The sequence below is a fragment of the Tenacibaculum amylolyticum genome (genome assembly GCF_964511145.1).
Taxonomy (GTDB): Bacteria; Bacteroidota; Bacteroidia; order Flavobacteriales; family Flavobacteriaceae; genus Polaribacter; species Polaribacter amylolyticum.
Map to the genome: position 1 here is coordinate 1 of NZ_CAZEFZ010000003.1, position 57,671 is coordinate 57,671.

Below are 57,671 nucleotides of genomic sequence, written 5' to 3' on the forward strand. Positions count from 1 at the left end.
CCGGCGACATTCAGCTTGGAAGGCTGACGCTCTACCAACTGAGCTACTCCCGCGTCGGTATTGCGGGTGCAAATATAGCACCCTTTTTAAGATTGGCAATGTTTTTTTATACTTTTTTAATAAAATTTTTCGTCTTCTCGCATAACTTTCAGAAAATGAAAACCATAGATGTTGAAGCCTTCATTGTAATAGAATTTATGAGATTTGGTGTTTCCAGAATACGTGTTTAATTCAATAGCTTCACAGCCTTTTTGCTGTGTGTATTCATAAATCCATTTAAAAAACTGTTTACCAAGACTTTTTCCTCTATAATCTTCAGATATAATTACATGATCTGGTTCAACACTTCTTCCAATATAATGTCGTGTAGCATACCACAAACCACAAATACCAATTATTTTTTCATCATCATAGGCAGCCACACACTCATAATTTTGGTAATTTACCATTTCTAATACACGTTCTTTTAATAATTCTGGAGGTGTTTTAGTATTAATCACTTTTAATAAAGGAAGTATATCTAGAATCCTGTCTTTTTCAACAGGCTTAAATGTAATATTCATAAAATTTAATTTGACAATAAAAATAATGGTTTCAGTAAAAAAAATAGCGGTAGAAGATACTTATTTCATACGACAAGAAATTTTAAGAAAAGGAATGAATCTGCCTTATACATTTGATGGAGATGATGCTGAAGATACATTCCACATTGGTGTTTATGAAAGAGAGAAAATTGTTAGTATTGGAACTTTTATGAAAAGAAGTAGTGGTGTTCTTGAAGGAGCTCAATATCAATTAAGAGGAATGGCAACTCTTAACGAAGCTAGGGGTAAAGGTTATGGAAAGTTATTGCTTGATTTTGCGACAAAGGAATTGTTAAAACTTAATATAACCTATCTATGGTGTAATGCTAGGGTAGTAGCTGTCAAGTTTTACGAAAAAAATCAATTTCAAATTATTGGGGAATCCTTTATGGTAGCCATAGTAGGACCGCATTACAAAATGTATAAAACAATTAAAAATGAGAACAACTAAAAATCTAATAACTACGCTTTTTATATGCGTTTGTGCTTTCAGTTTTGCTCAGAAGAAAGAAGTAGTTATTGAACCTATAAAAATAACGGAGAATATTTATATGTTAAAAGGCCAAGGAGGCAATATTGGATTATTTATTGGTGAAGATGGAGCATTTATGATAGATGATCAATTTGCGCCTTTAACGCCGAAAATCTTAGCTGCAATTAAAAGAATAACAGATAAACCAGTAAAATATTTAGTAAACACACATTGGCATGGAGATCATACAGGAGGTAATGAAAATATGAGTAAAGAAGGAGCAATTATCGTTGCACATACCAATGTAAGAAAGCGTATGGGAGAAGAAAGTACGGTACGAGGTAGAAAAAAGCCAGCCTCTCCAAAAGAAGCGCTTCCTGTAATTACTTTCGATAAAGATGTTATGTTTCATATAAATGGAGAAGATGTATTAGTATCACATGTACACAATGCACATACCGATGGAGATGCACATATTTATTTTACAAACAGTAATGTAATGCATATGGGAGATACCTATTTTCAAGGAAAGTTTCCATATATAGATTTAAATAGTGGGGGAAGTATAGATGGTTATATTGCTGCAGCTAACAAAGCATTATTAATGGCAGATGATGATACAGTAATTATTCCAGGACATCGTGGGCTTTCCAATAAAAAAGAGTTAACGTCTTATAAAAAAATGTTGGAAATACTTCGTGATAGAGTACAAACAAAAATAGATGAAGGAAAGACTTTAGAAGAAGTTAAAAATGATGCATCTATAACTAAAGAATACGCTAAGGATTATGGTGGTTGGTTTATTACTGCTGAAGGAATTCGAGAAACAATTTACAGGAGTTTAAAAAATAAATAAAGTTAAGAAAGTGCTGAAAGGCACTTTTTTTTATGCTGTAGTTGTTGTGAATTACTTCTTCTGTTTATTAAAAGAAAAAATGAAGGCGCTTAATAGAATTAGAATCACAATTGAAATTAGGATTGCTTCAGGGCTAGTATCCGAAACATAATTTTTATTAACAGGACCAGTATGAATAGGACCACTATAAGGTGTTCCTCTTTGTAATATTGTATAAAGCATTATTTTGAATATAGATAAAATAGAAAATATAGTAGAAATAAATAATAATGATTTACTAAGTCAGTACAGTGAGTGATAGTGTCAGTGGTACTAATTATATGAAAAGGCATGGTAATCGACATGTCTTTATTTTCAGATTAAAAATAAATAATGGTTAGTCAGAGAAAAAAAATAAAAAACCCTGGAGTATTAATAAAACAGCTAGAAGAATTCTAACCCAATTTTTGATTTTATCAGTCCCTTTTACCATAAATATTTTAGGAGAATAGGATGAAAAAAGAAGAACTAAAAGTATTAAGAAGGATATAAATTCATGCATAGGTCAAAACTAGTAAAAACAAAATAAATTAAAAGAGAAGAAAACATGAGAGGTAAATAGAAGAAAAAAGCGACTCGAAAGTCGCTACTAATTAGCATGCTTCTCCACAAGCTTCTACTCGATCTGGACCACAAGCGATAACAATTTCACCTGTTAGGCAATGACAATAATAGCATCTAGAACTGCTGCCTCCTGAAATAAGTTGTTGTTTAGTTTTAGATAATTCAATTCCTAATTTAGAAATGTTTTTTAGCATAATAAAAAATTTAGAAGGTTAATAAGGCAAAAAGATACAAAATAAAAAATCATTGAAACACTAGAATAATGGTAATAGTAATAGAAATAGAATATGACTTAAATGATGAAGTAGTTTCTATTTATGAAAGCGAATTAATTAAATGAAAAGTGTCAAGAAAATAACCTAAAATCAATCTTTAGCTTACTACAAACATCTTACTTAAGGTGTTTTTTTAATTGTCAAAATTTTAGAAAACAAAATATAAACTAATTGTAGTTTTAATATTCATTCAAGGGTATAAAAAAACCCACTCAAAGATTGAGTGGGAAAATTGCTATGAAAAAGAAAAAGTATCTAAGACGTCTCTTAGATGTTGTAAATTTAAGAAAAAAAACTGTTAAAAAGGAAATAATTTTTGAAAAAATTAATAAAAATTAAAGTTAAAAATGGAAGTGATTTATAATCAGTATGTATAAGGGTGAGTTTTTATTTTAAATTTTATTTAGCTACGTATTTTTTAGATCTATACTTATAATGCTATACGGATAAAAGTTAGCTTCTTTTAGTTGTGTTACAGAAATCATTTAGCGTTTTACAGAAATATTGTTAGAATTCATTGATTCTTTTTTAAAATAACATTGTTATACAGTTACTTAGTAACTGTATAGAATAGTATGTTAATGAGAATAGTAAAAAATAGGGGGAGTCTTCGTGGAAATCTTATTTCAATTATTTGTAGTTGCATGCTTTTTACAGTTATAATTAAATAAGAAAACATGCATAATATATCTAGAAGAAAGTTCGTGGTAGGTATGGGAGCTTCTTTAGCTTATCTTACTTTAGCGCAATCGTGTCGTTTTTTGGGTGCAGATAAAAAAGCGTTGCGATTAATGCCTCAATTACCTGAAATAGATGTTACCAAAGGTATTCAATCTGCTATTAATTTAAACCTACAGAGAAGTAAACACAATTTCGGAACTCAAGTTTTAAGTGATACTTATGGAATTAATTCCAATTACTTAGGGCCAATAGTTCGTGTAAAAAAAGGACAAGAAGTGCCTTTTAACCTAACTAACAATTTAAAAGAGAAAGTAGCAATTCATTGGCACGGATTACATATTCCTGGCCACGTAGATGGCGGGCCGCATCAAGCTATGAATATTGGAGAAACATGGTCGCCAACACTACATATCAACCAAAGAGCTTCTATGAATTGGTATCATGCACATACGCATGGACATACAGCTCCACAAACCTATAAAGGTTTGGCAGGAATGTTCATTATAGAAGATGATGATAGTCTTTCTGCGGATATTCCTAAAACAAATAATGTAGACGATTTTGTGGTGGTATTACAAGACAAACAATTTGATAAAAATGGACAAATATTTTTAACAAAATCAAATGTAAATAATTCATTTCTAGTAAATGGAGTAAAAGGAACAGTAGATTTAAAAGTACCAAAAGGATTGGTGCGATTGCGTATTATAAATGCTTCTAATGGAGCGTTTATGCAACTAAATCTTAGTAATAAAAAGCCATTATATGTTATTGCTTCAGATGGAGGATTTATTAATAAACCAGTAGAAGTAGAAACGATGGTAATATCTCCAGCGGAACGTTTTGAGGTGTTGATAGATTGCGACCAAGATGAACCATTTGCTTTGGAATCGTTACGTTTTGACGATGAAACATTAAAAGCAACACCAACAAATGTTATAGATAATAGTACGAAGAAAGGAGAACAAGCAATTGTATTTTATCCTACAGATGAGATAAAAGGATTTACTGGAAGTATGCCAAAAACATTGGCAAATATAGAAGCGCCTAAGCCAGAATTAGCCTTAAGAACACGTAAGTTTAGTTTGAGTCAGGAATTATCACCAGAAATGCAAGTTAAAGCAAAATTATGGGGAAATAACTGTAATGACGACGATCATGTGGCAATGGGAATTAATGGACGTCCAATGGATATGAGTTTAATTAACGAAGTGTCTCCAATGCATGAGTATGAAATATGGGAAGTAACTGCAGTAGATGGAGGGCATCCATTTCATGTTCATGGTTGTTCTTTCCGTATTATAGAGCAAATGGATCAAAAACCGCCAGAATATGCTAGTGGTTGGAAAGATATTATGTACGCAAATCAAAATCAAACCTCTAAGTTATTGGTAAAGTTTGATTATGAGGCAACAGAAAAGTACCCGTATATGTATCACTGTCATATATTAAGTCATGAAGATTGTGGTATGATGGGGCAATTTACTACAGGTAAAAATGTAACACCGTTTTCAGCAGATACAGTTTCATTAAAATAAAGAATAGAAAGATGAGGAATATTTTAATTGTTATATGTGGGTTTCTACTTGCCGTTAGTTGTAATACGAATGATAAAAGACAGACTAATGCTAATGTAGTGTATCAATGTCCAATGAAATGTGAAGATACGAAGACGTATACGAATGGTGATGTTAGTTGTCCGGTGTGTAAGATGGATGTAAAAGCTGTAACTAAAGAAGAAGCTAAAGTTGGAAATGCATCGCACATTGTAACTAAAGATGAATCTATTTTTGATTTAACATCTCAATGGAATACAGAAGAAGATGAATCTATTCAATTAAAAGATTTAAAAGGAAAAACATTGGTAATAGTAATGATTTATACTTCTTGTAGAACAGCTTGTCCTTTATTAGTACAAGATATGAAAGCAATTGAAGCGAAAGTGCCTAAAGATTATTTAAAAAATGTACAGTTTGTGTTGGTAAGTATAGATCCAAAAGTAGATACGCCAGCGCATTTAAAAGAGTTTGCGAAGTTTAATAAAATGGATGACGAACATTGGACTTTTCTACAAGGAACTGAAGAAGGAACCAGAGAGTTTGCAAATACTTTAGCCTTAAAATACAAGCGTATTTCTCCAATAGATTTTTCACATTCTAACATGATTAGTGTTTTTAATCCTAAAGGAGAACTAGTATATCAACAAGAAGGTTTACGAGTAGAAAACGAAGGGACAGTCGCTAAGATTTTAGAAGTTACGAAACCAAGTTTAAATTAATTATTTGTAAAAGTATTTTTCTAAATCCACTTTAGAGAATATAAAGTATGTTTTAAAAAGGCTTTAATGGTTGCATTAGAGTCTTTTTTATGATTTATATGTAATAAACTAAGGATTTATTAAAATGATTAATTAGGGAGTAAAGCCTTGAATTATTTAAGGAGAAAACTGTAGGATTTAGTTATAATTATAAAGCGACTTTAAGTCGCTTTATAGTTTATCTATGATAATGAGTGACAGTATAAGTATAACCATCAGTACATTCCCATCCTTGATTAACTATGGTGAGTCCAGAAGGGCTTGTGTAGCTAATTTCACTAACCTTTGAGCATGTTCTTGAACCACCATTAATTTTGCCTTGTTCAGATTTATTTAAAACTGAACCTAAATTTGAAACCTTGTCTAGCATAACTAAGAATTTTTTTAATTAATAATAAGATTAACTAAATATATATAAATATTGAATCCAAAGATGTTAGATGTGTAAACGCAAACAACTAACTAATAATAGCGACTATAAAACTCATTAAGGTGATGTTAGTAAAAATCAAAAATTGATTATAGCTCAGGCTATCTGAAAAAGGGGAATTATTATGAAATATCCAATATGAATACTAAAAACAGATCTGGCTAGATTAGAATGTCATATAGAAAAAACTATGATGAGCTTATTTGATAAACCTTAATATTTATTACTAAACACCTTTTTAAGGTGTTTTTTATGTCTAAGAATTAGTAAAACGGAATAAATAAAAAAAGCCGAGAAGTTAACTTCTCGGCTTTTGCTATTGGTTGTAGCGAAGGGGGGACTTGAACCCCCGACCTCAGGGTTATGAATCCTGCGCTCTAACCACCTGAGCTACCTCGCCAATTGCGGATGCAAATATATATCATTTTTAGATTATAGCAACAAAATATTGTAATTTTTTTTAAAAGAATATTTGTATATATTGTACACCAAACTTATAAAGTAAATGAGCAAAGTTAAATTCGAATTAGAGATACCTGTACACGCTTCCCCTGCTTTGTTATACCAATATTTCGCAACTCCTTCAGGATTAGAAGAATGGTTTGCGGATAAGGTAAACTCAAGAGGGAAAATTATCACATTTTTTTGGGATGATAGTGAAGAAGAAGCTACTATTGTAACTAAAAAAGCAGATGAACGTATTAAGTATAAGTGGACAGAAAGTGAGGGAGACGATAGTTACTTTGAATTTAGAGTTCAAGTAGATCCACTAACAAAAGACGTTTCGTTAATTGTTACAGATTTTGCTGATGACGAAGAAGCAGCTGAAGAAGCCAAAATGTTATGGGAAAATCAAATTGATGAGCTAAGACATTTGATTGGTGCTTAAACAAAGAAAATTAACATATAAATTCGGCTTATACAGCCGAATTTTTTTATTCTAATATCTGCATATTTAGTAATTTCGCATTTCTAAAATTTTCTTATGTTAAATTATAATGGGAGCTTAATTCAAGCTGATGAATTGAGACTTACAAACGAGAATAGAGCTTTTAAATATGGAGATGGAATTTTTGAAACTATTAAGATTCAGAATAAAAAAGTCGTTTTTTTTGAAGATCACTATTTCAGATTAATGGCTTCTATGCGTATGTTACGTATGAAAATCCCAATGCGTTTCACATTAGAATTTTTAGAAGAAGAAATACAAAAAACAATAGCACACTACAATTCACCTATATTAAGAGTTCGATTAAATGTTTATAGAAAAGATGGAGGTTTGTACAATCCTGCAACAAATGAAGTAGATTATTTAATTGATGTTAAGGAGGTTTCAACTACTGTTAAAGAAACATACCGAATTGATTTATATAAAGATTTTTATAATTATTCAGGTTTACTATCTACTGTAAAAACTACTAATAGAATGTTAAACACAATTGCAGCTGTTTTCGCAACTGAAAATGATTTAGACAATTGTGTGTTATTAAATGAAAAAAAAGGAGTAGTAGAAGTTACAAATGGTAATATTTTTATTGTAAAAGGAACAGTTATAAAAACTCCAGCATTAACTGAAGGTTGTATAAAAGGAATTGCAAGAAAGAAGGTTCTAGAAATTATAGAAAAACACCCAGATTTTACCATTGAAGAAACAAATATTTCTCCTTTTGAAATTCAAAAAGCAGATGAAGTATTTATTACAAATGCTATTATTGGAGTACAACCCGTTACAAACTACAGAAAAAAAACATTTAAAACAGAAATAGGAGGGAAGATTCAAAAAAGCTTACAAGTTTTAATGTTTACAAGCTAGATTTCTGTTTTACAATCAATAATATATAAGATTACATATTTATATAAAATAACAAACTAAACGAACAGAAATTCCTCAGGACTATTCGTCATTTTCTCATAGTAATATCTATTGACTGTTAAATTGAATTTAGGAAATTTAATCAGAAAGATATTACCATAACTTTTAATTAACTTAACTTTTGTTGGACTTTTTTTCATGATATAAACTTTACTATATACTAAATAAGTTAGCATTATAAGTTATATGTGCGTGAAAAAATAGTTTAATGAGTTAATTATGTAGGTAAAGAGAAGGAATTTAAAAGCAAGTGGGGATTAATGTGCTTTTAAAAAAGAAAGTAAGAATTCAATTCATTTGAATATCTGCTGGTGCATTTGCCCAAATTTTATACTCTCCCCCTTTTTGTAATAATTTATTTTTCCAAATACCCTCTTCGTCTTCGGTAAAAATATTATTGAAATCATTTTCAGAAATAAACCACGAATTAGTGTTTAATTCACTTTGTAATTGGGTAGAACCCCAACCAGAATACCCTAGAAAAAAACGAATGTCTGTTGGTTTTATTAAATCATCTTTCAGTAATACTTTTAGAGCTTTAAAATTACCCCCCCAATAAATACCATTGGCTACTTCAATACTATCTGTAAGTAAATGAGGAATTCGGTGTATAAAGTATAAGTTGTCTTGTTCTACAGGACCTCCTTGATAAATAGTGAATTTACATTCAATATCAGGGATTAAATCCTCAAGTACATATTGTAAAGGACGATTCAATATAAAACCAACAGAGCTACTTTCCGAATGCTCTGTTAATAATACAATGGTCCTTTTAAAAGAATCATCATTCAAAATTGAAGGCTCTGCTATTAACAATCTGCCTTTTTTTGGAGTCAACATTGTCATATTGCTACATTTTTATAGAAAAATAAACATATTTTTTTATTTTTTTAACTTTTCTTTAATAAAAAATGCTGTTAAAGAGTCTTTTTCCTGAATTAAATCCTCTGGTGTCCCTTGAAAAATTAAATTTCCACCTTTTTTACCGCCTTCAATACCCAAATCAATGATGTAATCAGCACATTTTATCAAGTCTGTATTATGTTCAATAACAATAATAGAATGTCCACGATCTATCAATGCATTAAAAGAAGCTAATAATTTATTTATATCATGAAAATGTAGTCCAGTAGTAGGTTCGTCAAAAATAAATAAGGCTTTATCTTTTGTATTTCCTTTAATTAGGAAAGAAGCTAATTTAATACGTTGTGCTTCTCCTCCAGATAAGGTAGAAGAAGATTGTCCTAAAGTAACATAACCTAATCCTACATCTTGTAGAGGTTTTAATTTAGAAGCAATTTTAGTAGCACTATGTTCAGAAAAGAAATCAATAGCATTATCAATAGTTAGGTTTAAGATATCGTCTACATTTTTACCATGAAAAGCAACTTCTAAAACATCTTTTTTAAATCGTTTTCCCTGGCAAGTATCACATTTTAAATGCACATCTGCCATAAACTGCATTTCTATAGTAACAACACCTTCCCCTTTACAAACTTCACAACGCCCACCTTCCACATTAAAAGAAAAGTGTTTTGGTTGGTAATTTCTAATCTTAGATAACTTTTGTGTAGCTAACAATTTTCTAATATCGTCATAAGCTTTTACATAAGTTACAGGATTCGAACGAGAAGATCTACCAATTGGATTTTGGTCTATAAACTCAACATGTTTTAAACTTTCAAAACTACCTTCAACACCAGTATATTCGCCAATTTTATCTCCGTAACCAATCAGTTTTTTTTGCATTACTGGATATAAAATCTTTTTAATCAAAGTACTTTTTCCACTACCAGAAACTCCAGTAATTACAGTTAAGTTATTCAAAGGAAAAGTAACATCTATGTTTTTAAGATTGTTTTCTCTAGCACCAATAATTTTAATAAAGTTATTAGTAACTCTACGTTTTGTTGGTACTTCAATATTTAATGCACCTGATAAATATTTTGAAGTTAGCGTATCCGATTGTAAAATCTCATCATAAGTTCCTTCAGCTACAACATGACCTCCATAGGTTCCAGCTTCTGGACCAATATCTATAATATAATCGGCCTCTTTCATGATGTCTTCATCATGCTCAACAACGATTACGGTATTTCCTAAATCTCTTAAGTTTTTCAGAACTTTAATGAGTCGTTCTGTATCTTTTGGGTGTAATCCGATACTAGGTTCATCTAAAATATACATAGAACCTACCAACGAACTTCCTAGAGAAGTAGCTAAGTTTATACGTTGGCTTTCTCCTCCAGATAATGTATTGGATGTTCTGTTTAGTGTAAGGTAACTTAAACCAACATCGGTTAGAAATTGCAAACGATTTTTAATTTCTGTTAATAGACGTTTTGCAATTCGTTCTTCATATTCATTAAGTTCAATAGAGTTGAAGAAAACAGACAATTCATCTAAAGGAAGGTTTACAAGATCTGAAATGGTTTTACCATATACTTGAACATAATTAGCTTCCTTTCTAAGACGTTTACCATTACATTCTGTACAAATGGTTTTTCCTCTGTAGCGAGAAAGCATTACTCTATTCTGAATTTTATAGCTTTTCTCTTCTAATTCTCTAAATAGCTGATGTATTCCTCTAAATTTATTTGTTCCATTCCAAACCAATGCTTTTTGATCTTCAGTTAATTCAAACCATGGTTTGTGAATAGGAATATCGAAAGCAGCAGCATTTAAAATTAAATCTTCTTTATATTTTTTGTAAGCATCTGTTTTAAAAGGAAAAATAGCATTTTCGTAAATAGAAAGTCCAGTATTTGGAATTACCAAGTCTTCATCAATTCCAATTACGTTACCATAACCTTCACAAGTAGGACAAGCACCATACGGATTATTAAAACTAAATAAATGGGTATTCGGTTCTAAAAAAGTAATTCCGTCTAATTCAAATTTATTACTAAATTCTGTAGTGGTATTGTTTTCTAAATTTTCGACATAACATACACCTTTACCTTCAAAAAAAGCAGTTTGTACAGCGTCTCCTAAACGATTAAAAAAATCTTCATCATGTTGAACTACAACTCTGTCTACTACAAGTTCTAGAGTATTGCCTTTAAAATTTTCAATAGGAAACTTATCAATACGATATACTTTTCCTTCAAATTTTAATCGGGCGTAACCTTGTTGTGTTAAAACTTTAAGTACCGTTTGAATATCTCTTCCTTCTGGAATAATAACTGGAGCTAATAATAATAGTTTCGTTCCTTCGGTTAATTCTTTTATATGATTTACAACATCTGTAACCGTATGTTTTTTAACTTCTTTGCCAGAAATAGGAGAGAAGGTACGACCAATACGTGCATATAAAAGTTTGATATAATCGTATATTTCTGTAGATGTTCCTACCGTAGAACGTGGATTGGTAGAGTTCACCTTTTGCTCTATGGCAATAGCAGGCGCAATTCCTTTGATATAATCTACCTTCGGTTTGTGTAATTTTCCTAAAAACTGTCTTGCATACGAAGATAAACTTTCTACATAACGCCTTTGTCCTTCTGCATACAACGTATCAAAAGCTAAGGAAGATTTACCAGAACCAGATAATCCAGTAATGACAACAAATTTGTTTCTGGGAATAACAACATCAATATCTTTTAGATTGTGAAGTGAAGCCCCCTTTATAATTATATTTTCTTTAGGATTAACAGTAGAAATATCAGTATTCATGTACTCAAAAAAATAAGGTGTAAAAATAAGGCTTTCTGTTGGGTAAAAGAAAAATAAATAAGAAGTAAAAAATAAAAGGTATCTAATAGATTTAGACACCTTTTAAATATGATTTTTGATGTTATTTTAAGAACATGTAATGGTGCTAATTTCACCAACATCTCCAAAATCACAATCGAAAGAAACACTTTTGTTTCCGTAAGTTCCAGTTGATTTCATACCGCCACCAGAATGAATATCGATATGTAAATTACTTCCATTAACACTAATAAGTAAGCTAGCTTTATCTGAAGCATATGGTACTTGATTCACTATTTTAGGGTCAATTTGTATATGTAGAACTCCATTTGATTCTAGGTTTATTTTATCGCTAGAAATGTTTAAATATTGAATTCCTTGATTTTCCATACCTTGTACAGGTTCGTTTTGATTCATGGTTACCCATCCATCTACGCCATAGGTCATTACATTACTTATATAAAACTCAGAATCTTTTTCTTTTGTGATAAATTTGAAAGTAGTAGTTAAAAAATTTGACATAATTTTAATTTTAAAAATAGGTTAATTCCGTACTCGTAAGGCTTTTCTGGATACGCCTCGTTTTTATAGTAGTTTCTGAACTCTACTTTTGAAAACCCATGTAGCGCTATTATTTATTCTCTGATATAAAATTACTTTTAAACTAGCTTGATAATGAGTATAATGTTGTGAAACGAGAATTTTATGTTGTGAAATAAGGAAAGAAAATAGATGTGCTTTTTTTAGTTTAAAAATTGATGCGAAAAAAACCTCTATGTTTTTGACATAGAGGTTTTATGAAATTATATAGCTGACTTTGTTAAGCCAAGGCTAAACTTAAATTTGCAGCAAACGGATCATCAGTTTTTACAAAATTTTCATTTTGACACCCAAATAATTCATGGTTTGTAAATTTTCCACCTTTATAAGAAACAACCTCAAGTTTTGAAACAGTACTCGAGAATTCCTCAAGTTTATTTAAATCCATATAAATATCTCCCATTGTTCGGGCATTAGAGAAGTAATACTTCAAGTTATTATGACTCGCAACTGTACTCCATAATGTTTGTGCAATGTTTGGAAATTGTGTATTATTAGAATCAAAGTTAACAGGGACAGAAGCGTTCATAACTACCGATTTAGATTGTGTTAAAGAATCAGGAATACTTTTAGCATCATGTAAGTGATTTAGATAATATGAAGCTCTAGCAAATCTATCTGAAGGAAAAGGACTACCAGGAATTGTATGACTTGGAAAGAAATTTTTATCACTCCATTGCCAACGCCAAAATTGATTTAATTCTATTTGTTTAGCATAAGAAGGTTCATTCGTCATTACTCTGAATTCTGGCTTATGATAAATCTTATAATTTCCTTTGTCAACTTCTATAATAGCAGAATCTCCAAATTTATCTGAAACAGAAAGATGTAAAGAAGCAGGTTTGTCAGAATCGGGAACAATTCCTCCAATTAATTGAATTTGAGTTTTTGCATCTTTACTGAAAGCGTTTACTACTTCTTGCACAGAACAACAAGTATCAAGTACAAATTGTACCCATCTTAAAACATCTAAGTTTTTACATGAACTCCCATCTTTTCTTTCGTAAGAAGCGTTGCAGTCATATAATAAATTAGCAACTAACCCTTTTGAATTTATTCCATCAGAAGCGCCAAATGGAGCTTTAGTTCCAACCATAGTAACAATACTGCTGTATTGTGCTTCCCAAATTAATGAATGTTCATTTTCTTTTTCAGTTCCACATTTAATCATATTCTCATCTGAAGTTACTTTAAAAGCAAATATTGTTGTAGGCATTTGTGTTGCCCAATCCATATTTCTGGCAGTTGTTAAATAATTGTTTTCTTCATTGAAATTGTTAAATACTCTAGTACACATAATTTTAGTTTTTTAATGGTTAATAGTGCTATAAATTGTTTTCTGGTATGAAATTACCATCAAATTTGATTGAGAGTAAATAGAATGTTGCGAAATGGGAATTTTATGTTGTGAATAGTAGTCTAAAGAATATAAGATTAATTGAAAATATCTTTCAAAAAAAACAGTTCTTTAAATATTTTATTTAAAGAACTGCTAGTTGTAATATAAAAAAATAATGACTTTTATTTTTTATGATCAATTTTTAAAGAATAACCATCTGTAGTATTTTTTTTAATAGATATATTTACTTCACTATTGCCAGTAAATACAAAAATGGTTGGAAGATCTTTGTTCATTGGAACCTTTGAATCGATTATTTTGCCTTCTGGTTTCATATTTTTCATTTATTTTAATTATTTATTCGGCATCAGAAACAATAATACTGCAGGCAGCAGGACTTTCTCCTGTTATGTTTATAACTATATTTTTGTTGCCATATGTTCTATTCAAATAACCTTCATCAGAATAATGTTTACCATTTCCGTTAGCAGCTTTCCAAGCTTGTTTACCTGAAACATAACCAGTTTCATTATGCGACAATTTCACATAATTTTGTTTATTTGGGGGTGTTGCAGCTATAACAGCAAATGAAATTGTGGAAGTTTCAATTTTTAACCCAATATTAGATCCTGCACCTTTAGCTATTACTCCAGCTTCCCATAATTGACCAGGAGATATCTTATTTGCGTCAGGAGATTTAATTTTTTTTAAACTACCATGATCAATATAATAATCTATATTAATTTCAGAACTCGTATTGTTTTGTACACCAATAGCTAAATCATTTCTGTTTTTATCAGAACCAAATATATCCTTGATTAATTTGTCTGCATCTATTACATCATTTATAATTGAATTGCTCATAATTTTATTTTTTAGAATTTTAATTTCGTTTTTTATAGTAGTTTCTGATCTCTACTTTACATCGTTATAGAAAATTTGTAGTAGCGCTGTTTTTGTTTTCTGATATGAAATTACTCTTAAATCAAATAGATAATTAGTTGTGTGTTGTGAAACGGGAATTTTATGTTGTGAAATGAATGCAATGAAGATAGTAAGGTGAAATAATACTAGTTTTTTTAAAAAAAAGAGTTAGAGAGAACTCTCGAAGAGAAATAAAAAAAACTCCTAAAAGAGCATGAATCTTCTAGGAGTTAAATAAGTGTAATGTATTGGTATTTACATAATTAATGTCTAATTTGCTATAGCCACATCAGCATTGTTAGTAATTGAAGCTAATTTATCAACGTTAAGTTCGTCAGTTAACTCAATAAGTTCAACTTTTTGATAACCAGATTCTATCCATTGTCCATCATATAAGTAAGAATAGATAGCTGTACCAGATTTCCAATTTTCTTCTAATGACATTCTAAGTGTCACATTTTTTATTGGTTGAGGCACACCAAATACTAATGGAGCAATAGGAGAATATCCATCTGCTACTACTAATATGTTACAAGAACTCATAGTTGCCATGTAAGAAAAATCTCCGTTTAAAATTGTAGGAACATTTTGAGAGTGACTCGTAGCTTTAAATATATGTCCCTTTCCTACAATCTCTTTAGTGTTCGTATCAACAATTAAAGATATAGTAAAAGAAGAACCACCTTTTAAGTTGTTACTAATTCTATACTTTAAGTTGAAATAATGTCTAATTTCAGTGTTTGAATTTTCCATGAGGTTTAATTTATTTAGTTACTCTTATTTGATATGTTGCATAACGAACATCTTCGTTGTTCCAAGCACGTTTGTATACAAAAGTTAACTCAGCATCTACCTCTTTATCAGAAGTGAATGAGAATGTGCTTTTTCCAGGAACACCTACCATACCGTATGGATGAGGATTAGTAGTATAGATAGCAGAAAAAAGTAGTAAACCTTCTGGTAAATTAGCTAAATACCAAGAATATCCAGTACTTGCATTTCCTTCAAGATCAATACTAAAAGGTTCGTTTACTTTAGCTTCGATGATTTGTTGTTTAACAATAGTTTCCATCTGTTTAAAATTTTAATAGGTTAATTTCTTACTCATAAGGCTTTTCAGATCTCGCCTCGTTTTTATAGTAGTTTCTGAACTCTACTTGTTTTAGTTTTTAGAAAACTTATGTAGCGCTAGTAGTTGTTTTCTGAAGTAAAACTACCTTAAAATCAGGTTGATAGTTGTTGTGATGTAGCGAAACGGCGATTTTATGTTGTGAATAAGATGTTTATAAGGTGAGGAAATATTGGAAAGAAAAGAATAAGTAAGGAAAAAAGTATTGAAAATTATATTGTTATTTACTTTACAGTAGAAATTTGAAAAGTATTAGTTGAAGTGTTGTAAGTGATTGTTTTAGTGAGTTTTACGTCGATTTTTAAATAATTTCCTATAGTTATATTACTAATGTTTGGCGTAAGTATTCTGTTAAAATTGTTTTTTTGAATTGAAGTAGGTATAATCATATTAGTGTTTATTCCTTTTGCAACAAAAATTCTAATTACTGTTCCTGGGGCAAAATATGTTGTTTGATTTTTTGGAATAGACGTAATACGAATAGCACTATTTTGCTCATTGTTATTTATCTTTATTTTTTGCCCTATGCCTGCAACTAGGTTATTGAGTTGAGACTGATTATTGAGCCCGCATACATTTTCTGAATATGCGTTACCTTGATTAGAAAATAATACCCCATTAAAAGAGTATATGTTGCCAAGAGGAACATTTATTTTATAATTAAATTTTATTGTATCAAAAGGAACAATTTTTTGAGATGTAACGAATAAAGAAAAATCATCGTAAAAAATAATTTCATTATTGTTACCAAATGGATGAAAGGAAGCACTCACAATAGAAAAATTATCATCTTTATTAGGAGCATGTACAATAATTATTTTTTGTTGATTTTTAATAAGAAATTCCCTTCCTTCTTGATTTATATTTATAATTAATTTATAGCTCATAATTTTAAAAAGCCCCCTTGATATATCAAGGGAGCTATCTTTATATGTTAGTTAAGTAATTGACTAAGTGAAGCTCCAGAAGATATTTCTGTAACAGGTAATCCGCCAGGAGCATTGGTAATACCAAATGTACTAGGAATCATTTCCAAATCGAAATTAATGTGAGAAGCATTGAATTCAAAAGTGCAACCTGGTGCAGCAGCATTACCTACAACAGAACCAGAAATTAGGTTTTTTTGAGCAGCAAATAATACAACTTTTTGATTAGGTTCCATAGAAATAGTACCTTGAGGAGTACTTGTAAAAGCACAGAAAGGAGCAAAGACACCGTTAACTTTAGCAGCTAAACCAATAGTAATATTACTTGTGCCAGCAGGACGGTTGTTTAATACTGAAATCGTTCCAGGAGTTGCAGAACCTATTGTGCTAAAAGTACCATCTGAGTTGAATTGTACTTTGCTACCTAATGGTATTTCAATAGATAAAGCTTCCATTTTAATTGTTGTATTAGCACCAATTTCAGCTTTATTAAAAACGTACACTTTATAAAGAGGTTCATAATCAATTTCTACAGTACCAAACATTTCTTTATAAGGAACAGCAAACCATGTTGGTAATCCAGCAGCTACTTGATTTGGTCCAGAAGCTCCTTTAAATCCAAAAAGAGTAAAATTATTTTGCTGTAAATATTGAAGGATTTCCCTTTGCTCAGCAGCTGTAAAATCGAAATTCATCGTAAAAATAGTACCTCCATTTACAAATAATGAAGTTTTTCTAAGTTCTTGTGTTAAGGTTGACATTTTTTTTATTTTAATGATTGGTTTCCTACTCGTATGGCTTTTCGGATTTCGCCTCGTTTTTATAGTAGTTTCTGAACTCTACTATGGATAGATAAAAATTATCTTTTAAAACCAGCAGTGTTACCATAAATAGCAGTGCAAATAACTCCTTCAAAAGGACCACCAAATGGACCTATTTGATACTCTGAGTCTACACGAATAGCTTGTGGGTTATTTATATTAATCACTTCTATTTCTTGTTCTTGAAAATTATTGGATCTTCCAGTAGCTATTACTGCTGTACCTGCTTCATTTAAAATTTGGACATTCATTTTGAATTGTATTTAATAATTAATTTCTTACTCATAAGGCTTTTCAAATTTTATCTTACTTTGTAATAGTTTGTATATTCTGTAATTACTGGTTAAGAAATTACTTTTGTACAATTTTTAGAAATACAAAGAATACTATGATATATGATAAGCTTGATTAAGAATTTGAAGTTAGAATTAGATATTTTAGCCTCTAAATGATAGCGTGTGCTAATTCTGGGTTTGACTTATTATTGGCATTTTTAACTTCAACTTGAGTAACCTTAAAAGGTTTACCTTCATAAAAATTTGCGTAAAGTGCTTTTGATTCAAGATCTTGACTACTAGATAGCATTTTTCCTGTCTCAGTTTGATTTACAACCATTCTAAGACTATTGTTTATGTATTTCCATGCACAAATCGATGAAAGATCTACACTAATCCATGGTTCAACAACTTGAACTCTTGAGCTAGTATATTTTACATCCATATATCCTTTTTTAGTATCAGCAACTCTGTAATAATGGGTGTCAGGTAAATCATGATAATTTTCTAACTCAAATACAACAGCTTGTTCTTTTGTGCCATTACTGTAGAAGATGTCATTTTTTAATTGTACATAGCCAAAGTCTTTTCCATTTTGCTCTAGTTTTAAAATTACTCTTTTTTCCATTTTAATAAAAAATTTAATGATTGGTTACCTACTCATAAGGCTTTTCGGGGGAACGCCTCGTTTTTTATAGTAGTCTCTGAACTCTACTTGTCTTAGTTTTTAGAAAACTTATGTAGCGCTAGTAATTGTTTTCTGGTATGAAATTACTTTAAAACCAAATAGATAATTAACAATGTGTAGTGAACGAGTAATTTTATATAGTAAGCGATTAATTTTTCGTAGTAAATGAATACGGCGAGTTATAATTCTATTTTAAAGAAAGAATCTGATGAGTTAAAAATGAGTTTTACGAGTATGGGAAGCAAGCAAATTATTTTAAAATTGAAAAACTTTTGATAAGATCTTTGTATTTATCACTAAAAAGAATAAGATGATCGTTTTTTAGGAGTAATGAATTTTTAGAAAGCGTAATTTCTTCTATCATTTCAGTATTTACAATATATTTTCTGTGTACTTGTTGAAATGCTTCAAGAGGTAAGTATTGATTAATTTTACTAAGTGCTATTTGAATTACAAATTTTTCTTGCTCTGTTATAATGTTACAATATCTATTTTCAACTTCAATATAAATAACACTGGAAAGACTTACTTTCTTTAAAACATTTTTCTTTTTTATAAATAAATATTCACGTGCAATTACAGTATCTTCTTCTTTACTAGCGAAAACATTTAGCTGACCATAAAATTTTTCAATGGCCATTTCAATAGCATAAAGAAGTTCTAGTTCGTTAAATGGTTTTAATAGATATCTAAAAGGGTTGGTTAGCTTAGCACGTTCAAAGATTTCACGATCTTTAGAAGAGGTTAAAAAAAGAAAAGGTTTTAACGCATTAGGAACTGTAGATATAGTTTCAGCAAATGTAATTCCTTCGGGATTTTCTCCTAAGAAAATGTCTATAATAACTAAATCTATATTGTATTGATAATATTTTGTAAGTGCATCTTTATAATTAGAAGCAACAGCTATTACATTGTAGTTATATTCCTCTAGCATTGCAACTAATTCTTCTAGAAACTCTATGTTATCTTCAATAATAAGGATATTTAAATGTTCCATTTATATTATGCTTTAGAAAAACCGATAATTATTTTAGTTCCTTTATTTATTTCGCTTTCAATATTAAAAAAGGCATTGTTTTTAGTAGTTAATGTTTTACAAAGTTGTATACCTAAACCTGTACCAATTTCTTGTTGATTTTTCTTTTTGTTTAGCAGAGGAGAAGGAGATAAAAGTTGTTTAACCATTTCTTCTGTCATACCAATACCATTATCAACTATACAAAAGTTAATCAAATCATTTTCGTTATTAGTTTCAGATTTACAAATTATAGTTCCATTTTCAGAAGAAAATTTAATTGCATTATCAAGTAGGTTACGTATGATGATTTTTAGAGAATCTAGATCAGCTTTTATAAAAGTAGGTTGTTCTACTTCAATGATAAAGTTAATGTTTTTGTCTTCAAATAACGGGCGATAATTAAATTCAATTTGTTTAAGAATACTACTTAATTCTAGAGATTCTATATTAAAATAAGTATTGTTTGTTTGTAATGTAGCCCAGTTTAATAAGTTTTCAAGTAGATTATATGTTGTTGTAGCAATAAGTGCGTTTTTGTTTGCAATTGTACTCAATGAATTATAATTTTCATTTTCAATATTCCGAATAAGTTTATAATTACTTCTCTGCATTAAATTTACAGAGGATCTTAAATCATGACTCACAATTGAAAAAAGCTTATCCTTTGTTTTGTTTAAAAGACTTAATTGCTCTTTTTGTGAAGTAATAATTTTAGTGGTTTTATTTTTTCGAATTAAGAAGTAAATAACAGTAACGGCTAGTAGTAAAAATAGAATAGAAGAAGCTATAAAACCATTTCGTTGAAAAGATTTTACTTTGTTCTCTAATTTCAAAATATCAATTTCATTTTCCTTTCGTTCTTCGAGAATTTTCTTTTCTAATTTAGCAGTATTGTATATTTTCTCTTGATCGTAAACTAATTTTCTCCATTTTTCAGATTCTTTTCTGTATGCAAGTGCTTTGCTGAAATTTTTCCGATTTTCTTCAACAACAGCCATGTTTGTAGAAGTTAGTCTTTTGATTTCATTATCAGAAGTTTTTTTTGAAATTTCATAAGCTTTCATAAAATAAGCAATAGCTATACTGTCTTTGTATTGCTCATAGTACAAATTAGCAATATTAGAGTATGCATTAGCTAATTCTTTGTTGTTTTCTTTTTTTTCTGCTAATTTTAAATAAGTAGATAAATATTCATTGGCTTTATCATAGTTTTTTAAATGTAAGTAACACACACCAAGATCATTTAAAAAAGAAATATCTTCAATATCATCTATAGAAGTTATTCCTCGATCTTCAATGTTTTTGAGATAAACAAGCGCTTCTTTAAATTGACTCTTTTCTAGTGAAATACTACTTAATGCGTATAAAACTTTATTGTAAAATAGAAAATCACTCGGAATTTTTTTAAATACTGTTTGAGCCTCACTGTACAGGTTTTTCAGCATAAAACTGTGAGCTCTCATGTAGTTAAAAAATGAAAGTTCTGATTTTGAGTTTTCGGTATCAGTTACCTTTGAAGTAGCAACAATTACAGAATCCCATTTTTGTTGTAGAAAGAAATCACTTGTCTTTTTAAGAAGTTCATTTTTATCGTAATAATCATTTTGGATTTTTTCAAAGAAATGAGAATGATATTTTATGTTTTTCTTTTGAGGAAGTATACTAATAGAAAATAATATTAAAATGAATGTTAACGCTTTTTTAAAGTACATAAAGGTTATGGCAATTTCGGAAGTTTGATATCGAATTATACCTAAAAAGTGTAATTCATTTTAAGTAATACATTCTTTATAAAATAAGAATCCGTGTTATAATTTAAAAAAGAGTAATTACCCACCATTACTTCCTTTTACCACAGTTTCTGTCCCTCTAGAAGTCTCAGGATCAATATCCCATATAAAGCTTTGTGCTACTTTTATGCATCTCAATTCAATATTATCAGGAAAACCAACAGTAGATGTAGTTGTAAACTCAGTTGTATAAGCAATGTATTCACCATCAGTAGATTCTCCCTTAATAGCTTTACAAACTCCTTCGCTATTCGTATGAAGAAAGAATTGAAGTTTATAATGACCATAATTACTTATCGTAAAAAGCTGGTTGACTACTAAATGATGTTCTTCCAAAGGAAAAGATGAATTTACAAAAAATAAGATACAAACTTTAATACTGTCGTTATCCTCATTGTATTCGACTTCTAAAAGGGAAGGAAGTGGTTTTTTATACTGATTTTTAAAAGTAAATCCACCTGTTTTTTGTATTGGTACTTCCATTGGGTTACCATTAGCGGCTAGCAGTGTATTTCCAGGAGGAAAAATAATACCTTCGTAACAAGGATCAGTAGGTGTAGTAGATAGTTCCATAAGTCGGGGGTTTAGTTTTCTTAAATGTACAAATAATTTGAATAGCATGAAAATGGCCAGAGACCTTTAATGAAGTTGAAAAAGAATGTTATTAAATATAATTGTTGATTTTCAAGTATTTAAAACGTGTTGTTTGTTGAAAATGAAATTAAAACGAATTAATTATGAAGGAAGCGTGATTTTTTAATAGTTTTTTTGAAAAATAAATTATTTTTTGAATAAATTTTAAATAATATTTGGTTTTGTTATTAGAAAACTACATATTTGTCTAATAATTTAAAATTTAAAACGTTACGCCTATATATAAAACTACTTTTTAATATTTAGTAATAATCCCTTATCGAAGAGTAATCTGTTGCTCTTCATAAAAAGTAGAGTTATGTATAAAAACTTATATGATGATAGCGTTTTAGTACGAGAGTATATAAATGGAAAGGAAGTGGCTCTCGAATTTCTAGTTAAAAAACACCAACAAAGAATTTTCAGTTTTATTTATAGTAAAGTACAAGATAGAGACGTTGCTGAAGACGTTTTTCAAGATACTTTTATTAAAGTAATTAAAACATTGAAAAAAGGATCCTACAACGAAGAAGGAAAGTTTTTGCCATGGGTAATGCGAATAGCTCATAATTTGGTTATAGACCATTTTAGAAAGAATAACCGTATGCCAATGTTTAATAACTCTGATGATTTTGATATTTTTTCAATATTAAGCGACGATGCGTTAAATGCAGAAAAGAGAATCATTAAAGAACAAATTTTATCGGATGTTCGTTGTTTGATTGAAGAGTTACCAGAAGAACAAAAAGAAGTTCTTAAAATGAGAATGTACATGGATATGAGCTTTAATGAAATCTCTGAAAGTACAGGAGTAAGCATTAATACAGCATTAGGTAGAATGCGTTATGCTTTAATTAACTTGAGAAAAGTAATTGAGAAAAACAAAATTATTTTAATTAGTTGATAATAAATTGTGAATTTGTGCGTTAACAAGGTAACAATTTATTAATAAACCTTATTATATGGCAGAAATTTACTCTAGTAAACCATCCGATTATAGGATGAACCCAAAAGATAAAACAATTCAATTTATATTGAATTTTTCGAAGACTTTCAGAGCAGTAAGAACCAAGTCCAATGTTCTCATTGAATTGAATTTGAATTAAGAGTAGAAAAGCTTCAGCCTTACCACTGAGGCTTTTTTATTATTTTTTCTTCTTTAAATATTCGTCTATTACTGTCTTTCTTCCAATAGTACTTGTAATAATATCATTTTCTAATTTCCAACCTCTTGCTGGAGAATACTCTCTTCCGTAATAAATAATTTGTAAATGCAGTTTATTCCATAATTCTCTTGGAAATAAACGCTTAGCATCTTTTTCTGTTTGAGCTACACTTTTACCATTTGATAAATTCCAACGAAACATTAATCTATGAATATGAGTATCTACAGGAAAAGCAGGAACATTAAAAGCTTGAGACATTACAACACTAGCTGTTTTATGACCTACTGCTGGTAATGCTTCTAAATCTTCAAAGTTTTGTGGAACTTCTCCATTATGTTGCTCAATTAATATTTTAGATAAACCATAGATTCCTTTAGATTTCATTGGAGACAATCCTACAGGTTTAATAATCTCTCTAATTTCATCTACTGTTAATTTAACCATGTCATAAGGATTATCAGCTTCTTTAAAAAGTAAAGGAGTAATCTTATTTACGCGCTCATCTGTACTTTGTGCAGACATTAAAACAGCGATTAAAAGTGTGTAAGGATCAGTATGATCTAATGGAATTGGTGTCTCTGGATATAATTGTTCTAAAGTATCAATTACGAATTGAACTTTTTCGGCTTTGTTCATTTTTCAGTATTTTTACATAACAAAAATACCGAATTATGACTACACTAAAAATAGGAGATAAAGCACCCAATTTTGAAGCAAAGGATCAAGCAGGAAATACAATAAAACTTTCAGATTATGCGGGTAAAAAACTCGTGTTGTTTTTTTATCCAAAAGCAAGTACTCCAGGTTGTACAGCAGAGGCTTGTGATTTAAGAGATAATTACCAAACATTCCTGTCGAAAGGATATGAAATTTTAGGTGTAAGTGCAGATAGCGCCAAGCGTCAGCAAAATTTTATAAATAAAAATGAATTACCATTTCCTCTATTAGCAGATGAAGATAAAGCAGTGATCAATGCTTTTGGAGTGTGGGGACCAAAGAAGTTTATGGGACGTGAATATGATGGAATTCATAGAACTACTTTTGTAATTGATGAAAATGGAGTCTTAGAAGATGTGATAACAAAAGTGAAAACAAAAGAACATGCAAATCAAATTTTAGCTTAAAAAGAAATTTTTGCATATAAAATAATAAACAGCAATTAGAACTTAAAAACTTCTAATTGCTGTTTGTTTTTTATAAAATACTGCTCTTAAAAAGTATTTTAAACTAAGATTTAAATTACTGCCCAAAACCATCATGACTACAATCATATTGGCATCGAGATGCGCCTGCGCCTAAATGAGAAAGACATTCGCTATTTGCTAAAGAAGAAGCGTTAGACCCCGCAGGGTAAAAGTTTGAAAAAACACTAACATCGCCAAATGCACCTGTAACCCAAATAATGCAATTTATTTCCTCAGGAGCAAGTGATGGACCTAATGATGCTTTAGTATTTAATAATTCAGCTTTTGAAAGAACTGATACACCGTTTAATTTTAATAAGTCTTTTAGCATAATATTAATTTTTAAATTTTGATATTAATATTAAGAATAGTTTCTATGGAAAAATTGTAAAAAACAGAACTAATTGTCTATTAGTGTTTTATAGATAAGCTAATTGAAAAAACAGTGAAAATCCTGTGGTTTTTTATTTGGTAAAAGAGTAAATTTCTATACATCAACCACATAGGGAAATCTATAACTTCATGAAACAACATTATTTAATAGCAATAATATTGGTATTTGTAATGAATATGAATGTCTTTGGTCAAGTGAATAAATTACCTGATCGAGTAACAAATACGCACTATACTTTAAGTGATTATTATGAAAGCTCTCTAACGAATAGAACTCAACTTTCTAAAGATTCTATTAAAAGAGCAACTAAGTATTTGAAACAATTCTATGATTCTGTAACTGAATACTATCGATATTTTAAAACAAAGAAAAAGGTATTAAAAGGAGTACGAGTGTATGCCGATAACGATGCATTTACTTTTTTTGATAATAGAGATCATGAATATACAGGAGGAATGAGAATTGAGTTTATTACAGATTACGTAGGCTTAAAATTATTGTCATTTAGAAGAGAACATCGTTTTTTAACTTATCAAGCTGTATTTTTTGGTTTTGAATTATATACACCAGATGTTTTAGATGTAAGAAATGTTGGAGATTTAAATCCTAATGATAGACCTTTTGCTTCTTTTCAATATATAGGAAGATCCAGAAACATATTAAAGTATGATGGTTCGTATCGATCTACAGGAGAGTTAAAATTTGGTGTAATAGGAGGAGAAGTAAGTAGAAACTTTCAACGAATTATCCATAGAGATATTACAGATTCGCCTAATAATAACGGATGGGATTTTCAAATAGCAAATGGAGGTAGATTAGCTATTCAATACGACAATAGTCATGAGTGGCAATTCAAAATGCAAAAGAAAAATATTTATTTTCATTATGGATTTCAATATGGTGTAGGATGGGCCAAAAATTATGTAGGACCAATGTTTACCATAACAAATAAAAGCTTTTTCGAGAGAAACCCTCATAATGCAATTAATAGCACAAATAGATATTTTGGTTCTCAAAAATGGTGGGATCAGGTAAAGCAAACAGCATTTTTTGCAATTCAATTAAAACCTGAATTTGTTTTTTATAACTCTATGTTACAAGGCTACCCAACAACCAATGAAGATTTTGTTTTTGATGGAAATACTAGAGTAACTATTCCAGTAATTAAAGATATTTATCCAGTAGTGGGAAAGTTTAGTTTGAGTGTAGGCTTTAGAAACTATAATTCCAATTTATTATTTGAGTATTATTTCCAAACTCCAGAATACGATTACTCATTTAAAAACAAATTCTTGCATAAGTATGCAAGAATTTCGTTTACTATGAATATTTAAAGTTGTTCGTTTTTTAGTTCTCGTTGTAATTGTCTACTTGTTTTAGAACTTCCGTCATGACTCCATCCAGGAGGCATAAAGACATATTTTAAACGAGTACCTAGTGGTAAATGTTTTTTTCGAGAGAAGAAATCTTTAAAAATCTCTTTCCATTCATGAAATATAATATTTATAGGTCCTTTGTCTTCTATATTTTTAGTTAAACCAAATTTCAATTTTTCATATTCTTCTTCATCTTCTTCTGCCTGAAAAGTACCAAATATACGATCCCAGATAATTAAAAACATTCCCATGTTCTTATCTAAATACTTCACATTAGAAGCATGATGAACTCTATGGTGAGATGGTGTTACGAAAATATATTCCCATACGTTTAATAAGAATCCAACAAAACCTTTCTTCGTATTCTTTTTAATGAAATTAGTATGACATAATGTTCCGTAGTTTTGATTCATTGCATAAGCAAACATTATATGTAAAGGTTGAATTCCTACTAATATTAATGGAATTAAAAACATAAAACGATAGAATGGTTGAAACACAGGAGAACGGAATCCTGTAGAAATATTATAATACTCTGAATTATGATGAGTAACATGTACTGCCCAGAAAAACCTTGAATGATGATCTACGTAATGGTGTATATAATATAAGAAGTCCTGACCAACAAATGCAATAAACCAATATAAGAAACCAGTATGTTCCCAGTTTATAAATCGATATTCGTAAAAGAAGTCCATTACTATAAATGAAACTCCGTACATTAAACCGTCTAATAAAACATTAGTTAAAGCAAAATATACATTGGTAGATACATCTTTAAATTCATAATTTTTAGCTTTTCTTTTGTAGCTAAAATACATCTCCATACCAATGGCCAAAGCACAAATAGGGATAAACCATTTATAGGCATTTTGATGAGTGAAAATATCCATACTATAAATTTTTTAGGGGTACAAAGATACTAGATTTTTAAATTTTATTAGATGATTATTGTCAGTTTAACCGTTCAACAATCCAGTCTTTAAAACTATAAAAATTTTGAGGAGCTACACCATGTCCTACAGGGTATTCTGAATACTCGTTTACTAACTGTAAATTAGAAAGTGTTTCTGGAGCTTTTCTTGCCCAAGTAACAGGAATTACTTGATCTACAGAACCATGAGAGATATAATAATCTGTTGTAATTTCCTTAGAAATTTCCGAAGGGAATAGCTCTTCATTTAAATAACCACTTAAAGCAACAACATGTTGTACTTTATTCGGTTTTTGTAAACTTAAAGCATAACTTAAGATAGCTCCTTGGCTAAAGCCTAGAAGAAATACTTGTTTTGGTATATATTTCTCTTTTAATTCGTCAATAAAATCTGAGATTTTATTAATAGAAAGTTGTGCTTGTTGTAAATCAGAAAACTTCTCGTTTGCATCTGTAAAATTGATTGCATACCAAGCATAACCGCCATATCCCATATCATAAGGAGCTCTAGCGCTTACAATTAGCAATTCATCTGGAAGTTCTTGTGCAAAAGAAAATAAATCTTCTTCATTACTACCATATCCATGTAATAAAACTAAAAGGTTAGGATTTTCAACGGCAATTTTTGGGGATCTAATTATATGAAATAAACTCATTTATTTTTTATGTTATAAACTTTTAAACCAGTCTTGAAAATAATCGCCAAAGATAGGGACTTTTTTCTCCTCTCCATTTAAAGCTCCAATAAAACCAATAAACCAAAGTACCGCTAAAAAAGCAAAGACCCCAAATGAAACAAATCGACCTAAAATGCTAGCAATAACCCAACTATTTATAAACGATAGAATACTTAATCCTACCATTTGTCGTATATGAAAGCTGGCGAATGAATTTTTTGCTGAATTGTTTAAAATTAAAGCAATAATAGTGCCTATGAATGTTATATAGCTAATAATAGCATGTGTTTTTCCTTCTTTTGCTGTTAAGTTTTCCATAAGATTAAATTATTTTAAAACGAGTTGCTCATTGGCATAAATACCATAAACTTCTCCTTTAAGTTTGTGTCCTATAAATATACTATTTTTTGAAGTGGATACTATATTTTCTTCAGAAAACTCAAACTCTCCTTTAGGATTAAATAATGTAAGATTAGCTACTTGGTCTTTATTTATACTATTTTCAGAAATTCCAAAAATACGTTTTGGTTGTGTACTCATGCAATTTACAATCGTTTCTAGATCAAATATTGTATGTAATGCAGTAAAAGCACTTTCCATTCCCACGGTACCATCTTTAGCTATTGAAAACTCTACTTTCTTATCTTCAATATCAATTGGATTATGATCAGAAGTGATAATATCTATGGTTCCATCTTTTACACCAGCAATTAAAGCATCTACATCTTTTCGAGTACGTAAAGGAGGATTGACCTTAACATTTGCATCAAAGCCATGTAATAAATCATCTGTTAATGTTAAATTATGAACAGCAACGCTGCAAGTAACTTGTAACCCTTTTTCTTTAGCTTCTCGAATTAGTTGTGCAGATTTTTCAGTAGAAATTGTAGGAATATGTAATTTACCACCTGTGTATTCTAATAAAAATAAATCTCTAGCAACTTGAATTTCTTCAGCAAGATTTGGAATACCTTTTAATCCTAATATTGTAGCATTAACACCTTCATTGGCAACTCCTTCACCAGCAATTTTCTTGTTTTTAGGAAAGCTCATTACCAAGCCATCGAAATTTTGAGCATATAACAAGGCTATTTTTAACAAATTGTCATTTTCAATAGGTTTGTTGTAATCGCCAAAAGCAATGGCGCCAGATTGTTGCATGTCAAACAATTCAGCCATTTCTACACCTTTACTTTTTTGAGTAAGTGCTCCAATAGGATAAACATTTACAGGACTGTTTGTAGCTTTATTAATTAAAAACTCAACTAGCGATTTGTTGTCTATTATTGGAGTCGTATTTGGATTGATTGCAATTTGTGTAAATCCGCTTTTAGCGGCTACTTGTAATCCATGTTGAATAGTTTCTCGTTCTTCATAACCTGGTTCTCCTAAAGATACACTAGTATCAAACCAACCTGTAGAAACATGCAAATTTTCTAAATCAACAACAGTATATTCATCATTAACCGTAATGGAATCACTAATTTCAGAAATAGTACCGTTTGTAATTAAAATGTCTTTTGTTTGATTGTGGAATGGGCTCTGTGGATCTATTATGGTCGCCGATTTTAAAAGCGTAGTCATACTTTAAAGTATTTTAAAATCAAAATTTCTAACAGCAAAGATACAATGGCTAAAGCTAAAAACCATTTCCAAAGCCAATGAACTTTCGTTTTATCATTTATTTTTTTTACAGTTTCTCTTACTGAATTAGATGCTTTTATATTTTCATTGCTTTTTGATAGCTCTTGAGCACTCATAAATTCTAATAAACTTTCATTCTTAGGAAAATTAAAAGCAATAGTAACTAATGGAGTTTCTTCTTTCTTAACAGTATAAAAACCTGCATTATCTGGAAGTTCTTTCGTATGCAAACTTACCTTATTCTGAAATGTTTGTTGCAGAGGAATAAATGAAGAATTATTACCTGTTATCGTAAGAATATCATCTTTGTCTAATTGCGTATTAACTTCAATTGTATTTGATTGATCAATGAAATAATATAACTGAGAAAGTTGTAAACTTTGTTGACCAATATTGTAAAACACAGGAACTATTAAAGGAGAATTTGTAAAGTTACCAGCAGTTTTGTTTAATGGAGAGGCAAACCAGTATAGTTTTGAATTTGGTAATTGTACTTGAGTTATAAAACGCTGATTATTTTCAAAACCTATAATTTTACTAGCATTTGAAAAGTTGCTAGTAAAGGATGTATTTACATAAGGATATTGAAAATTACGTACTTTCTTATCAAAAACATCTTTTAATAGTGGATGATTAAAATTGATAGACGTAATTTTTAGAGAGTCCTTTTTTTGTGCTTCAATTTTACCAGCAGAGAGGTTTGTAAGAAAAGTATTGTATGATGGTATATCAGACTCTTTATTTGGAATAATAATTAAATGACCACCGTTTTTTGTGAAACTAACTAAACTAGTAATTAAACTTTGAGGGATTCTTTCGAGCTCATTTAGAATAATAAGCTGTTGTTGATCTATAATATTATAATTTGTCTTTTGAAGTTCAGAACTAGTGAAGTTGAATTCATTTTCAGTATAAATTCTTGAGAGAAAATCGTTATTAGCTCCAATGGCCAATACATTAATTTTTTCGTCAGAGTTTAATGAAAAATAAAAGGTATTATCAAAGCTATATGTATCGTTATAAGTTATTTGTATACGTCCTAAAAAAGGATTTGTTTTTTCTATAGTAAATGTGTTATTCTTTGTAGAATTCTCATCAATAGAAATAGTTTGTTTACTAATTAGTTTATCGCCATTATAAATTGCAATAGGAACATTTTCTTTAGCAGTACCTTGGTTTTTTACAACAACATTAATCATTAGAGCATTTGTTGCATTTTGATTAACAAATACACTATCTACAGACAGATTGTTCTTCTTTTCAGGAGTTAACTGTACTAATGACAAAGGAATTTTTTTACTAGCGAAATCTTTTGAGTCTAAATTCTGAAAATCAGATATAATAACATTTTCAGTTGTGTTTTTTAGATTGGCAATTTTTAAAAAGACTTCATTAGGAGCTATGTTTTTAGAAGTGTTTTTTACTTTTTTTAAAGCCGTTTTTAGTTCATTAACGGTAATATTACTATAAAAGTTATTGTTTGTGAGTAAAGAATAAGTACCATCAGTACTATTTTCTATAAGTTCTTGCGCTGCAGTTTTTAATAAATTACCAGAATTTCCTTTTGTATTTGTACTTAGTGAATTATCTAGATACAAAAAGGTATGTTGCTTTTCCTGAGTTGTAGTATTGCTAAAGTAAGGCTGTGCAAATGCAAAAATAATTGCTGCAAATAATAATAGGCGAGTACTTAAAATCAACCATTTTTTTAATTGAGAACTCTTTCGGTTTTTAATCACCAACTTTTGTAAGAAAGCAACATTTGTAAAAGGCACTTTTTTAAACTTACGAAGCTGAAATAAGTGTACAAGAATAGGAATGATTAATAACGACAAGAAGTATAAAAACTCTGGATGTTTAAATTGCATATACGGGTTAATTATGATGTAAAAATAGAGAAATAGATTAATAAAATTTTGTTAAGAAGAGATACAAGTTGTAAGCAAACCCTTAAATTTGTTACTTTATCAAAAAATAATTTACGAATGTCTTTAACCGAGTGTGATTGTAGTACCTATATTCCTTTTAAAGAAACAGGATTTTTCTCTACAATGATGTGTAATTACCTTGAAAAATCTGATACATTAGAACATTTTTACGGTAATTATCCGAATATTGAAGGATTTAAAAAACAGATAAACGAAAAACAAAAATCGTTTAGCAATCATACTAGAGAAGTGTTAGTGGCAGCTTTACGCTCACAATACGAGAAGACAAATATTTCTGAAAAGACAAAAGCAAATATTGATGCTTTATTGACTTCAAATACATTTACAGTAACTACAGGACATCAATTAAATTTGTTTACAGGTCCGTTATATTTCTTGTATAAAATTATTTCAGCTATCAATTTAGCAGAAGAGTTGTCGGCGCAATTTCCTGAACAACAATTCGTGCCTATATATTGGATGGCTACAGAAGATCATGACTTTGATGAAATTAATTATTTCAATTTCAAAGGAAGCAAAGTACAATGGAATTCTGAACAAACAGGTGGAGTTGGACGGTTTTCAAATGATGGTTTATCGCATGTTTTTCAAGTGTTTCAACAGCATTTAGGAACTTCAAGAAATGCCACTTATTTAAAAGAGTTATTTACAGAAGGTTATTTAAAGCATTCAAATTTAGCGGATGCAACTAGATATATTGCAAATGAATTATTTAGCGAATATGGATTGGTAATTATTGACGCTGATGAGAGTGCACTTAAAAAGGAATTTGCTCCTTTTGTAAAGCAAGAGTTATTAGAAAATACTTCTTATCGAGAAGTATCGAAAACAAATGCATTACTAGGACAGTCGTATAAAATTCAGGTTAATCCTAGAGAAATTAATCTATTTTACTTAACAGACACACTTCGTGAGCGTATTGTTTTTGAAGATGCTATTTTTAAAGTGAATAACACTACAATTAGCTTTTCTAAAGAAGAGATTCTAAAAGAGTTGGAAAATCATCCGGAACGTTTTTCTCCAAATGTAATTATGCGTCCGTTATATCAAGAAATAATTCTACCTAATTTATGTTACATAGGTGGAGGAGGAGAGTTGGCTTATTGGATGCAATTGAAAAGCTATTTTGATACTGTAAGAATTCCTTTTCCAATTTTATTATTACGTAATTCAGTACAAGTTATTAATCAGAAGCAGTATAAGAAGTTAGAAAAATTATCTGTTTCTGTAGAAGAGTTGTTTTTAAAGCAAAACGATTTACTGGCTAAAAAAGTAAAAGAGAATGCAGAAGTGCATTTCGATTTTGCTGAGCAGCGTACTGTTTTAGAAACACAATTTAATTCACTACGAAAAATCGCAGAGCAAACTGATGTTTCTTATGTAGGCGCGGTAAATGCACAAGAGAAAAAGCAATTAAAAGGTTTACAAAATTTAGAAAAGCGATTGTTAAGAGCGGAAAAAAGAAGACAGGCTGATTTAGTTACTAGAATTACAGAGCTTCAAAATACAATTTTACCGAATCAGAGTTTAGAAGAACGTCAACGTAACTTCTCTGAGTATTATTTAGAGTATGGAAATGATTTTATAGTGTCTTTAAAGAAGGCTTTAAAACCTTTGCAATTAGAGTTTTTTGTATTGGTAAAATAGAAGCTTACTATAGCTGATTTTTGAAAATCAATTTCTAAGTTTTTGTATTCTATTCATTATTAAACCTATATAAGAGGTGAAAATCACAGCCCATGTTAAGGCTATTTCTGAATAGTGAATTTCTTGTTCATTCTCTAGAAAAAAACTGTACTGGTTGTATTGAATGATTAATAATAATAGTACTATTACAATGTATATTATTAAAGATAATTTGATGTGTTTTTTAGATTTTGGACGATAACCGATAAGTATTTCTTTTGTGTAAATAGTTAAAAGAACAATTGTAGTTATATTAGGTAAGATTAAGTTCCAGAATGTATTTTCTTTATTTAAAAAATAAAATAGCAAAGTATAAAAACTTCCGATATAAAGAATGATAAGGTATATAGCTAACCACAATAATTTAAATAAGATAGGAAGTGTTTTTGTAGTAAAAGTATTATTCGTTGTATTCTTTTTTATATTCAAAAATACTAAAACTAAAACAACCTTTTCAGTTACATTAAACTAAAAAGGTTGTAAATTTTATATAATAAAAAGAAGAGTTATTTCTTTTTTTCTGTCATTTTATAAATTGTTTCAACAGCAAAAGAAGCTAAAACAATACCTACAGCAATAAATACATCTTCTTTACTCTTACTGTAATGCTGAATAATTAAGGTTACTAAAGCAGCAGAACATGCTATACATCCTAATAAAGGAATAATCTTATTCCCTTTAATTTCTTTGGCTAGTTTAAAACCAACAAAATTCACAATTGCAAAAATTAATAAGAATCCTACACTACCAGCTGTAGAAATACTTTCTAGTCTAAGAGTATTAACAGCTAACAAAGTAACAATTGTAGTAATTAATAATCCAATAGGTTGGTTCCAAAATTTATAGGTAAATGCATGTGGCAATTCATCGTCTTCTGCAATTTCATAATTAACACGAGAACCCCCATATAAAGACGCATTAATAGCAGAGAAAGTAGATATTAATGCAGCAATAGTAATTATTGTAAATCCTACTTTTCCTAACATTGGCTCAGCAGCTACGGCTAATACATAGTCTTGTGCCTTTGCAATTTTATCAAAAGCTACAGATCCTACAGTTACCATTGCAATAATAATGTATAAGAAAATTACAAAGATTATAGCACCGTAATATGCGCGCGGAATATTTTTTTCTGGATTTTCAATATCTGGAGCTGCGTTAGCAATTAATTCAAAACCTTCATAAGCAACAAAAATAACCATTCCTGCAGCTACTAATTTAAAAGTAGATTCCCAATGTGCTGGAGAAAGTTGATGTAAATACGAACTGCTATACAAGCCATAAACTCCAATAACAACAAAAGATAATAAGATTACTAACTTAATAATTACAGCAATCGATTCTATTTTACCAACAACTACAATACTGTAGTAATTAATAAATGCAGCAATAAGAACAATAGCACTACTATAAATATGAAAATCTAAGGTTTTGTCACCAGTTAAGCTAAAAAGGTTAGGAGCATAAGAACCAAATGCAGAAGCATATAACGCAAGCATAATTATGTAACTTATCCATAATAAGTTATTAATACTACCACTAAAAATACAAACTCCAAATCCTTTATTAATAAATTTAACGGTACCACCTCTGTCGGGGTATTTAAGCGAAAGTTTTACGTAACTATATGACGTAATTAATGCAATTAATCCAGCAATTAGAAAGGAAACTGGAGTTCCTCCTTTAGCTAGTGAGGCAGCTAAACCTAGTACAGCAAAAATACCCCCACCAACCATTCCACCAATTCCAATGGATACAGCTTCTTTGAGTCCTATTTTTTTACTCATGTTAATGTTTTTTTAGTTAATTGAATCTTAGTTTTCGGAACTTAATAATTCGTTAAAAGTTACAGTATATAAAAAGTCAATTTACTGTTATATTATCAAATCACCAAGTTACTAACTCCTTCAGTCGTAATGAATAGGGTTTACATTTCAAAAAAACTAAAAACATTTCTGTCATAACATAAGCCTTAGCTAAACTTTTCGTGATTAGAATTGGCAGGATGTTTAAAATGTTCAACAAATAATATGTCTTTCTTGTTAGGGTTCTAATAATGACCAAACATTATAAAATTAGTCTTTGTCCAATCTTTAAAGTACTTGATCTTTTAATTTTATTTGCTTTACAAATTCTACGTATAGAAACGCTATTTTTATAAGCTATTCTAGATAAAGTATCACCTCTTTTTACAATATAAACTTGTCGTTTTCTTTTCTTGTAAGCAGTAGCTTTTTCATACGAATCTAAAATTACAAGATTACTTTGTCTTGTTGAAACATGATAGTAAGGCGTAGCCCAATCTTCAGTAACCCAAACATTTTTAGAACGAATTTTGGTATTATCCTTAAAATTAAAAACATGTTCAGGATTAACATCGACACCATTATATCTAACTTCTAGATGTAAATGACTACCTCTAGATCTTCCTGTATTTCCACCTTTTCCAATAAGTTGCCCTTTTTTAACAACTGTATTTACTTTCACATCATATTTAGACAAATGTGCGTACACAGTTTCTAATCCATTATAATGTCGTACAACTATAGTTTTACCATGGCCAGCATGATAACCAACATAACGAACTTTACCATCTAGTATACTATACACATCATCACCAGTAATTAAATCGATATCAATTCCTCTATGAGATCGACCACGACGCCATCCATATCTTGATGTGATTACGTGTTTTCTTGGAATTGGTGAAGCATATGAACTATCTAAGAAGCTAATTTCGAAAGGAAAACTAATTTCTGTCTTGTTATAAGGATTGAAATGTATTGTATCCCAATTTCGATTAAAATTTACAATACTTAAACTGTCTTTTATCCTAGCTGTTTTTAAAGTTTTTTCTTTATATGCTTTTATTATAGAGGGTAATTTACTTAAATCTTGACTATGTAAATTAGAAAATGAAAAGCTAATACATATTAACAGTATTAATTGAATTCTAAATGAATTTTTCATAGAATTATAAGTAGTTAAAATTTTTAATTAAACAATAAGTTTGTTGTGTTAGAATTTTGTTTGAAAGTTAGTTGATAAAATCAATCGGATTAACATATTCATTATTATGTTTAATTGCATAATGTAAATGCGGACCGGTTACTAAACCTGTACTACCAGAATATCCAATGATTTCACCTTTTTTTACAGTTTGATTTTTCTTACAATTGAATTTACTTAAATGAGCATATAAGGTTTCATAACCATTGGTGTGTTTAATAATAATAAGGTTTCCCCAATTCTTTTCGAAAGAAACATTAGCAATTACACCATCAGCTGTTGCAACAATAGGAGTTCCATTGGCAGCTCTAAAATCAATACCATTATGGTGTCGCATAGTTTTTAAGATAGGATGTTTTGCTGGACCATATTTAGCTGTAATATCAACTTTAGATACATTTTTAATAGGCGATATTGATGGTTTTGTTATATTCTCATTAATGATTTCAGGTATAATTGATGCTGGAATTATCGTATGTTGTTTTGTAAATGATACCATGCATAAAAAAGCTATTGGTAATAAAATCAAGTATTTAAGCTTTAATGATATATTTGATTTTGTTTTCATAATCATTTCTATTCTTTTTTTAATTAAGGGTTGCCTAAAATGGCTGTACAAATTTGAATTTGATGTGTTTTCAATTTCAATTTTTAGCAGATTTAAATATCTTATAATATCTATTTGTTGACTATTAATGACTTCTGAATCAACTTGGTATTCATGAATAGATTTAAGAGATTTTCTATAGAGATAAACAAACGGATTGAACCAAAAGAAAGCGATGTACAATTCTGTTAAAAATAAATCTAAGGTATGTTTATGGTCTATATGTTTCTTCTCGTGTTCTAAAATGATAGTATCAATAGTATTAATTAAATTTTTAGGAATGAAAATCCAATTAAAACAAGAAAAGACTTCAGTTACATTAGCGTATATTAACAGGTATTTTTGATTTCTTTTGGCTTCTGAAGTACACTTTAAATTATATAATTTAACTAAAGATTTTAAGAAGTTAAATAAAGAAATAAGAATACCTAAACCATAAATTACTGTAATAATTAGCAGCCAGTTAATGTTTTCAGTAGTTATAATTGGAGAAGTATGTTCTATAATAGAATCATTATTTACGAGGTCTAATTCAATGAAAGACGGAATTTCAATAGTATTAGTAGTTATTGGAATTATATAAGAAGTACTTGCAATATATATTGAAAAAGGAATGATACTTAGTAAAATGATTCTATTTAACTGATGAAAAGTATGTTTACGAAGTAATAATTGAAATACTAGGTAAAATAATACAAATACCGCGCTCGATTTTAATAAGAAAACAATAAGACTATTCATCTTTCTTTTTTAAATGTTCTATTTTTTCCTCAATAAGCTCTTTCATTTCTTCCAATTCAGATAGGTTTAATTCTTCATTTTTAGTAAAATAAGAGGCAAACTTTCCTGAAGATCCATTAAAAAAACTAAAAATGATATCATTCATATATTCAGAAAAGTATTTCTTTTTACTAACTATTGGATAATACTCTCTAGTCTTACCAAAAGTATTATAATCAATAAATTTCTTCTTTACCAATACCCGTACAACAGTAGAAATAGTAGTATAAGCAGGTTTAGGATCTGGATACTGTTCTACAATATCTTTTAAGAAAGCTTTTTTTAGCTTCCAGATATAGTGCATGATTTGCTCTTCAGGTTTGGTTAGTTTGTTCATGAAGGCAAATATATAAAAGTTATTACTACAACTATAGTTATAGTAATAAAAAATATGTTAAAGTATATTTTAGGTTGTTTAGAAGTAATTAATCTAGCTCAAAAAAACTAAAAACATTTCCGCCATAACGCTTGTCATAGCTAAATTTTTCGTGATTAGAAAGGTTGGTGTGTTTAGAATGCTCTACAATTAATACACCTTCTTCATTAAGTAAGTCATTTTCAAAAACAAGATCTACAATTTTTAAAAATTGTGCTTCCTCAAAATCATAAGGTGGATCTGCAAAAACAACATCTGCATTGATAGCTGTTTTTTCTAAGAATTTATAAACATCGCTTTTAAAAGTCGTAATATTCATTTCCAGCTCATCAGCAGTTTTATTAATGAATTTTACACAGTTAAAATGCGCATCTACGGCATATATATTTTCTGTACCACGCGAAGCAAATTCATAACTAATGTTACCAGTACCAGCAAATAAATCTAATACTGTAATATTATCAAAATAATACAAGTTATTTAAAATATTAAACAAAGACTCCTTTGCCATATCAGTAGTTGGTCTAACAGGTAAATTCTTAGGAGCATTAATTCGTTTGCTTTTGTATTTTCCAGATATAATTCGCATTTATGACAGTAGAATATAATTTGAGTGTGGGAAAAAATGTTCAGATTTCTCTAAGAAATCATGATTTGGTTCTATAAAATCAACATTTTGAATATATTGACGAGCTATAGAATACGTTTCGTAATCATTAACAATATTCCCTAAAAATAGAAGTTGGAATGTTGTAAAATCTAATTCTAATTGCTCAGCAACAAATAAAATATAATATAGAAAATCTTCTTTAGACGTAAATTCAAAAGAATTGTATAATGTAAAAGCACCATTTACAAAAACAACAACATCCATATTATAATAGGAAACATTTACATACATGGTTTCCTTAGTATTTTGTTGATGCATTTTTGTTAACTGTTCTATAAGAACAGTAGAATGATGTTTAAACTCGAACTCTCCAAAATTTTGGAATAAAAAATTATTGATGTTTACATACGGAATATATACATTTTTAGCCTCAATAGAAGCTAAATTGTCAAATGTAATATAGTCAGAAGCTAACGTTTTAATCGTAAAATTTAAGTACGATTGTAATTGTGCTTCATCAAAATAATCATTAGGAACTTGTGTAACTAATTGATTTTGATGAATAGCAGTAATACTTTCAAAATCTACTTGTAGTTCTTTATCACTTTCAAAAATTTCCTGTACTTTTTCCAGTAATAATTGAGGAGTGTCTACACGCTGATCGAAAGCATATTCTGTAAGTAATATAATATTTTGACTAGGAATATCTTTAACGCAAAAAGAAAATCCATCCAAACTAAATTGGATGGACAAACTTTTATGTTGTGAAAAAAGATCTTCTTTACTCTTCTGAATCAGTTTTTGCATCACCTTTATCATAATATGGAGGCCAGTTACCACCAGTTGATACTTCTTCTAAAGAACCTACAGATACGAAAGGCCCTTTAATTTGATCTGCTTCAATAACTTCTAATTCTTGTTTTACTAAGTGATTAGGTAATCCTTTTAAAATAGAAGCTTTGTCTGTTTTAGCGATAAATACAGGAACAAATAAGCCTGTTACTTTTTCAATAGAACTAGTCGCTATTTCAAATTCTTTATCTACTCCTGGTACATTAAACATACCTTTATAGTCTTTACCCTCAAAATATTTTAAAGCTGGTTCATAACCTGTAGTATCAATCTGCTTAACAGAGATTTTTTTAGTAATTCCACCACCTACATTAATCTCTTTTTCTACGTTTACTGTCTCAGTAAGTACCAAAGAATCATTTTCTATGAAGTTAATTAGGTTGTTTTTATTGTTAGCATATTGACCTTTAGCTTGCCTATACTTTATTTGTGCATCTCTAATCAACTTTAAGTTGTCTATTACTTTAGCGTAACGAACTTTTTTCTCTTGGTTGAATTTAATAGGCTCCATAATACCATTGTAAATTAAATATGTTAGGTATCCTGTAGCAGCTAATAATAGTAAAGATACTAACCATCTTAATTTTAATGGAACAAATTTTACTATTACAAAAGCTAAAAGAACAGTAACAATAACGGCTCCTATTATCATTAATATTAAATTCATTATTTCTAGATTTTTTTAAAGTATGATATTCGCAAATCTACAATTTTTTTTCAATCATGAAAACAAATATTTAGAATTACACTTATCTTTGATTTTTTATTTGAACTATGATTAAGTCGCCTACCGATTTTTATAAAGAATTACTCAAGCAATTTTCTTACGAACCTACAGAGAAACAATTAGAATTAATAGACGATTTATCTAACTTTGTTTTTGAAACCAATAATCGTGCCCTTTTTTTATTAAAAGGATATGCAGGTACAGGAAAAACTACGGTAATTAGTACTATTGTACATAGTTTGTGGAAAGCTGGTAAAAAAGCTGTATTGTTGGCACCAACTGGTAGAGCTGCAAAAGTTATTTCTGGATATTCTAAAAGACAGGCATTTACCATTCATAAAAAAATCTATTTCCCCAAAAAGCAATCTAGTGGAGGTGTGAGTTTCGTTATGCAACCTAATAAGCATACAAATACTATTTTCATTGTAGATGAAGCTTCTATGATTTCCGATCAAGTACAAAACGCCAAACTATTTGAAAATGGTTCTGTGTTAGATGATTTAATTTCTTATGTGTATTCGGGAAAGAACTGTAAACTAATTTTTATTGGAGACACTGCACAGCTTCCTCCAGTTAAATTAGATGTGAGTCCGGCATTAGATGCTGATAAATTATCTCTTCATTATAATAAAGATGTATCAGAAATAGAATTAGACGAAGTAGTACGTCAGCAACAAGACTCTGGAATTTTAGCTAATGCTACCGATTTACGTTTGCTAATTCAAAATGAAGGGTTTGATTTTCAATTTGATCTGAATTTTCCGGATATTATTCGATTACAAGATGGATACGATATTCAGGATGCCATTACTGGAGCTTATGATGGAGATATTGGAGTAGAAGATACAGCTATTATTGTACGATCTAATAAAAGAGCCAATCAATACAATCAGCAAATTCGAACTAAAATTAGAGGTCAAGAAAATGAAATTTCAGTTGGAGATTATGTTATGGTTGTTAAAAACAATTATTTCTGGTTAAAGGATTCTTCTTCAGCAGGCTTTATAGCAAATGGAGATATTTGTGAAGTAATGCGAATTAATGAAATTAAAGAGTTATATGGATTTAAATTTGCAGAAGTTGAGGTAAGAATGATTGATTATCCAGACATGAAACCTTTTGAAACAGTATTGTTATTAGATACATTAACAAGTGAAAGTCCTTCATTAACTTATGAAGAATCTAATAAACTATACGAGGCTGTAAAAGAAGATTTTGCTCATGAAAAATCAAAGTACAAGCAGTTTATGGGCGTTAAAAAGAATAAGTTTTTCAATGCATTGCAAGTAAAGTTCTCATATGCAATGACTTGTCATAAATCACAAGGAGGACAATGGAAAACGATATTTATAGAACAACCGTACTTACCAGATGGAACTAGCGTAGAATATTTTCGTTGGTTGTATACAGCAGTAACAAGAGCACAAGAAAAATTGTACTTAATTGGTTTTAAAGATGATAGTTTCTTGGAATAAAACTTAAAACTAAAAAAAAACTTGAGCGATTTTAGAGTATTGTTTAAATGTAGCGAAGGGGGGATTTGCTCCTAATAAGTTTATTCGAAAAGAAAGATTAAGAATCTATATACAATTACTGTTGAGACACTTTAGGATAATCAAAGCTATCAAAAATGAAACTTTTCTACAGGTAAACAAATCTAAAGAAAAATTATTTTGAGATAAAAGATTCTTCACGTTGTTCAGAATGACAAAATGATGAATAATGTCATCCTGAGTGAAACAAAGGATCTGTTGTATCCAGTAAACATTTCTCTAAATAAAAGATTCTTTACGTCATTGCGAGTGCTCCCTAAGGGGGCTAAGTAAGTATCGAAGGACTCGAAGGGATCATTCAGAATGACGTTATTTTTGTATAGCTTTCTCTATGTTCAAAATAACATTTATAAACAGTTCCTAACTTATTTTAAAGCATTAAAAAGTGTTAGCATTTTGTTAAACTCAATTTGTTGGCTATTAAAAAGATTACATTTGTTAGTCAATCTTAACTATTAGAAATGAACAAAAAGACTCTTATTTTTATTTCATTTTTGTTGATTACTACTTCGGTAATCGCTCAAAAGCCTCAAAAGTTAACTTCAAACCAAATGTACGAGAAGCTACAGAAGCTAAACTTTTTAGGGACAGCATTATATGTCGCAGCACATCCAGATGATGAGAATACTCGTTTAATTGCTTATTTAGCAAATAATGTAAAAGCAAGAACAGCTTATTTATCACTTACTAGAGGAGATGGAGGACAAAACTTAATAGGCCCAGAAATTAGAGAATTATTAGGAGTAATTCGTACACAAGAATTATTAGCAGCTAGAGGAGTAGATGGAGGAGAACAACGTTTTTCTAGAGCCAATGATTTTGGATATTCAAAGCATCCAGATGAAACGTTGGAAATTTGGAATAAAGATAAAGTTTTAGCAGATGTAGTTTGGGCGATAAGAACGTTTAAACCAGATGTAATCATCAACCGCTTTAATCATAGAACACCTGGAACTACACATGGTCATCATACTACTTCAGCAATGTTAAGTGTTGAGGCTTTTGACATGGCGGGAGATAAAACAAAATATCCAGAGCAATTAAAGTATACAGATGCATGGCAACCTAATCGTTTGTTTTTTAATACTTCTTGGTGGTTCTACGGAAGTAGGGAAAATTTTGCTAAAGCAGATAAGAGTAAAATGTTGAGTTTTGATATTGGAGTGTATTATCCGCTAAAAGGACTTTCAAATAATGAATTAGCTTCTATTGCAAGTAGTCAACATTTATGTCAAGGTTTTGGTAGATTAACCACAAGAGGTAGTCAAACAGAATATGTAGAGTTTTTAAAAGGAGACTTTCCAAAAGATAAAAAAGATATTTTTTCAGGAATCAATACTACTTGGAATCGTTTAGAAGGAGGAGGAGCTATTGGAGACATTTTATACGATGTAGAAAAGAATTTTGATTTTGTAAATCCATCAAAACACCTTCCTGCTTTACTAAAAGCATATCAGTTAATTAATAATTTAAAAGACGGATATTGGAAGAATATTAAACTAGCACAAATAAAAGAACTGATAGAAGCAAGTACAGGTTTATATTTAGAAGCCTCTGCAAAGAGTTCAAGTGCTACGCCTAACTCAACAGTAAAAGTAGATTTTGAAGTATTAAACAGAAGCAATGCTTCTATGGAATTAACGTCTATAGAATGGTTACCTGCAAAAACTACGGTAACTAAGAATGAGGAATTATTTCCTAACAAAAAGAAAACATTTACAGAAAATCTTTCTTTAGAAGGAATTAACTTTTCTTCACCGTATTGGTTGAATGCAGATTGGAGTTTAGGAATGTATAAAGTAGATAACCAAGAATTGATTGGGAAACCAGAAACACCACGTCCAATACAAGCAAAGTTTAATGTGATGATAGATAATGTATCTATTTCTTTTGTAAAAGATGTAGTACATAGATATTCGCAACGAGATAAAGGAGAAATATACGAACCGTTTGAAGTATTACCTAAAGTAACAACTAGATTGCAAGGTAAAGTTGTGATTTTCTCGAACGATCAAGCAAAAGATATTTCAGTACAAGTACGATCTGGAGCTACAGATGTAAAAGGTTCTGTAGCATTAAAAGTTCCTAATGGTTGGAGTGTTACTCCACAGAGCATAAACTTTGATATTGCTCAAAAAAATGATAAACAAGAAGTAACATTTACGGTAAGTCCATCAAAAAATCAATCGGAAGGATATATTGAAGTTGTAGCTACTGTTAATGGAAAAGAATATACAAAAGAATTAATTGAAATTAATTACAATCATATTCCAAAACAATCTGTATTACTTTCATCTAAAGCTAAAGTAGTACGATTAAACATTCAAAAAGAAGGCAAATCTATAGGATACATTCAAGGTTCTGGAGATGCTGTACCAGAAAGTTTACGTCAAATAGGATACACGGTAACAGAAATTAAACCTGAGAATGTAAATGATAATGTATTGCATAATTTTGATGCAGTTGTTGTAGGTATTAGAGCGTACAATACAAAAAAGGAATTACAGTTTAAGCAAAAATACTTATTAGACTATGTGAAAAACGGAGGGAATTTAATTGTGCAATACAATACAAACAGGCGTGTAGATGTACAAGCACCCTATACATTACAATTGTCTAGAGATAGAGTAACAGATGAGCATGCAAAAGTAACTATGCTAGCAAAAGAACATTCTGTTTTAAATTATCCAAACAAAATATCGAATGCAGATTTTGATGGTTGGGTACAAGAAAGAGGTTTGTACTTTCCTAATAAATGGAGTAAAGAATATGTTCCTGTTTTATCTATGCACGATAAAGGAGAAAGTGCTAAAAAGGGAAGTTTATTAATAGCACCATATGGTAAAGGAAATTATATTTATACAGGTTTAAGCTTCTTTAGAGAACTTCCAGCAGGTGTTCCTGGAGCTTATAAACTATTCGCAAATATGCTTTCTTTAAAAAGAAATAAAGAGAAAATAAAAGGGTAGTCTATTTATATATAGAAAGTTCGTTTTTTTAAATAAAAGCATCATTCTCATTTTTAGGGTGATGCTTTTATTGTTTTTTATTTAGAAAAAAACTAGAATATAGACCACGTCATTCCGAAAGAGCAATAGTGGCTGGAGGAATCTTTCTGTTTGATAGACAGATTGCTTTACTCCATTACATTTCGTTCGTAATGACGAACCATTTGTCATTCTGAACGGAGCCTGAGGAGATTCGAAGGCAAAGTGAAGAACCTCCTATTTAGAAAAAGAATTGGAATAAAAGCACGTCATTCCGAAGGAGCGGTAGCGGCTGAAGGAAATCTTTCTATTAGATAAACAGATTGCTTTATTCTATTGCATTTCGTTCGCAATGACGAACCATTTGTCATTCTGAGCGGAGCCTGAGGAAACTAGAAGGCAAAGTGAAGAATCTTCTGTTTCGAAAAAAGAATTCGAATATAGACGATGTCATTCCGAAGGAGCAGTAGCGACTGAAAGAATCTTTCATTCGGAGAAATGTTTATTCTAATACTATAGATCTTTCGTTTACACTTCGAGTTCCCTCAGTGTACACTCAAGATGATATACTTGATTTTTTCTCTCTATTCTTTAATCAACTATAAATCTTTAGTCGTAAATAAATTAATAGATACAGTGGCTAAATCAGAATTCGGAAACTTTTTAAATGTATTTTCATAAGGAATGAGTCCAATATCTTCCATAGATTTCATGAATTCGTCAATTTCAATAATGTATTGATCTGAATAACCATGAGTAGCATCATAAGCCGTAGCAGCAGTTTTTCCTAGACTTTGCGCAACCAATGTTGGTTTCGAAGTGTGTAGCTCTATTAATAATAAACCAAACTTACTAACGTAAGGTTTCCATTTATTAAAATGTTGTTTTAAAGATTCTATAACTAAATTGTTATTAATGCGTACACCACGATGTGCATAAGCTCCTGTAGAAGTTGTAGTTGTTATTTTACCGTTTAATTTAGGTTCTTCCCAAATTCTATTATGGTCTAAAAACGTTCGCACGTTCAACAAATCTGAAAGTTGGATACCATACTTTTCTTGTAAATCTTTGGACATTGCTGCAGGATTTCCTATATCGCCCCAAATAACCTTAGCCCAAATATCTGCTTGTACTAAGTTTTTGCGTGTAATTTGTAACGCAGCTTCGTTATAATCAACACCAATTAAAAACAAAGGATAATCTTCTAATACCTTTCCTCTTTCTGTTTGGTTTTCTATTACGTTGAAAAGGTGTTTTAAAAAAGCACCATTTCCGCAACCTACATCTAAAATACCTTTAGGTTGTTCGTGTATTGGTTTGTTAAATAAATTGATGATAATTTCATCTAATACCTTAAAATATGCTGCATGTGCACCACCGCTTCCCCAAACATTCATTTCTCTATCTACATGAATCTCCTCATTTCCTGGTCCAGAAGCTCTAAAAATTGTTGGGTCTCCAAAAATAAATTTGTCTAATTTTCGAAGTGTAGGAATATAAGAGACCGTAACTCCATATGCACTTGCTCTTCTTGCAAAGAACAATCCTTTATCAGTAAATTCATAAGAACCGTTTGTTTTATGAAACCAGCCTAAATGTGTAAGAATGTCTAATAAACGCCCAAAGTTTTCGGGATCTTTATGAAACTCCTCAGCTTTAAATTTGGTTTGCATAAAATATTTATGAAACATTCCTTTCATGCCTAATAAAACTAAAGTGGGCCCCACAATAATTCCTTCTATATGCGTTAAAATTTGCTTTTGAATTGTAGCTGTTTTAGCTTCATTAGAAATTTCAATACCAAAGTTATTTTTTAAGTTGTTAAATAATGCTTCTAATTTTAAAAAAGGAGCTACTTCAAATTTTCTAGAACTAAAATTTTCTGAGAATTTTAATAATGCAACAGCTTCTTTATACAGATGAAAATGTTGAAAAGCAACTTGAGAGTGTTCGTTAATAGCAACCGTAACAGTATTTTCTTGATTGTTTACATTGTATGTTAACCAACCTTGTGAGGCTAATGTTCGTAAGGCTACATTAAGATAGCCTTCGTTTGCTTTAAACTTTTTAGAAAGCTCAGTAACATCAGCAGATTGTTGTTCAAGCAAAAAAGTAGTGATTCCTTTTTGTGCTAACTCATAAGCAGCAGGACATGTTACAATTCCGTCTAAATGACGAAATAAAGTACCTCTAAGTATTGATTTCTCTTGTTTAGATAGCATAAGTTGTAATGGTTTGTTGTAAGGTTAATTATATAATTGAAATAGAAACACCTGTTGGTATTTCAGAAATAGCATGTACATTGGTAATTGTACCTATTTTTACGCCCGGACTAGAGGTTCTAGGTAATGTGCCATCTCCATAAGAAGTTGCTCCATACATAAATAAGATTCCAAATTTTCCTGCTTCTTTTGGTGATCTCCAGTATACAACATCACCTACATCAAAAACTTCTTTTTCTGTACCATTAAAAGCTAGATCTAAATCGTATTGATAAAAGAAAACTTCACCTCCAATATTATTCGTACTTCCTGTTAAAGCAGGCGATTTTTGAATTGCATCGTATAAATATGAATGTTTATCCCAATTAATTTTTATTGTTACAGTGTCTATTTCTAAGATTCCTTTCATTATTACTTTAGATTGTAAATGGTATAAGTCCTAGCTATAAATTTAATAGATAAATTGAAACGATACTGAATTATTAAAAATCTTTTGAGTAAAAATAAGATGAATGTATTGCAAACTAAGGTTTATAAAAAGAGAGAAGCAAATGAAATGCTTACAGGAATAAGTTTCATTTGCTTTACCTAGTTAGAGGGAATGATTGATTATTAACAAACTAGGGGGAATGTGAAGAACTAACTATGTATAGATATAATTTGAACTTGTAATACAGATTTTAATTGGTTGATTATAATTTATATTACACCCCAAATAGTAAAACCAAACTTATATTTAAAAAAACGAATTGACTTTTAAAAATCAATCGAATTATAGGACAAATCAATCCTGTGCTTAAAGAAGAATATAAAATGTACAGCAACTTTATGAAATAAAATTACTGTACATTGTATCTATTTATTTGTAAATGAATGTTATTTTACTGTAAGTAGAATTAGTAATCCATTATTACCAATAACAATAAAAGTATCTTCGTTTAATGCATGAATATCGTTCCATGCAGCAGTAGGAAATTGATGATTGATACGTTCCCAGTTATTTCCGTTGTCTTTAGAAAGTGTTATAAATTCACCATTTGTTAAGTTGTTAGACTTATTACGTCCTACAGCAATAATGTTTCCTGATGTTCCTGTACCTAAAGCAACAGCAGTTAAGCGGTTATTATCATTATAATCAAATGTTGTCCAATTGTGTTGTGAATATACTCCATATATACCTCCAAGTTCGCTAGCACTATTTACAATACCGTTGTTTCCTACAGCCATCACAGTTCCGCTTTTTGCTGCAACATCTAAGTAACGAATTGGTTGATTGGTTTCTAGTATTTCAAATTTACTTTCAAATTGTGTTACAAGAATTCCTTTGTTGTTCAGTCCACCGCCAATAATCATGTATCCTGTTTCTTTAATATAGTCTACACTGCTCAGCATATTATTTTGCATCATTTCTTTAAACTCATCATTTCCTGTGTATTCATTCCATAGTTCACCTTCATTCCAAGTTAAATACACAACCCCTTTTTTAGTAGCTTCATGATACCCTATAACATATATTTCATCATGTTTATCATAGGTAACATCTTTCAATACAACTCCGCGATTGGTAAAAATGGTGTGTACTTCCCAAGAAGTACCTGCATCTTTAGAAATAAGGATTTCACCTGTTAATGCAACAGCAGCTATTAAATTAGGTGTTAGCACCTTAATGTTTTCAATATAAAAGTTATCTGAAAATACTTTATTCCAAGTTATTCCACCATCAGTAGTTTTATAAATTTCAGATATAGTAGTAGTTTCGTCATTTTTAGAGGCTGCAATAAAACCAGTGTTTTCATCAGCAAAATGAATTGATTTTAAAGGCAAGTTTGTAAAAGCGTTTAGTTTTACTATAGTTGCGAGTGAATTAGAAGAATCTCCTTGATCATCAGAACCACCTGTGTCAGTATCGCCATCTCCGTTATCAATTACAACATCTACAACAGGTTCTTCATCATTGGTAGAACAGGCAGTACATAGTATAATACTTAAAATAATAGTAAAAATTCCTTTTAACTTCATGTTTTTTAAATTTGATTTTTTTAATGATTTATTGTGATAAATCTTTATGGTTAAATAATTATTAATAGGGAATTATATGGGGGAGAAGGTTAAGTATGTTATTCTTTTTGATTAGTAAGAATAACTATTCACAATTTTTATTTTTCTAATGATAGCAATACTTTTTAAATGTTTATAATCATGTTAAGCTTAACTCGATGACAAAGTTATTTTAGAAAGAAAAGGAAGGGTTTTAAAAATCAATCTGTGTATAGGACAAATCAATCTTTCTTATGATTCATGTATACAAATGGAGAGATTCCTGTGTGTTTTTTAAAAAAACGATTAAAGTAAGAAGGATCAGAAAACCCAAGTGTATAAGCTATTTCATTAATGCTTAACTCCGATTGAGCCAATAGAATTTTAGCACCAATTAATAGTACATCATTGATCCATGTTTTAGTACTTTTTCCTGTAACACTCTTAACAGTTTTATTTAGATGGTTAGGAGAGACATTAAGTTTTTCTGAATAGAAAGCTACACTTTGTTCTTTCGTAATATTTTCAATCAGTAGCTTTTTGAAATTATGTACCAAGTCAGAATGTTTGTTTGTAGTGGTTGAATGATCGGCTTGTGCAGGTAAAAGATGATTTATTTCATAAAGAATAGCTAATAAGTAGGAACGAATTATTTTTTCAGAAAAATTATGGATATGCATGTAATGCATGCGTTCTAAATTCTGAACCAATATTTGCTGTGTTTTCGAATCTAAAGTAATTGCTTGAGATTCCATGTATTGATTTAAAGGAAGAAAATCCTCGAAAACACGAGTTGTATGTTGCGATTGTAAAATAAACTCCTGACTAAAGTGTAAGAAATAACCTTCGATATCATCAGACAACCAATCTACCGCAGAAATCTGATCTTGTAACCATAAATGTGCTTGTCCAGCCGCAATAGTAACTTGATTAAGATTACAGCGTTTTTTAGCAGCTCCTTTTGTAACTACATAAATTTGTGTAACAGATCGTCTGTAATAGGGAACAGGAAGTTTTATTTGTTTTTTAAAAGCGGAAAATGGTGCAATGAAAAAGTTTTCAGCGTTGTTCGTATATAACTTTTCTATGGCTTCATCTTCTTTAAAAAAGTGTTTTTTTAAGTCGAACGTAGTAAAGTATGGTATTGAATTCATATAGTCATAAGCATTTTATAGCGTAAAAATAAAATGCAAAACCCAGACCAATTTTCTTAAAAATGTTAAATAATTGTTAGTGTTTATTTTCCGCTAAAACCTATATAAATACTGGGTTTTTTGAATTTATTCTGCTTTTAAAATATAGGCAGTTTTTGGTTTGATAGTAAAATTTTGAATATCAATTATTTTCCGAGATAAGAGATTTTTATAATCCTTTTTAGTGCTACTTGGTAGCGTAATTTTTTGATCAGATTGCCCAATATTAAATGCTACAAATATTTCATGTTTTTTATCAAAACGACGGTATAATAAAATATTTGGATTACTTTGATTTATGAACTCAATATCTCCGTGAATAAGCACAGGATTGTTTTTTCTAATTTGAATGAGTTTTCTGTAAAAATTGAACAAATTATGATTGAATTGAACAGAATCTCTTGGTCTATCTAATTTTAATGGATGTGTTGTTTCATCTTCAAAAGTAAGATCAGACCAAATTAAAGGTTTTCTACATGAAGGATCATCTGCTCCCCACATTCCCATTTCATCACCTGCCCAAATGTGTGGAGCTCCAATATAGGTGTATTGATGTACCAACAATAACTTTAGCGTTTGATAGGTATCGGTATCTGGTTTATGGATTTTATAAGAAGGATTTTCATGTGCTTTACATTTGAATTTATATTTCGTTTTATTAAACAACGAAGTAAGCAATCTTGGAGTGTCAAAGCCACATGTATAATTCATCATAGCATAATTGTTATTGGTACTAATACCCAATTTGAATTTTTGTATACTATCTATAAATTCACCAGAAGAAATAGTATCAGGAGCTGTATTGAAAAAATGTCTAGAAGTTCTAAACCATCTATAATTCATTACTGCATCAAAAATGTCTCCTTTTAAGAAAGGAGCAGGATTTAAAAGTTTATCTGGCCATTCTTGCCACCAAATTTCACCTAATAAATATGTATTTGGATTAATATTTCTTACATGTTTTCTGTAATCTCTCCAAAAATCTAGAGGCATTTCCGCAGCAACATCTAATCTGTAACCATCTACACCATCCGAGGTGTTTCCATCTCCATTAGGATCTAACCAACGTTTTGTAATAGCAAAAATGTGATCTTTTACAGCTTTACTATATACATTTCCTTCAAAAGCTTCTACATCTACCGCTAAATCTTGCTTTTGAGTTTCTTTAATTTCAGGAAGTTCGTGTACACCAGACCAACCATGATATTTAAACTCATTTTCAGGCGTATTAGGATCATCAAAAGAATCAATCCAATACCAATCTTTAAATTTAGATTTCTCTTGGTTTTTTATAACGTCTTGCCATGCCCAAAAGGTTTTACCAGTATGATTCCATGAGTAATCGAGGATCACTTTAATTCCTTTTTTATGAAAAGCATCAATTACTTTTAAGAAAAGAGAATCTGCATGTGTAAATTTCCATGTGCTAGGATCGTTAGGAACTTCACTATTTATAATTTTAATGTCTTCTTCAGGATTGGGACCAAAGTTTCTATCAATGTGCCTCCAATTACGAGCATCGTATTTATGTAAAGAAGGAGCATCGTTTAAAGGACGAAAGTAAATGGCAGTAATACCAAGGGAATCTATATAGTTTATTTTGTCTAAAACCCCTTGTAAATCTCCTCCATAACGTCGCATTTGTACTTTGTCTACAAAACGTTGTAACGTATCTCCATAAAAGTTTTTGTAGTTTTTGGTGTTTTTAAAGTAAGCATCGGGTTTATACCAATCTTGTGTCCATGGAGTAGTTTTCCAATTTTCAGGAACAAAACCAGGATAAGCTCCTTGAATGTCTTTAGCAGTTGGATCGTTGGTTGTATCTCCGTTTCTAAAGCGTTCTACGGCAATTTCATACCAAATGGCATTTTTAGACCATGCTGGAGGTGCATTAAAAGCAGTATGTTTTTTATTAGATGTTGGAGATGTTTGTTCTTGTTTACAACTTATGAATATTGCTAAAAAACATAATACTAATAAAATATTCCTCATAATGCTTAAATAAAAATATATGACTAAGGTACATTTTATATTTTTTAAGGTATGTTATAGCATTAAAAAATCCATAGTATTTAACATGTTAAATACTATGGATTTTTATTATATCTAATAAAGTTGTTAAGGCCTAAGCCTCGTCTTTATTGTTTAAAGTATTGATTTGATCAATTAATCTTTTTAAAGATTTTTTAATAGTAGCAGATCTTGTTTTCTTAAGCATTGCATTGGCTTTGTTTAAGAGTCTATCATAATCTGCATCTGGATATACCTGTATAAGCTGTTTAAAGTATGTGTCAATTCCTTTTGCATACTCTTCTTTTTCTTTTTCGTAAAAAGCATCTTCATTAGTAATTAGGTTTAGGTAGTTACCATAATTATCTATTAGTTTTTTCATGCTAGCATTTACGCGTTTTTTTACTTTTTCATCTTCAGGATTGTCAGATTTTGCTAAAATTTCATCGAATTGTAAATCAAAAGCAGCAAGTTGTAATTCTAAACCAAATTGCCAAACTGCAAGCATTTCTTTTCCGTAAACATATTTACCACTTTCAGTAACATTGTAAATCTGATTCATATCTTTCCAGTGTGAAATGAATTCAGAAGCGATTTTATTTCTTTGGTTAAAATCTAGCTTATTATCATCTAAAATTATTTTGAAATTCTGTGGATTGGTTAATTTTTCAACAATAATTCTTTGCTCAGGATGATCTAAAGTAGGCTTTGTTTCATTATCTTCATAGGTAAATCGTAAGTCAAGAATGGCCTTATCATAATCATTAACATCCCAGTATTCTTTCTCTACAGGAAAATTATGTTTTTCAGTCATACAACTTGTAAAGCTCAATGCTAGTAATAGGACTATAAAAACGGTATTTTTTTTCATTAAGTGTAATTTTTGGTTTTTAAAATTTATGCTGCAAATTTAAAAAACTGTGTATTCTCTTAATGTGTCTTTCTTATTTACTGTATGTATAGCATAGAAAAGCTATAGAATTGTATTTTTTGCAGTATAAAATGCTTTTTTTACCCTAGAATACCTAGGCTTATGGTGTTTTTTACTTTATGAGCTTATTTAAGAATGTTTAGTTTTTTTATACTTCATACAGAAGTAGATATCATTCGTTTATTTTTAAAATGATAGCATTGAAAACAAATTCGTAGTACTGACTATATTCTGGAAGAAGTACATTTTCGTATGCAGAAGTGTTGTTTAAAATAGATAAGTCGAATAATTTTAGCTCAGCAACTTCACTTTCTTGGATTATCAATTCTGTAATTGGAACTGTTAATTCAGCAATAAAAACATGATGAAATTCATTATCTATAATTCCATTAGGATGATTTACCTGATGTACTCGTGTTCCTATTTTATAAAGCTGTTCAGAAAATATTGTAAAACCAATTTCTTCTTGTACTTCTCTAAGAGCGGCTTCTTCAATTACTTCGCCAGCACCTACATGTCCAGCTACTGAAATATCCCATAAACCAGGAAAAACTTTCTTAGTCAATGCTCTTTTTTGAAGTAGAATTTTTTGATCTGTAGTATAGATCCAAATATGTACAGTAGGGTGGAAGTACCCATACTTATGGGCTTCAGATTTTAAACAAGTTTTACCAGTATAATCACCGTTTTTATCTACAATATCAATTAATTCATCCATTATTTAAGAAATTTCAGATAAGATACAATCTGTTAGTTTTATAATTTCATTTTCAGTGTTGTATAAATGACATGAAATTCGAATGTAATTTCCTCTAAAGGATACAAAAATGTTTTCTTTAGAAAGTTTATCTTTTAAACTCTGTAGGTTAACAGATTTAGGAATTTCTACACCAAATAAGTGTTTTGCTCTATAAGTATTTTCTTCAATAAAACAACCAGCATTTCTCAAACGCTCAATAGATGAAGCTGTAATTGAAAGACAGTAGTTTTGAATGTCTTCAGGATTCCATTGCAGTAATTGTTTTATGGCTGCAATTTGCATTTGTACATATATAAAACTTCCATGTTCTCCTACAGAGTAACGATTGGCAAGTGGTTTATATTGAGATTGATAATTGGTAAGTCTGCTAAAATCTTCACTGTTTAACCTATTAGACCAGTTTTCTTCTATAGGAGTTCCATTGTCGAACTTACTTCCAAAATAAGCATATCCACATCCATAAGGACCAAATAACCATTTATAACCTGCACAAATTAATGCGTCTGGTTGAATCTCTTTTATAGAAAAAGGTAATGCTCCCACAGATTGACTTCCGTCTATGATAAGTAATGCATTGTGTAAAGTTGCTTTTTTACGAATTGCTTTTAAATCGAATATAGTTCCATTTGCCCAATGAATATTTCCTAAAGCAATTACAGCTGTTTTATCAGAAATAGAATTTAGAATGGTTTCATTCCAAAGTTTTCCTTTACCAATTTTGTTTTCAGGTTGCTCAGCAATTTTTATAACTGCATTATATTTCTTAGCTAATGTATCCCAAACATAGTAATTACTAGGAAATTGTCCTTCTACTAAAAGAATTTCATCTCCTTCTTTAAGTTGAGTGTTATTCGCTACTGTTGCTAAGCCATAAGAAACAGAAGGAATATTGGCTATTCTATTGTAATTATCTGCATGAATCAATTTAGTAAACAACTTTTTAAGCTCGATAACAGGTTCAAAAAAGTTAGTACTGGGAATTAAATGAGGAGTGCTTTTTTCTTTTACAGCTTTTATTCCGGCTTCTTCAATACTTTTAAAAGATGGAGATAAACTTGCAATGTTTAAATAAGTAATATTCTCAGGAAGTGTAAATAACTGTTTTTGATGCTGTAGTTTCATTTAGAAAAAAGTTTAAAACAGTATAAAAATAAAAATGTCATTTTGAACATTATGATGAATCCATTTAAGATTTTCATAAAAGTTCAAAATGACACAAGAACGTTTGTACTGTTTATTTTTTATATGATTATCCGCAATACATAATAAGTAAGAAATACCACCCTTAACTTGTTTCAGGTTCTCATCTCCAATCATTGTTTAATAGCATGATGAGATTTCTAAATACTGAAACAAGTTCAGCACAGGTAAATTCGGAATGATGCTAAAAACGTAATTATGAATCGATACGGATATTCAATTTTTTATTTAAAATAAGAGAAGTCTTCTCCGTTTTCGATCTTTAATAAAGCTTGATAAATCATTTTAATTACATTTTCTACATCATCTCTATGTACCATTTCTACTGTAGTATGCATGTAGCGTAATGGAAGTGATATTAAAGCAGATGCTACACCACCATTACTATACGCAAAGGCATCAGTATCTGTACCTGTAGCTCTAGATAGTGCAGAACGTTGGAAAGGTATCTCATTTTCTTCTGCACCTTCAATAATTAAATCGCGTAACTTCTGTTGTACAGCTGGAGCATAAGCAATAACTGGACCTTTACCAATTTCTAAATGACCTTGTTTTTTCTTGTCAATCATTGGAGTAGTAGTATCATGAGTAACATCTGTAACAATAGCAACATTAGGTTGTATTGTTTCTGTAATCATTTCTGCACCTCTTAATCCAATTTCTTCTTGCACAGAGTTCGTAATATATAATCCGAATGGAAGTTTCTTTTTGTTTTCATGAAGTAAACGAGCTACTTCAGCAACCATAAATCCACCCATTCTGTTGTCTAAAGCACGACAAACAAATTTGTCTCCATTTAAAATATGGAATTGATCTGGATATGTAATTACACATCCAACATGAACACCTAATGCTTCTACTTCTTCTTTATTGGCACAACCAACATCTATAAAGATATTATCTTGTTTAGGAGGTGTTTCTTTTCCTTTATCTCTAGTATGAATTGCTGGCCAACCAAAAACACCTTTTACAATACCATTTTTGGTATGAATGTTTACAACTTTACTAGGCGCTATTTGATGATCGCTACCACCATTTCTAATTACATAAATTAAACCGTTATCTGAAATATAATTTACATACCAAGAAATTTCATCGGCATGTCCTTCAATAACTACTTTATATGGAGCATCTGGGTTGATAACACCTACAGCTGTTCCATAAGTATCTGTTATAAATTCATCAACATATGGTTTTAAATAATCCATCCAGATTTTTTGCCCTTCCCATTCGTAACCAGTTGGGGCCGCATTATTTAAATATTTTTCTAAAAAGTCTAACGACTTTTCATTTAAAATAGAGGTGTTTTTTGACATAATTTATGTGTTCTTGTTTTTATTTTCTTGTTCTCGTCTTTTACGTTCTTTTTCCATTTTTTCTTTATGATGTTCAGGACCCCAAAAACGACGTTGTTCAATATATTCTTCCTGTTCTCTTAATTGCTGAGGCGTTAAAACTTTTAAAAATGAAGGATGTTGTTCAATTGCATATTCAATTTTCTCAACAATACTAGCAATTTCTTCATTTTCATAATCAATATCTAATGGTTCTTTAATAACCATAGATTGTAAAACATTACGTTTTTTAATCATCAATCCCTTTTTGTCAAAAGAGCGTCTAAAGCCATCTATAACAATAGGAACAACAACAGGTTTACAAGTTTTGATAATATGTGCCGTACCTCTACGAATTGGTTTAAAAGGAGTGGTTGTTCCTTGTGGGAAAGTAATTACCCAACCATCATTTAAAGCTTTACCAATGTTAGAAATATCTGACATTTTTACTTGCCTTTTTATATCTTTTCCTTGACTTCTCCAAGTTCTTTCTACAGATACAGAACCAACATAAGCAAAAATTTTAGGTAAAAGTCCTGCTCTCATAGTTTCACCAGCAGCTACATAATATATGTTAAGTTTAGGTTTCCATAAATAAGCAATATTCCTAATATTATCATCACGCCCCTTTAAAGCAGCGTTAAATACATGAAACATAGCAGCAACATCTGCAAAATATGTTTGGTGATTAGAAATAAATAAAACGTTTTTATCAGGTAGTTGTCTTAAAATTTCCGAACCTTCAATTTGTAGTTGATTAAACTTTCTGTAGCGTCCGTGTGAAATAACACCTAGTACTTGAATAAGAAATCTTTTTATAAATAAAATATGTCCGAATGGATTCCTTTTAAATAGGGGCATAAATACTTTTTTAATTTAACAAATTTACAAAACATTTTTATTCAATTTCTTTCAATAAATCTTTTATTTCAGAGAGCATCATAGCTGTGGCACCCCATACGATATGATTTTTAAACTTAAAGCATGGAACCTCAATCTCTTTCATGTAAGAAGTTTCCATAACAACAGAAGAAACATTTGCTTCATTAATGAGTTCTTTAACAGGTATTTCTATAAGTTCAGCAACTTCTTCGTTAGGAACGAAATCAGGCTTTTTATTTAAAAAAGCCATATAAGGAGTTACCATGAAATTACTGGGAGGAATATAAGTGTCAGATAATTCTCTAACAACTGTTACGGTATTTCTATGCACGCCAACTTCTTCTTCTAATTCTCGTAAGGCAGTAATTTCCAAAGAAGGATCAACTTCATCATATTTACCACCAGGAAAACTTATTTGAGCAGAATGTGTACCATTATAACTAGCTCTTTTAGTTAATAAAAATATAGTTTCATCATTGGTATCAGGATAAAATAAAGCCAATACAGCAGCTTTTCGAGGATTACTATTTCGAATTTTTTCTTCAGAGATTTTAATTCTTAATTCAGGAACTAATTTAAATTGAGAAGTAATTCCTCCTAATGTTTTTGTTTGTAGTGGTTCAATATTGTTTTTAAAATAAGAAAACTTCATTAATGCTGTTAC

At 29.9% G+C, this 57,671-nt stretch carries 54 protein-coding genes and 1 tRNA gene; 12 read left to right on the forward strand and 43 right to left on the reverse strand.

Annotated elements, in window-relative coordinates; translation table 11 throughout:
• Positions 1–116 precede the first annotated feature (116 nt).
• Positions 117–563 carry a GNAT family N-acetyltransferase gene (locus ACKTTC_RS00725; protein ID WP_408037355.1) on the reverse strand — a complete coding sequence of 149 codons (447 nt, stop codon included), beginning with the start codon at positions 561–563 and terminating at the stop codon, positions 117–119.
• Between the two features lie 25 nt (positions 564–588).
• Between ACKTTC_RS00725 and ACKTTC_RS00730 the strand changes: the two genes are divergently transcribed.
• Entirely contained in the window at positions 589–1,035 is a 447-nt protein-coding gene (locus tag ACKTTC_RS00730) for a GNAT family N-acetyltransferase (protein WP_408037356.1), read from the forward strand.
• Positions 1,022–1,912, forward strand: a complete 891-nt coding sequence (locus tag ACKTTC_RS00735; protein WP_408037357.1) for an MBL fold metallo-hydrolase — start codon at positions 1,022–1,024, stop codon at positions 1,910–1,912. Before ACKTTC_RS00730 ends, ACKTTC_RS00735 begins: the two co-directional genes overlap by 14 nt.
• Positions 1,913–2,544: 632 nt before the next feature.
• Here the strand turns inward: ACKTTC_RS00735 and ACKTTC_RS00740 are convergent.
• The gene (locus ACKTTC_RS00740; protein WP_408037358.1) at positions 2,545–2,709 is read right to left on the reverse strand and encodes a hypothetical protein; all 165 of its coding nucleotides are present in this window, start codon (positions 2,707–2,709) and stop codon (positions 2,545–2,547) included.
• Between the two features lie 758 nt (positions 2,710–3,467).
• On the opposite strand from ACKTTC_RS00740, the gene ACKTTC_RS00745 reads away from it, so the two are divergent.
• Positions 3,468–5,009: a multicopper oxidase domain-containing protein gene (locus ACKTTC_RS00745; RefSeq protein ID WP_408037359.1), complete on the forward strand. Its 1,542-nt coding sequence runs from the start codon at positions 3,468–3,470 to the stop codon at positions 5,007–5,009.
• An 11-nt stretch (positions 5,010–5,020) separates the two neighbouring features.
• Positions 5,021–5,749 (forward strand): SCO family protein, encoded by a 729-nt coding sequence (locus ACKTTC_RS00750; protein ID WP_408037360.1) that lies wholly within the window; start codon positions 5,021–5,023, stop codon positions 5,747–5,749.
• 795 nt (positions 5,750–6,544) lie between these two features.
• On the opposite strand, the gene ACKTTC_RS00755 is transcribed toward ACKTTC_RS00750, so the two are convergent.
• Positions 6,545–6,618, reverse strand: a tRNA-Met gene (locus ACKTTC_RS00755).
• Positions 6,619–6,723: 105 nt separating this feature from the next.
• Between ACKTTC_RS00755 and ACKTTC_RS00760 the strand changes: the two genes are divergently transcribed.
• On the forward strand, positions 6,724–7,107 hold the full coding sequence (locus tag ACKTTC_RS00760) for an START-like domain-containing protein (RefSeq protein ID WP_408037361.1): 384 nt from the start codon (positions 6,724–6,726) through the stop codon (positions 7,105–7,107).
• A gap of 96 nt (positions 7,108–7,203) precedes the next feature.
• A complete protein-coding gene (locus ACKTTC_RS00765) occupies positions 7,204–8,031 on the forward strand; it encodes an aminotransferase class IV (protein WP_408037363.1) in 828 nt (275 codons plus the stop codon).
• Between the two features lie 348 nt (positions 8,032–8,379).
• On the opposite strand, the gene ACKTTC_RS00770 is transcribed toward ACKTTC_RS00765, so the two are convergent.
• From ACKTTC_RS00770 to ACKTTC_RS00840, 15 genes are all read right to left on the reverse strand, one after another.
• Positions 8,380–8,937 carry a YqgE/AlgH family protein gene (locus ACKTTC_RS00770; protein ID WP_408037365.1) on the reverse strand — a complete coding sequence of 186 codons (558 nt, stop codon included), beginning with the start codon at positions 8,935–8,937 and terminating at the stop codon, positions 8,380–8,382.
• Between the two features lie 36 nt (positions 8,938–8,973).
• A complete protein-coding gene (gene uvrA, locus ACKTTC_RS00775; RefSeq protein WP_408037367.1) occupies positions 8,974–11,766 on the reverse strand; it encodes an excinuclease ABC subunit UvrA in 2,793 nt (930 codons plus the stop codon).
• A 126-nt stretch (positions 11,767–11,892) separates the two neighbouring features.
• A complete protein-coding gene (locus ACKTTC_RS00780) occupies positions 11,893–12,306 on the reverse strand; it encodes a hypothetical protein (protein ID WP_408037369.1) in 414 nt (137 codons plus the stop codon).
• A 298-nt stretch (positions 12,307–12,604) separates the two neighbouring features.
• Positions 12,605–13,681, reverse strand: coding sequence for a linear amide C-N hydrolase (locus ACKTTC_RS00785; RefSeq protein ID WP_408037370.1), 1,077 nt, complete (start codon positions 13,679–13,681; stop codon positions 12,605–12,607).
• Positions 13,682–13,905: 224 nt separating this feature from the next.
• The gene (locus ACKTTC_RS00790; RefSeq protein ID WP_408037372.1) at positions 13,906–14,058 is read right to left on the reverse strand and encodes a hypothetical protein; all 153 of its coding nucleotides are present in this window, start codon (positions 14,056–14,058) and stop codon (positions 13,906–13,908) included.
• Positions 14,059–14,080: 22 nt separating this feature from the next.
• Positions 14,081–14,587, reverse strand: coding sequence for a hypothetical protein (locus ACKTTC_RS00795; protein WP_408037374.1), 507 nt, complete (start codon positions 14,585–14,587; stop codon positions 14,081–14,083).
• 330 nt (positions 14,588–14,917) lie between these two features.
• The gene (locus ACKTTC_RS00800; RefSeq protein WP_408037376.1) at positions 14,918–15,400 is read right to left on the reverse strand and encodes a DUF1842 domain-containing protein; all 483 of its coding nucleotides are present in this window, start codon (positions 15,398–15,400) and stop codon (positions 14,918–14,920) included.
• 10 nt (positions 15,401–15,410) lie between these two features.
• Positions 15,411–15,719, reverse strand: a complete 309-nt coding sequence (locus ACKTTC_RS00805) for a protease inhibitor I42 family protein (protein WP_408037378.1) — start codon at positions 15,717–15,719, stop codon at positions 15,411–15,413.
• 281 nt (positions 15,720–16,000) lie between these two features.
• A complete protein-coding gene (locus ACKTTC_RS00810) occupies positions 16,001–16,663 on the reverse strand; it encodes a hypothetical protein (RefSeq protein ID WP_408037380.1) in 663 nt (220 codons plus the stop codon).
• Positions 16,664–16,710: 47 nt separating this feature from the next.
• A complete protein-coding gene (locus ACKTTC_RS00815; RefSeq protein ID WP_408037382.1) occupies positions 16,711–17,463 on the reverse strand; it encodes a hypothetical protein in 753 nt (250 codons plus the stop codon).
• Between the two features lie 98 nt (positions 17,464–17,561).
• On the reverse strand, positions 17,562–17,774 hold the full coding sequence (locus tag ACKTTC_RS00820) for a hypothetical protein (protein WP_408037384.1): 213 nt from the start codon (positions 17,772–17,774) through the stop codon (positions 17,562–17,564).
• A gap of 193 nt (positions 17,775–17,967) precedes the next feature.
• Complete coding sequence (locus tag ACKTTC_RS00825) at positions 17,968–18,426, reverse strand: hypothetical protein (protein WP_408037386.1); 459 nt, start codon at positions 18,424–18,426, stop codon at positions 17,968–17,970.
• Between the two features lie 310 nt (positions 18,427–18,736).
• Entirely contained in the window at positions 18,737–19,483 is a 747-nt protein-coding gene (locus ACKTTC_RS00830) for a LytR/AlgR family response regulator transcription factor (protein ID WP_408037388.1), read from the reverse strand.
• A 5-nt stretch (positions 19,484–19,488) separates the two neighbouring features.
• Positions 19,489–21,216 carry an ATP-binding protein gene (locus ACKTTC_RS00835; RefSeq protein ID WP_408037390.1) on the reverse strand — a complete coding sequence of 576 codons (1,728 nt, stop codon included), beginning with the start codon at positions 21,214–21,216 and terminating at the stop codon, positions 19,489–19,491.
• A 117-nt stretch (positions 21,217–21,333) separates the two neighbouring features.
• Positions 21,334–21,867, reverse strand: coding sequence for a hypothetical protein (locus ACKTTC_RS00840; RefSeq protein ID WP_408037392.1), 534 nt, complete (start codon positions 21,865–21,867; stop codon positions 21,334–21,336).
• A gap of 379 nt (positions 21,868–22,246) precedes the next feature.
• On the opposite strand from ACKTTC_RS00840, the gene ACKTTC_RS00845 reads away from it, so the two are divergent.
• Positions 22,247–22,831 carry an RNA polymerase sigma factor gene (locus ACKTTC_RS00845; protein ID WP_408037394.1) on the forward strand — a complete coding sequence of 195 codons (585 nt, stop codon included), beginning with the start codon at positions 22,247–22,249 and terminating at the stop codon, positions 22,829–22,831.
• 241 nt (positions 22,832–23,072) lie between these two features.
• Here ACKTTC_RS00845 and ACKTTC_RS00850 read toward each other — a convergent pair whose 3' ends face one another.
• Positions 23,073–23,729: an endonuclease III domain-containing protein gene (locus ACKTTC_RS00850; protein ID WP_408037396.1), complete on the reverse strand. Its 657-nt coding sequence runs from the start codon at positions 23,727–23,729 to the stop codon at positions 23,073–23,075.
• 35 nt (positions 23,730–23,764) lie between these two features.
• Between ACKTTC_RS00850 and bcp the strand changes: the two genes are divergently transcribed.
• Positions 23,765–24,217 carry a thioredoxin-dependent thiol peroxidase gene (gene bcp / locus ACKTTC_RS00855; RefSeq protein WP_408037398.1) on the forward strand — a complete coding sequence of 151 codons (453 nt, stop codon included), beginning with the start codon at positions 23,765–23,767 and terminating at the stop codon, positions 24,215–24,217.
• A gap of 115 nt (positions 24,218–24,332) precedes the next feature.
• On the opposite strand, the gene ACKTTC_RS00860 is transcribed toward bcp, so the two are convergent.
• Complete coding sequence (locus ACKTTC_RS00860) at positions 24,333–24,608, reverse strand: hypothetical protein (protein WP_408037400.1); 276 nt, start codon at positions 24,606–24,608, stop codon at positions 24,333–24,335.
• A gap of 191 nt (positions 24,609–24,799) precedes the next feature.
• Between ACKTTC_RS00860 and ACKTTC_RS00865 the strand changes: the two genes are divergently transcribed.
• Complete coding sequence (locus ACKTTC_RS00865; protein ID WP_408037401.1) at positions 24,800–26,005, forward strand: lipid A-modifier LpxR family protein; 1,206 nt, start codon at positions 24,800–24,802, stop codon at positions 26,003–26,005.
• Here the strand turns inward: ACKTTC_RS00865 and ACKTTC_RS00870 are convergent.
• From ACKTTC_RS00870 to ACKTTC_RS00890, 5 genes are all read right to left on the reverse strand, one after another.
• Positions 26,002–26,940, reverse strand: coding sequence for a sterol desaturase family protein (locus ACKTTC_RS00870; RefSeq protein ID WP_408037402.1), 939 nt, complete (start codon positions 26,938–26,940; stop codon positions 26,002–26,004). The two genes, ACKTTC_RS00865 and ACKTTC_RS00870, sit on opposite strands and share 4 nt — an antisense overlap.
• Before the next feature lie 61 nt (positions 26,941–27,001).
• Positions 27,002–27,637: an alpha/beta hydrolase gene (locus ACKTTC_RS00875; protein ID WP_408037403.1), complete on the reverse strand. Its 636-nt coding sequence runs from the start codon at positions 27,635–27,637 to the stop codon at positions 27,002–27,004.
• A 12-nt stretch (positions 27,638–27,649) separates the two neighbouring features.
• A complete protein-coding gene (locus ACKTTC_RS00880) occupies positions 27,650–27,976 on the reverse strand; it encodes a DUF4870 domain-containing protein (protein ID WP_408037405.1) in 327 nt (108 codons plus the stop codon).
• Between the two features lie 9 nt (positions 27,977–27,985).
• Positions 27,986–29,242, reverse strand: a complete 1,257-nt coding sequence (locus ACKTTC_RS00885) for a dihydroorotase (protein ID WP_408037406.1) — start codon at positions 29,240–29,242, stop codon at positions 27,986–27,988.
• Positions 29,239–31,170, reverse strand: a complete 1,932-nt coding sequence (locus tag ACKTTC_RS00890; RefSeq protein ID WP_408037408.1) for a BatA domain-containing protein — start codon at positions 31,168–31,170, stop codon at positions 29,239–29,241. Before ACKTTC_RS00890 ends, ACKTTC_RS00885 begins: the two co-directional genes overlap by 4 nt.
• 117 nt (positions 31,171–31,287) lie before the next feature.
• Here ACKTTC_RS00890 and bshC point away from each other — a divergent pair, with 117 nt between their 5' ends.
• Complete coding sequence (gene bshC, locus ACKTTC_RS00895; RefSeq protein WP_408037409.1) at positions 31,288–32,898, forward strand: bacillithiol biosynthesis cysteine-adding enzyme BshC; 1,611 nt, start codon at positions 31,288–31,290, stop codon at positions 32,896–32,898.
• 545 nt (positions 32,899–33,443) lie between these two features.
• Here bshC and ACKTTC_RS00900 read toward each other — a convergent pair.
• From ACKTTC_RS00900 to ACKTTC_RS00930, 7 genes are all read right to left on the reverse strand, one after another.
• On the reverse strand, positions 33,444–34,724 hold the full coding sequence (locus tag ACKTTC_RS00900; protein ID WP_408037411.1) for an APC family permease: 1,281 nt from the start codon (positions 34,722–34,724) through the stop codon (positions 33,444–33,446).
• A 280-nt stretch (positions 34,725–35,004) separates the two neighbouring features.
• Positions 35,005–35,907: a peptidoglycan DD-metalloendopeptidase family protein gene (locus ACKTTC_RS00905; RefSeq protein WP_408037413.1), complete on the reverse strand. Its 903-nt coding sequence runs from the start codon at positions 35,905–35,907 to the stop codon at positions 35,005–35,007.
• Positions 35,908–35,974: 67 nt separating this feature from the next.
• Positions 35,975–37,294: a peptidoglycan DD-metalloendopeptidase family protein gene (locus tag ACKTTC_RS00910; protein WP_408037415.1), complete on the reverse strand. Its 1,320-nt coding sequence runs from the start codon at positions 37,292–37,294 to the stop codon at positions 35,975–35,977.
• Complete coding sequence (locus ACKTTC_RS00915) at positions 37,287–37,670, reverse strand: BlaI/MecI/CopY family transcriptional regulator (protein WP_408037416.1); 384 nt, start codon at positions 37,668–37,670, stop codon at positions 37,287–37,289. Before ACKTTC_RS00915 ends, ACKTTC_RS00910 begins: the two co-directional genes overlap by 8 nt.
• An 88-nt stretch (positions 37,671–37,758) precedes the next feature.
• Complete coding sequence (gene rsmD, locus ACKTTC_RS00920) at positions 37,759–38,298, reverse strand: 16S rRNA (guanine(966)-N(2))-methyltransferase RsmD (protein WP_408037418.1); 540 nt, start codon at positions 38,296–38,298, stop codon at positions 37,759–37,761.
• Positions 38,299–39,126: a DUF3822 family protein gene (locus ACKTTC_RS00925; protein ID WP_408037420.1), complete on the reverse strand. Its 828-nt coding sequence runs from the start codon at positions 39,124–39,126 to the stop codon at positions 38,299–38,301.
• On the reverse strand, positions 39,101–39,838 hold the full coding sequence (locus ACKTTC_RS00930; RefSeq protein ID WP_408037421.1) for a hypothetical protein: 738 nt from the start codon (positions 39,836–39,838) through the stop codon (positions 39,101–39,103). Before ACKTTC_RS00930 ends, ACKTTC_RS00925 begins: the two co-directional genes overlap by 26 nt.
• A gap of 107 nt (positions 39,839–39,945) precedes the next feature.
• On the opposite strand from ACKTTC_RS00930, the gene ACKTTC_RS00935 reads away from it, so the two are divergent.
• Positions 39,946–41,373 (forward strand): ATP-dependent DNA helicase, encoded by a 1,428-nt coding sequence (locus tag ACKTTC_RS00935; protein ID WP_408037423.1) that lies wholly within the window; start codon positions 39,946–39,948, stop codon positions 41,371–41,373.
• Positions 41,374–41,912: 539 nt separating this feature from the next.
• On the forward strand, positions 41,913–44,420 hold the full coding sequence (locus tag ACKTTC_RS00940) for a PIG-L family deacetylase (protein ID WP_408037424.1): 2,508 nt from the start codon (positions 41,913–41,915) through the stop codon (positions 44,418–44,420).
• Between the two features lie 617 nt (positions 44,421–45,037).
• Here ACKTTC_RS00940 and ACKTTC_RS00945 read toward each other — a convergent pair.
• The 11 genes from ACKTTC_RS00945 to ACKTTC_RS00995 form a co-directional block, all read right to left on the reverse strand.
• The gene (locus tag ACKTTC_RS00945) at positions 45,038–46,660 is read right to left on the reverse strand and encodes a class I SAM-dependent methyltransferase (protein WP_408037425.1); all 1,623 of its coding nucleotides are present in this window, start codon (positions 46,658–46,660) and stop codon (positions 45,038–45,040) included.
• Positions 46,661–46,688: 28 nt separating this feature from the next.
• Positions 46,689–47,069 carry a hypothetical protein gene (locus ACKTTC_RS00950; RefSeq protein ID WP_408037426.1) on the reverse strand — a complete coding sequence of 127 codons (381 nt, stop codon included), beginning with the start codon at positions 47,067–47,069 and terminating at the stop codon, positions 46,689–46,691.
• A gap of 467 nt (positions 47,070–47,536) precedes the next feature.
• Positions 47,537–48,679: a WD40/YVTN/BNR-like repeat-containing protein gene (locus ACKTTC_RS00955; RefSeq protein ID WP_408037427.1), complete on the reverse strand. Its 1,143-nt coding sequence runs from the start codon at positions 48,677–48,679 to the stop codon at positions 47,537–47,539.
• Between the two features lie 260 nt (positions 48,680–48,939).
• Positions 48,940–49,851: a helix-turn-helix domain-containing protein gene (locus ACKTTC_RS00960; RefSeq protein WP_408037429.1), complete on the reverse strand. Its 912-nt coding sequence runs from the start codon at positions 49,849–49,851 to the stop codon at positions 48,940–48,942.
• A gap of 126 nt (positions 49,852–49,977) precedes the next feature.
• The gene (locus tag ACKTTC_RS00965) at positions 49,978–51,882 is read right to left on the reverse strand and encodes an alpha-amylase family glycosyl hydrolase (RefSeq protein WP_408037431.1); all 1,905 of its coding nucleotides are present in this window, start codon (positions 51,880–51,882) and stop codon (positions 49,978–49,980) included.
• Positions 51,883–52,015: 133 nt separating this feature from the next.
• Positions 52,016–52,771 (reverse strand): hypothetical protein, encoded by a 756-nt coding sequence (locus ACKTTC_RS00970; RefSeq protein ID WP_408037433.1) that lies wholly within the window; start codon positions 52,769–52,771, stop codon positions 52,016–52,018.
• 232 nt (positions 52,772–53,003) lie between these two features.
• Positions 53,004–53,549 carry an NUDIX hydrolase gene (locus ACKTTC_RS00975; protein ID WP_408037435.1) on the reverse strand — a complete coding sequence of 182 codons (546 nt, stop codon included), beginning with the start codon at positions 53,547–53,549 and terminating at the stop codon, positions 53,004–53,006.
• A 3-nt stretch (positions 53,550–53,552) separates the two neighbouring features.
• Positions 53,553–54,713 carry an aminotransferase class V-fold PLP-dependent enzyme gene (locus ACKTTC_RS00980; protein WP_408037437.1) on the reverse strand — a complete coding sequence of 387 codons (1,161 nt, stop codon included), beginning with the start codon at positions 54,711–54,713 and terminating at the stop codon, positions 53,553–53,555.
• Positions 54,714–55,015: 302 nt separating this feature from the next.
• The gene (locus ACKTTC_RS00985) at positions 55,016–56,107 is read right to left on the reverse strand and encodes a M42 family metallopeptidase (protein ID WP_408037439.1); all 1,092 of its coding nucleotides are present in this window, start codon (positions 56,105–56,107) and stop codon (positions 55,016–55,018) included.
• Between the two features lie 3 nt (positions 56,108–56,110).
• Entirely contained in the window at positions 56,111–56,986 is an 876-nt protein-coding gene (locus ACKTTC_RS00990) for a lysophospholipid acyltransferase family protein (RefSeq protein WP_408037441.1), read from the reverse strand.
• Between the two features lie 37 nt (positions 56,987–57,023).
• Complete coding sequence (locus ACKTTC_RS00995) at positions 57,024–57,659, reverse strand: NUDIX hydrolase (protein ID WP_408037443.1); 636 nt, start codon at positions 57,657–57,659, stop codon at positions 57,024–57,026.
• Positions 57,660–57,671 lie beyond the last annotated feature (12 nt).

Coding starts and splice junctions, on each gene's coding strand:
- bshC (WP_408037409.1), top strand. CDS start 31,288: ATGTCTTTAACCGAGTGTGATTGTAGTACCTATATTCCTTTTAAAGAA.
- rsmD (WP_408037418.1), bottom strand. CDS start 38,298: ATGCGAATTATATCTGGAAAATACAAAAGCAAACGAATTAATGCTCCT.
- ACKTTC_RS00980 (WP_408037437.1), bottom strand. CDS start 54,713: ATGAAACTACAGCATCAAAAACAGTTATTTACACTTCCTGAGAATATT.
- ACKTTC_RS00995 (WP_408037443.1), bottom strand. CDS start 57,659: ATGAAGTTTTCTTATTTTAAAAACAATATTGAACCACTACAAACAAAA.
- ACKTTC_RS00900 (WP_408037411.1), bottom strand. CDS start 34,724: ATGAGTAAAAAAATAGGACTCAAAGAAGCTGTATCCATTGGAATTGGT.
- ACKTTC_RS00915 (WP_408037416.1), bottom strand. CDS start 37,670: ATGAACAAACTAACCAAACCTGAAGAGCAAATCATGCACTATATCTGG.
- ACKTTC_RS00945 (WP_408037425.1), bottom strand. CDS start 46,660: ATGCTATCTAAACAAGAGAAATCAATACTTAGAGGTACTTTATTTCGT.
- ACKTTC_RS00740 (WP_408037358.1), bottom strand. CDS start 2,709: ATGCTAAAAAACATTTCTAAATTAGGAATTGAATTATCTAAAACTAAA.
- ACKTTC_RS00770 (WP_408037365.1), bottom strand. CDS start 8,937: ATGACAATGTTGACTCCAAAAAAAGGCAGATTGTTAATAGCAGAGCCT.
- ACKTTC_RS00885 (WP_408037406.1), bottom strand. CDS start 29,242: ATGACTACGCTTTTAAAATCGGCGACCATAATAGATCCACAGAGCCCA.
- ACKTTC_RS00820 (WP_408037384.1), bottom strand. CDS start 17,774: ATGAATGTCCAAATTTTAAATGAAGCAGGTACAGCAGTAATAGCTACT.
- ACKTTC_RS00850 (WP_408037396.1), bottom strand. CDS start 23,729: ATGAACAAAGCCGAAAAAGTTCAATTCGTAATTGATACTTTAGAACAA.
- ACKTTC_RS00930 (WP_408037421.1), bottom strand. CDS start 39,838: ATGAATTTAATATTAATGATAATAGGAGCCGTTATTGTTACTGTTCTT.
- ACKTTC_RS00765 (WP_408037363.1), top strand. CDS start 7,204: ATGTTAAATTATAATGGGAGCTTAATTCAAGCTGATGAATTGAGACTT.
- ACKTTC_RS00890 (WP_408037408.1), bottom strand. CDS start 31,170: ATGCAATTTAAACATCCAGAGTTTTTATACTTCTTGTCGTTATTAATC.
- ACKTTC_RS00960 (WP_408037429.1), bottom strand. CDS start 49,851: ATGAATTCAATACCATACTTTACTACGTTCGACTTAAAAAAACACTTT.
- ACKTTC_RS00800 (WP_408037376.1), bottom strand. CDS start 15,400: ATGGAAAATTCAAACACTGAAATTAGACATTATTTCAACTTAAAGTAT.
- ACKTTC_RS00830 (WP_408037388.1), bottom strand. CDS start 19,483: ATGGAACATTTAAATATCCTTATTATTGAAGATAACATAGAGTTTCTA.
- ACKTTC_RS00760 (WP_408037361.1), top strand. CDS start 6,724: ATGAGCAAAGTTAAATTCGAATTAGAGATACCTGTACACGCTTCCCCT.
- ACKTTC_RS00925 (WP_408037420.1), bottom strand. CDS start 39,126: ATGCAAAAACTGATTCAGAAGAGTAAAGAAGATCTTTTTTCACAACAT.
- ACKTTC_RS00750 (WP_408037360.1), top strand. CDS start 5,021: ATGAGGAATATTTTAATTGTTATATGTGGGTTTCTACTTGCCGTTAGT.
- ACKTTC_RS00860 (WP_408037400.1), bottom strand. CDS start 24,608: ATGCTAAAAGACTTATTAAAATTAAACGGTGTATCAGTTCTTTCAAAA.
- ACKTTC_RS00870 (WP_408037402.1), bottom strand. CDS start 26,940: ATGGATATTTTCACTCATCAAAATGCCTATAAATGGTTTATCCCTATT.
- ACKTTC_RS00815 (WP_408037382.1), bottom strand. CDS start 17,463: ATGTCAACCTTAACACAAGAACTTAGAAAAACTTCATTATTTGTAAAT.
- ACKTTC_RS00845 (WP_408037394.1), top strand. CDS start 22,247: ATGTATAAAAACTTATATGATGATAGCGTTTTAGTACGAGAGTATATA.
- ACKTTC_RS00780 (WP_408037369.1), bottom strand. CDS start 12,306: ATGTCAAATTTTTTAACTACTACTTTCAAATTTATCACAAAAGAAAAA.
- ACKTTC_RS00730 (WP_408037356.1), top strand. CDS start 589: ATGGTTTCAGTAAAAAAAATAGCGGTAGAAGATACTTATTTCATACGA.
- ACKTTC_RS00825 (WP_408037386.1), bottom strand. CDS start 18,426: ATGGAAAAAAGAGTAATTTTAAAACTAGAGCAAAATGGAAAAGACTTT.
- ACKTTC_RS00875 (WP_408037403.1), bottom strand. CDS start 27,637: ATGAGTTTATTTCATATAATTAGATCCCCAAAAATTGCCGTTGAAAAT.
- ACKTTC_RS00950 (WP_408037426.1), bottom strand. CDS start 47,069: ATGAAAGGAATCTTAGAAATAGACACTGTAACAATAAAAATTAATTGG.
- ACKTTC_RS00805 (WP_408037378.1), bottom strand. CDS start 15,719: ATGGAAACTATTGTTAAACAACAAATCATCGAAGCTAAAGTAAACGAA.
- ACKTTC_RS00965 (WP_408037431.1), bottom strand. CDS start 51,882: ATGAGGAATATTTTATTAGTATTATGTTTTTTAGCAATATTCATAAGT.
- ACKTTC_RS00880 (WP_408037405.1), bottom strand. CDS start 27,976: ATGGAAAACTTAACAGCAAAAGAAGGAAAAACACATGCTATTATTAGC.
- ACKTTC_RS00865 (WP_408037401.1), top strand. CDS start 24,800: ATGAAACAACATTATTTAATAGCAATAATATTGGTATTTGTAATGAAT.
- ACKTTC_RS00835 (WP_408037390.1), bottom strand. CDS start 21,216: ATGTACTTTAAAAAAGCGTTAACATTCATTTTAATATTATTTTCTATT.
- ACKTTC_RS00955 (WP_408037427.1), bottom strand. CDS start 48,679: ATGAAGTTAAAAGGAATTTTTACTATTATTTTAAGTATTATACTATGT.
- ACKTTC_RS00725 (WP_408037355.1), bottom strand. CDS start 563: ATGAATATTACATTTAAGCCTGTTGAAAAAGACAGGATTCTAGATATA.
- ACKTTC_RS00745 (WP_408037359.1), top strand. CDS start 3,468: ATGCATAATATATCTAGAAGAAAGTTCGTGGTAGGTATGGGAGCTTCT.
- ACKTTC_RS00970 (WP_408037433.1), bottom strand. CDS start 52,771: ATGAAAAAAAATACCGTTTTTATAGTCCTATTACTAGCATTGAGCTTT.
- ACKTTC_RS00785 (WP_408037370.1), bottom strand. CDS start 13,681: ATGTGTACTAGAGTATTTAACAATTTCAATGAAGAAAACAATTATTTA.
- ACKTTC_RS00840 (WP_408037392.1), bottom strand. CDS start 21,867: ATGGAACTATCTACTACACCTACTGATCCTTGTTACGAAGGTATTATT.
- ACKTTC_RS00975 (WP_408037435.1), bottom strand. CDS start 53,549: ATGGATGAATTAATTGATATTGTAGATAAAAACGGTGATTATACTGGT.
- ACKTTC_RS00810 (WP_408037380.1), bottom strand. CDS start 16,663: ATGAGCTATAAATTAATTATAAATATAAATCAAGAAGGAAGGGAATTT.
- bcp (WP_408037398.1), top strand. CDS start 23,765: ATGACTACACTAAAAATAGGAGATAAAGCACCCAATTTTGAAGCAAAG.
- ACKTTC_RS00795 (WP_408037374.1), bottom strand. CDS start 14,587: ATGAGCAATTCAATTATAAATGATGTAATAGATGCAGACAAATTAATC.
- ACKTTC_RS00735 (WP_408037357.1), top strand. CDS start 1,022: ATGAGAACAACTAAAAATCTAATAACTACGCTTTTTATATGCGTTTGT.
- ACKTTC_RS00790 (WP_408037372.1), bottom strand. CDS start 14,058: ATGAAACCAGAAGGCAAAATAATCGATTCAAAGGTTCCAATGAACAAA.
- ACKTTC_RS00940 (WP_408037424.1), top strand. CDS start 41,913: ATGAACAAAAAGACTCTTATTTTTATTTCATTTTTGTTGATTACTACT.
- ACKTTC_RS00935 (WP_408037423.1), top strand. CDS start 39,946: ATGATTAAGTCGCCTACCGATTTTTATAAAGAATTACTCAAGCAATTT.
- uvrA (WP_408037367.1), bottom strand. CDS start 11,766: ATGAATACTGATATTTCTACTGTTAATCCTAAAGAAAATATAATTATA.
- ACKTTC_RS00910 (WP_408037415.1), bottom strand. CDS start 37,294: ATGAATAGTCTTATTGTTTTCTTATTAAAATCGAGCGCGGTATTTGTA.
- ACKTTC_RS00905 (WP_408037413.1), bottom strand. CDS start 35,907: ATGAAAAATTCATTTAGAATTCAATTAATACTGTTAATATGTATTAGC.
- ACKTTC_RS00990 (WP_408037441.1), bottom strand. CDS start 56,986: ATGCCCCTATTTAAAAGGAATCCATTCGGACATATTTTATTTATAAAA.
- ACKTTC_RS00985 (WP_408037439.1), bottom strand. CDS start 56,107: ATGTCAAAAAACACCTCTATTTTAAATGAAAAGTCGTTAGACTTTTTA.